Here is a 57,671-nt window from a genome sequence, read left to right as displayed (position 1 = left end):
GCCGGGGCGGGACGTGCTGGCCGGGGTCTCGTTCACGGTGGAGCGCGGCACCACCACGGCGATCGTCGGCCCGTCGGGCGCGGGCAAGTCGACGCTGCTGGCGCTCGTCGCCCGCTTCCACGAGGCCCGGGAGGGCAGCGTGCTGGTCGCCGGGCACGACGTGCGCCGCTACGACCCGGCCGCGCTGATGGGCGGGCTCGGCATCGTCTTCCAGGACGTCTACCTCTTCGACGCGAGCCTCTACGACAACGTCCGGCTCGGCGACCCGGACGCGCCCGACGAGCGGGTCCGCGAGGCGGCGTCGGCGGCCCGGCTCGACGAGGTGATCGAACGGCTGCCCGACGGCTGGGACACCCGCGTGGGCGAACGCGGCGCGGCGCTGTCCGGCGGCGAACGCCAGCGGGTGAGCATCGCCCGCGCCCTGCTCAAGGACGCGCCGCTGCTCCTGCTCGACGAGGCCACGGCCGCCCTGGACGCCGCCAACGAGCGGGCCGTCGTCGCCGCGCTGGAGTCGGCGGCGGGACGGCGGGCCACCGTCGTCGTCGCCCACCGGCTCAGCACGATCGCCCGCGCCGACCAGGTGGTCTTCCTGGAGGACGGGCGGGTGGCCGAGGCGGGCGCCCCGGCCGAGCTGCTGGCCCGGGGCGGGCGTTTCGCCGCCTACTGGCGGCAGCGCGAGCAGGCCGCCGCCTGGACGCTCGCCTGACCGCGGCTGCCGCCTTCCGCCCCGGGTACGGCCGGGCCTATCGTGTGGTCGTTCATGAAAGGTCCGGAAAGGAGTGGGATGCCGGACATCCGGCCGCTCCGCCCGGGCGACCCCGAGCGGATCGGCGGCTACCGCCTCACCGGGGTGCTCGGCTCCGGCGGCCAGGGCGTCGTCTACCACGGCACCGCCGACGACGGCCGCCCGGTCGCGATCAAGCTGCTGCACAGCCACCTGGGCCACGACGACGACGTCACCCGGGGCTTCCTGCGCGAGGTCGAGGCGGCGCGCCGCGTGGCCGCGTTCTGCACGGCGGCCGTGCTGGACGTCGGCACGCTGGACGAGCGGCCCTACATCGTCAGCGAGTACGTCGCCGGAGACACCCTCCAGGCGCTCGTGCGCTCCTCCGGACCGCGCACCGGCGGCGGGCTGGACCGGCTCGCCATCGCCACGCTCACCGCGCTGGCCGCCATCCACCGGGCCGGGATCGTGCACCGCGACTTCAAGCCGGGCAACGTGCTGATGGGGCCGGAGGGGCCCACCGTCATCGACTTCGGCATCGCCAAGGCGCTCGACGCCACCACGCACGCGTCCGGGCCCGTCGGCACGCCCACGTACATGTCGCCGGAGCAGTTCACCGGGGAGCGGGTCGGGCCGGCGTCCGACGTGTTCAGCTGGGCGGGCACCATGGTGTTCGCGGCCACCGGGCGGCCGCCCTTCGCGGGCGGCACGGTGCCGGTCATCCTGAACGCGATCCTCACCGACGAACCCGACCTGACCGGCGTCCCGCCGCATCTCGCCGAGCCGATCCGCGCCTGTCTCGCCAAGTCGCCCGCCGCCCGCCCGGCCCCCGCCGACCTGCTCGCCGCCCTCACCCAGTCCGGCGCCCCCGACGCCGCCCAGCGCCTCATCCCCCGCCCGGACCACCCCGCCGGCCAGCACACCCCGACGCCGCACGGTCCGTACGTCCCGGCCCCGGGCACCGGGCAGGCGCGGCCGTCAGGGCAGGGCTCGTACAGCGCGCCCCAGGACGCCGGGCAGGGGCCGGCGCAAGGCGGGGGCGGCGGGGGCGGCCATGCCGGGCGGGCGGACCGGCAGCCGGAGGGGGCGTACGGCGCGGCGCCCGGGGCGCCGCGTGCGCAGGGGCCGTACGGGCCCGGGGCGCCCGTGCCGCCGTTCGGGCCGCCGGGGACGGGTGGTCCGGAGCGGGCCTTGCCGCCGGGGCCCGGAGCTCATACCGCGTCGTCCTCCGGCGGGCCCGAGACGGTGGCGGGACGGGGTGGGGCGGCGAGCCGGCGGGTCCTCATCGGGGGCGTCGCGGCGACGGCGGCCGCGGCGGTGTCGGCGTTCGCGATCCTCCGGCCGGGAAGCGGCGTCTTCGAGGCGAACGGACCGGCGGACCCCACGGCGACCGGGACCGCCCGTACGGCGAGCCCCGGCACGACCGGGACGACCGGCACCACGGGCACGACCGGCACGGCGACCGCCGGGGCGACGCCCACCGCGACCGAAGGCACCCCGGGCGCGGCCACGGCGGCGCCGCAGCCCGTGCCGTTCGGGTCGTTCGTCGTGGAGCCCGTCACCCTGCCGCGCGGGAGCGGCACGCCGGTGACGCTCGCCGCCTCGGGCGCGCGGGTCGCGTGCGGCACCGGCAACGGGACGGTCCTGACCTGGGACCTGAGCACGACCGCCACCGCCGCCAGGGTGGCCAGGCTGGGCGACGGCGGCGCGGCCGTGACGTGCGTCGCGTGCGAGGACGGCGACCGGGTGGTGTCCGGGCACGCCGACGGCCGGATGCGCGTGTGGGGCCCGGACGCCCGCCACGGCGCCGGCGACCCGATCATCGGCGTCACGCTCGCGGGCGGCAAGGCGGTGGCGATCTCCCAGAAGTACGACCTCGTCAGGGACCTCTACAGCGTCGCCCGCCTGTGGGACGTCGCCGGGGGCGAGCAGCTCGGCAAGCCGATGGGCGAGCACTTCCAGGGCATCGGCGCGCTGGCGTTCGGCAGGCTGGACGGCCGCGACGTGCTCGTCACCGCCGACGGCCGCAACCGGGTCCGCGTCCGCGGGCTGTCCGGCGGCGGGGTGGCGCACGACTTCCGCACCGGGGACATCGGCGGCGTCGAACGGCTGGCCTGCGTCGAGCGGGAGGGCCGCACGCTGCTCGTCTCCACGCACCTGGACGCCACCCTGCGGGTCCACGATCTGGCGAGCGGGAAGCGGTCGGGGAAGTGGTCGTTCGGCGCGCGCGGGACCGCCGCCCTGGTCGCGGGCCTGCTGGACGGGGTGCCGGTCGCGGTGGTCGCGCACAGTCCTGGCGGCGGCACGTACGTGCGCGTCTGGAACCTCGACACGGGCGAGGTCATCGGCGAGCTCCTCACCACCGGCCCGGAGGTCCGCGCGCTGGCCCTGGCGGAGGTCGCAGGCCGTCCCGTGGTCGCGGGCGCGGCGGGCGGGGTCCTGTACGTGTGGAGTCTGGGAGGTACGTGACCCGCGCGGTTGCCGACCCTGGTCCGCCAAAAGACGCACATACCGGGAAACAAAGGGTATTGGACGATTTTCCGGATCGGCGTTTCAGGGAAGGACCGGATCATGGTGAAGAGAGCGCGGGTCGTGGTCGTGGGTGCGGGGTTCGCGGGGCTCGCGGCCACGAAGAGGCTGGCCCGCGCCGGCGCCCTGGTGACGCTGGTCGACCGCAACCCGTACTCGACCTTCCAGCCCCTGCTCTACCAGGTCGCCACCGCCGGGATGGGCCTGTCGGACGTGTCGTACCCGATCCGCACGTTCGCCGCCAAGTGGCCGAACGTGCGCACCCGCCGGGCGACGCTCACCAGGGTGCTGGCGGACGAGCGGCGGGTGGAGTTCGAGGACGGGACGGGGCTGGACTACGACTATCTCGTGCTGGCCACCGGCGTGACCACCAACTGGCTCGGCATCGAGGGCGCCGAGGCGAACGCGCTGCCGATCTACTCGTTGCACGACGCGGCGGCGCTGCGCGACCGGCTGGGACAGTACCTGGAGGACACGGCGCTCGGCCGCCGCAAGAGCACGCACGTCGTGGTGGTGGGCGCGGGCGCGACCGGGGTGGAGATGGCGGGCACGCTGGCCGAGCTGCGCCGGCGCACGCTGCCGCTGACGCATCCGGAGATCGGCCCCGACCGGACGAGCGTGACGCTGGTGGAGCGCTTCGAGTACGTGCTGGCCCCGTACAAGCCGAGGCTGCGGGACGCGACGGCGGCGGCGCTGCGCAGGCGGGGCGTCAAGCTGCGCCTGGGCTCCACGGTCGCGGCGGTCGAGGAGGACGCGGTGCTGCTGAGCGACGGCACGCGGCTGCCGAGCGACCTGACCGTGTGGGCGCTCGGCGTGACGGCCCCCGAGCAGGTCGGGAGCTGGGGCCTGGAGCAGGGCAAGGGCGGCCGGATCACGCTCACCGACGCGCTGAACGTGCCCGGCCACCCGGAGATCTTCGTGGCGGGCGACCTGTCGGGGCAGCCCGAGCCGCAGCCGCAGCTCGCCCAGCCGGCGATCCAGATGGGCGACCACGCGGGCCGGCAGATCGCCGCGGCCATCCAGGGCCGGCCGCCGCAGCGGTTCTCCTACCGGGACCCGGGCATCATGGCCACCGTGGGCAAGGGCGAGGCGGTGCTGCAACTGCCCAACGGGCTGACCGTGCGCGGGTTCCCGGCCTGGCTGGTGTGGATCTTCATCCACGTGTCCTACCTGCTGGGCGGGCGCAACCGGGCCAGCGTGCTGCTCAACTTCTTCTGGCGTTACGCCGGGCCGCGCCGCAGCGCCACCAGCGTCTCCCGCTGACCGCCCGAGCCGTTCTCAGCGCGTCACGGCCTCGTGCTCGCCGTCGCGGGCGTGGGGTGCGCCGTGATCCGCGCGGGGTCCGCTCTCCAGGGGGATCTTCTCGCCGCCGTACGCCCGGCTCAGGCGGGCGCGCAGCCGGCCCAGCGGACCACGCCGCTCCTCGGCCGGCACACCGTCGCGCCCGGCCCCGTAGGCGCCGCGGATCACCGGGATCGCCGCCTTGCCCCTGATGTGGGCCGCGATGTCCTCGGCCGGCGGCACGTGGGCCTCGACGAACTCGCCGTGCGGCAGCCGCCTGACCACCCCCGACTCGACGCCGTGCGCGAGAAGTCCGGCGTCGCCGCGCTGCAGGCCCAGGCACAGCCGGTACGTGATCACGTACGCGAGGACCGGCAGGACGATGACCCCGGCCCGGCCCGCCCACGTCAGCGCGAAGAGCGAGATGTGGAAGTTGGCCGAGATCTCGTCGTTCGCCCCCATCAGCCACAGCACGCCGTAGAAGGCGATGGCCGCCATACCGATCGAGGTGCGGACCGGGTTGTTACGCGGGCGGTCGGCGAGGTGGTGCTCCAGGGTGTCGCCGGTGACCCACCGCTCGACGAACGGGTAGAGGGCCAGGCCCGTCACGATGACGCCCAGGGGCACCAGTCCTGGGATGATCACGCTCAACGGCAGCGTGTGCCCCAGGGCGTTGATCTCCCAGGCCGGCATGACGCGCAACGCCCCCTCCAGGACGCCCATGTACCAGTCGGGCTGCGAGCCCGCGGAGATGTCGGCCGGGTTGAACGGACCGGCCAGCCAGATCGGGTTGATCTGCGCGAAGGTGGCGAGACCCAGTAGGACCGCGAGCGTGAAGAAGAAGTACGCGCCCGCCTTGGCCATGAAGGCCGGGTAGAACGGGGAGCCGACGACGTTGCGTTCGGTGCGGTTCCTGCCGGGCATCTGGGTGTGCTTCTGCACCCACATGAGGACCATGTGGGTGCAGACGAGCGCGACCAGGAGGCCGGGGATGAGCAGGACGTGCAGCGTGAAGAACCGGGAGATGACGTCCTCGCCGGGATACTCGCCGCCGAACACGAAGAACTGGACGTACGTCCCGACCACCGGCAGGGAGATCGCCACCCCCTGCGTGATGCGCAGGCCCGCGCCGGACAGCAGGTCGTCGGGCAGGATGTAGCCGGTGACGCCCTCGGCCATGCCGAGCGCCAGCAGCAGCACGCCGATGATCCAGTTCAGCTCGCGCGGCTTGCGGTAGGCGCCGGTGAAGAACACGCGGAGCATGTGCACCAGCATCCCGGCGACGAACAGCAGCGCCGCCCAGTGGTGGGTCTGGCGGATGAGCAGGCCGCCGCGCACCTCGAAGCTGATCTCCAGCGTCGAGGCGTAGGCCTCGGACATCAGGATGCCCTTGAGCGGCGCGTACGACCCGTCGTAGACGACGTGTCCCATGCTGGGCTTGTACCAGAACGTCAGGAACGCTCCGGTGAGCAGCAGGATGACGAAGCTGTAGAGCGCGATCTCCCCCAGCAGGAACGACCAGTGGCCGGGGAAGACCTTGCGCAGGTTGCGCCTGGCGAAGCCCGCCGTTCTGTCAATCATCGATCCGCCGCTTCTGTCGCGATGCCCCGGATGGGGGTCGGGTTCTCATCGGAAGGGTCCTCTTTCGGGTGCCGGTGGAGGCCATCTACTTCTGTAGAGTAGCAATGATGCTCTACAGAAGTAGATGCGGGGAGGCGGGATGACGCAGGAGTCCGCGCTCGCCTGTCCGGCACGCACGAGAGGGAGGCCATGCCCACCGTCACCACGTCCGACGAAGCCCGCATGCGCGCCGCGCTCCACGAGGCGTTCGAGCGCGACCTCGCCCTCCTGGCCGCGGCCGTGGCACGACAGGGCGACAGCGAGGCGCGGAGCCGGAACCGATGGGCCCGCTTCGCGTACTTCCTGCTCATCCACCAGCGCGCCGACCGGAACCACCAGTGGCCGGTGCTACGGGCGAAGGCGGGCCGGGCCGACCTGGCCCTGCTCGGTGTCATCGCCGAGGAGCGCCGGAGGCTCGCCACGCTGGTCGACGCGGTCGACGCCACCGCAAGACGCCCCGCCTCCCCGGACCGGGCCTGGCGCGCGCTGTCGAATCTGATGATCGCCCTGACGCGCCACCACCGGCACGAGACCCGCCTCGCCGAGGCGACCGCCGAGCTGTTCACCCGGGCCGAGCGGGTCGCGCTCTACTGGGAACGCCGCCGGCTGGCCGGTCTGCGGGGAGCCGCCTCCTTCTACCCCTGGCTTCTCGACGGCGCCCCAGCCGCCGTGCGCGGTTCCGTGCTGCGCCATCTTCCCCCGACCGACCGGCTGCTGTACCACGCCCTCTGGCGGCCGCGCTACGCCAGGACCCGCGCCGTCGATCACGTACCGGAGAGCCGGATCCTCACGTGAGCGCCGCGCGCGAAGGTCAGGGCGAGAGCCCGCTCATCAGGGGATGGAGCACGGCCCGCAACTCGACCGGGTCGAGGTCGAGCCCGTCGGGGCCGGTCAGGTGTTCCAGGATGAGCCCGTCGATGCAGGCGACGATCAGGTGGATGCGCTTCTCCAGCCCGGGGATGCCGGCCGTCGCGAGCAGGTCGACGATCGGCCGATGAGCGACGTCGGACGCCTTCTGCAGGGACGCGCGCAGCTCGGGGCGGCGGGTCGCCTCCAGGGAGAGCTCGTGACGGGCCAGCGTCCGGACGCGGCCGGCGGTCGTCCAGTGCCCGATGGCGAACATCGCCAGCTCGACCGCCCGTTCGGTCGGGCTGTCGCCACGCAGCTCGGGAAGTGAGGCGAGCTCCGCCATCTCGAGCTCGAGGAGCCGGTCGAGAGCCGCCTGGAGCAACGCCAGCCGGGTGCGGAAGTAGAAGGAGCTGGAGCCCTCCGGCAGCCCCGCCGCCCGGTCGACGGCCCGATGGGTGAGCCCGCGCGAACCCGCCTCCGCCAGCGTCTCGATCGCCGCGTCCGCGATCTGCTGCCGTCGCGTCGAGCCCTCCGCCGTCATCTCCGCCCACTCCCCCGCCGGACCTCTACGGGCGTAAAGTATCATGTCGCCTTCGGCCGCCGTGGGCACGGCCTGCCTGACCCCCGGCCGCCCGGCCACCGGCGGGCGATCACCCACCGACCGGCGCCGGCGACGACCAGGCCGGCGCCGCCCTCCGCAACAAGCCGATCCGCGCCGACCAGGGCATCGACGTGACGTTCGAGAGGGCGGCGGCCGTCGTCGATCGGCTTTTGATCTGTCTGTGACCTTGGCGGCCGAACATGCGATCATGATCAAGGGGACCCTGCGGATCGTCTTCACCGGTGAGGACCTGGCTCGCGTGCGCATCGCCAGCCGACTGGACATCATGTGGGAAATGGTGCTCAGCCTGCACACACTGCAGCGGCCAGGCGGCACCGGCGCGATGTCCGGCTGGCGGCGGCAGGTCCGCGCCGACCTGGCCGAGGCCGGGCTGCTCACACCGGTACGGGAGAAGCTGGTGCCCCTGGCGCCGATCAAGGCGTACTTCCCCGACTTCCTGACCCCCTACGAGTCGACGAACGGGTTCCAGCAGGGCCTGGACGTCCTGGCCGACACGCCGTCGGCGCGCGTGCGGCACGAACTCGACCAGTTGCGCCCGCACGCGCCCGTCCCCGCGACGCTGGACGACCTCGCCCGCGGCAGCCGGCACGCGATCCGCGACCTGGCACGGCTGAGCGAGCGGTACTGCCAGGTCGCCTTCGGCTCCCGCCGAACCGCGATGGAGCACACCCTCGGCCGCGAACGCGCCAGGCTGGCCCGCCTGCTCACCGACCAGGGCGTGGACACGATGCTCGCCGGCCTCGGACCGTCGATCCGGTGGCGGCCCCCGGTGCTCGAGACCGACTACGCCACCGGCCGGTACGAGATCCACCTGCGAGGCCGCGGCCTGACCCTCATTCCCTCCTACTTCGGGCGGTTCACCCCGGTCGCGATGGCCGACCCCAGCCTGCCGCCGGTCCTGGTGTTCCCGACCCCGCACGGAACACCAGAACCCGGCCCCGGTCCCGGCCCCGACCCGCTGCCCGACCTGCTCGGCGCGACCCGGGCCCGCATCCTGCGCTGCATCGCCGCCACCACCGGCTGCACCACCAGCGAACTCGCCCGCCGGACCGGCGCCTCCCTGTCGTCGGCCAGCGCGCACGCGCAGGTGCTGCAGCGGGCCGGGCTGATCACCAGCACCCGGCACGCGAACATGGTCATCCACCAGCTCACCCGGCTGGGCGGCGACCTGATCCACCGGCAGCAGTGATCGCGTCCCCGGCCCGGTGAACGCCTAGGACCGTCCTCGGGCTACCCGTTGCACGGCGACGTCCAGCGGTTGACCCAGTCGATCTTGATGACGGTCACGTAGACGCGCCCGTCGGGCCACTCATGTCCCGACCCGAGATCCCCGTCCTCGGCGCGGTGAACGCACGTCGTGTGCCTGGATCCGGTGTCACCCCGGATGTACGTGACCAGGACGTGGTCTTCAGTTTGCGGCGTCGTCGGCCAGTCCGCGTCATGGTGACCTCAGTCGTATACATGCGTGAATGTCAGACCTGCCAGGGAAATGGCAGCCACGGCTGCCGGGATGAATTTCTTCAGCATGAATTTCTCCTCGCTCGTGGCCTGAATAGCCGATTGGGCGCGGAGTCAGTACATCCCACCGGCCCGGAGATCGTCACCCAGTTCCGGCCTGAGCAGGAACACGCAGGTCAAAGGCGCTATTGTCCGCCGCTCCGGTTGTAGACCAGGAGCTTCGGCATGTATGTTCCGGGAGGGAAATCTCATCCGCCGTCGTCGGTGCAGGGCGCCCGACGACCGCCGAAGCAGCGCCTGCCGGCTCGCATCTTTCTCCTCGCGCGAGAGCCCCGGCGGATTGTTCCGCATCCCCCTTTTCGCCGGTGCGAAAAATTCCCGGACACCGGACGTGTTCACCGCTTGGAGGAGAAGAGTTGGGACGTCGTGAGCAGCCGCTGAATCCGGCGGACGGGCCGATCGCCCGTTTCGCCCACGAGTTGCGCGAGCTCCGCCACAAGGCCGGTACGCCCACGTACCGCATGATGGCCGCCCGCGCCCACTACTCCGTCACCACGCTGGCGCAGGCCGCCGCAGGTGAAAGGCTGCCGTCGCTCGACGTGGCGCTGGCCTACGTCCGGGCGTGCGACGGCGACGCCGAGCACTGGAGGCGACGCTGGGAGGAGGCCGGTGAGGAGGCGCGCGAGCTCGCCGCGGCCGGCCGGGACGACGCTCGGGCCCCCTATCTCGGGCTGGCCCGCTTCGAGGAAGCCGACCACGGCCGGTTCTTCGGCCGTGACGCGACGGCCGGCCGGCTGGCCGCGCTGGTCGGCGCGCACCGCCTGGTCCTCCTGGTCGGTCCCTCGGGCAGCGGGAAGTCCTCGCTGCTGCGCGCGGGCCTGCTCCCCCGGTTGCGCGAGCGGGAGGATCGGCCGCCCCCCACGGTTCGCGTGCTGGCGCCGGGAGCGGATCCGCAGCGCGTCCGGCCCGGGCAGGCCGACGAGGTGATCATCGTCGATCAGTTCGAGGAGCTCTTCACCCTGTGCGCCGACGCGGAGCGGCGGGACGCCTTCGTCGATGCGCTCCTGGCCGAGGCGCGGCGTGAGAACGGCGCCCGGGTGGTGATCGCCGTGCGGGCCGACTTCTTCGGCCACTGCGCCGGGCACCGCTCCCTGGCCGAGGCCGTACAGGGATCGACGCTGCTGGTCGGGCCGATGAGCACGGCCGAGTTACGTGAGGCGATCGTCAGGCCCGCGTCCGCCGCCGGCCTGATCGTCGAACGCGAGCTGACCGCCCGCATCATCGCCGAGGTCGACGGCGAGCCCGGCGGGCTGCCGCTGATGTCCCACGCGCTGCTGGAAACGTGGCGCCGCAGCAGTGGCAAGGCCCTGACCACGGCCGCGTACGAGGCGTCCGGCGGCATCCACGCCGCCATCGCCCGCACCTGCGAAGCCTGCTACGCCGATCTCAGCCCGCCGCAGCGGGAGCGGCTGCGGCATCTGCTGCTGCGCCTGGTCGAGCCCGGCCGTGGCACGCCCGACACCCGCCGCCCCATCGGCCGGAGCGAGCTGCCCGCCGACGGCGACACCCGGCTGCTGCTGGACCGGCTGGCCGCGGCCCGCCTGCTCACGCTCGGCGACGCGCAGGTGGACCTCGCCCACGAGGCGCTGCTCACCGCCTGGCCACGGCTGCGCGGCTGGATCGAGGCGGACCGGGAGCGGATCCGGCTGCAGCGCCGCCTGACCGAGGCGGCCACGGCCTGGCGGGATCACGACCGCGATCCGGGCGGCCTGTATCGCGGCGCGCCTCTGGCGGCTGCCCGCGAGCACTTCACCGTCTCCGGGAAGAGCCGGGGCAGCGGCCCGGGCAGGTTCCTCGGCAGGCGGCCGGAGCAGCTTTCGGAGGAGCTCACTCCGCTGGAGCGCGAGTTCCTGGCCGCCGGGCTGGCGGCCGGGGAGCGGGAGCGCCGCTCGGGCACCCGACGGACCGCGGCGATCTCCGGACTGCTCGTGCTGACGCTGGTGGCGGCCCTGCTGGCCTGGCAGCAGAACACGACGGGCCAGACCCGCCAGCGCGAGGCCGAAGCCCGGCGCGCCGCCGGCATCGCGGAAAGCCTGCGCGAGACGGACCCGGTCAGGGCGATGCGCCTCAGCCTGGCCGCCTGGCGGGTCGCCGACCTGCCCGAGACCCGGTCCGCCCTGCACGCGGCGGCCACGCAACGCCACCAGGACGTCTTCACCGATCCCGACGGCGCCCCCGGGACCATGCGTCACCTCAGCATCGACGGCCGCACCCTGGTCAGCGTGGGCGCCGCCCAGGTCTCCGCCTGGGACGTGGACACTCGCCGCCGGACGGCTCTCCTGCCGGGGCTCGGCGCCGAGCACCCGCGGGCAGGGGCGAGGACGGGCGACGCATGGACGCTGCCCATCCTCACGCCGGACGGAGCCGTGGCGTCGTGGGATCTGGCCACCGGACGCCGTGACGACAGGGAGCTGGGCCCGGCGAAGGACGGGTTCGAGATGGGGACGAGCGGGCGCAGCGTCATCGGGTACAACGCCGAGGGATCCCGCTACCGGATCCTGGCGTGGGACCTCGCCCGGAGGCGTGAGCTCCTGCGGGTGAGCGTCCCCAGAGAGCCCTCGGCGTCGTTGGAGTCGACGTGGGATGCCGCGCCCGCCATGGCGCGCAGCCACGCCGAGAGGCGGACGGTCACCGCACCGGACTTCCCGGACGCGACGCTCAGCCCGGACGATCGGTACCTGGCGCTGTGTGTTCCGGGGCGGCGGTTGCAGGTGTGGGACGTGCGCACGGGCAGGAAGACGGACACCGCCTGGGCGCCGGTTCTTGGCCGGCGTCAGTGCCAGTACCAGTTCGTGCGGTTCACGCCCGACAGCCGGCGCCTGGCGGTCGTCACCGATGAGCGGGTCCGCCTGTGGGACCTCGCGTCGGGCGCCGAGGTGGCCTCCATCGCCCATCGGAACGTCCAGGAGATCGGGTTCAGCGCGGACGGGGCCTTCCTGGCCGCTTCCGACGGGACCGACCTCCTGCTGTGGCGAGTCTCCTGGCCGGGCAGACCGGTCTTCCGCCACTCGCTCATGGGCGAGCAGGTCGCCGACCTGCGCATCGACACGCAGGCGAGCCGGATCCGCTACCTGGCGGGCTCCAGCTGGGCGTGGCCGGCTGCCGTACGCACGCTCGATCTGGGCGCCGCCCTCACCCCGCAGTGGCAGGAGGACGAGGCCGATCAGGCGGTGTTCAGCCCGGACGGGACCCGGCTGGCGCTGGCCTACGAGGCGCGGGAGCGGGGAAGCGTGCTGTTCCGGCTCCACCGGACGCTGTCCGGCGGGCCGCCCGCCGACCTCCCGGAGGTTGCGTGCCCTCCGAAGGAGCACGCCATGCCGGGCTGCTCGATCCTGCTCGCCTTCGCCTCCGACGGCAGGACGCTGGCCTTCGGCAGTTCGGAGTCGTATCCCGCCACGGTGCCGACCCGCGTGTCCCTGTGGGACGTGGCCGGCCGGCGCACGACGGACACGCTGGTGCTGAGCACGGAGAACAAGCCGCCGACCGGGGCGATCGCCTTCGGGCCCGGCGACAGGTCGCTCCTGGACGCCCAGCCTCACCAGGGAGGAGCCACGATGGTCTGGGACCTGCGCCGGCGCACCATCACGAGGGCGTTGCCCGACGTCACCGCGGACCGGATCGCCGTGCACCCCGTCCGGCCGCTCGTCGTCACGTCAACGGGTGATGTCGTGGACTTGCGGTCGGGCGCGAAGAATCCGCCCTCGGCCGGGCCCGGCCTCATCGAGGCGCACGCTTTCAGCCCCGGCGGCAGGTACCTCGCCACGGGGGACGCCTCGGGCAAGACCGTCCTGTGGGACGGTGCCGTGCGGCGCCGCATCGGCGTGCTGAACGCGTTCGCGGCGAGCGGCTCCGATCCGAGCCGGGATGTCACCGCGCTGGCGTTCTCCCGTGACGAGTCCGTGCTGGCCGTCGGGACGGCGGACGGCACCCTGCGACTGTGGGATGTCGCTTCCCGGCTGCCGATCGGAGCGCCCCTGCCCACCCCCGGCGACGGCATCCTGGCCCTCTCCTTCGGCGCCGGCGGCGACTCCCTGTACGCCGCCGGACAGCACGTGCCCGTGCGGCGCTACGACGTCGGCCCGGCCGCCTCGGCGGCTGCCGTGTGCCGTCGCGCCGGAGGCGGGCTGCCGGAGGCGGACTGGCGGACCTACTTTCCGCGGCTGCCGTACCAGCGGACGTGCCCGCCGGTCACCGGGGCGACGGCGTCACCCTCTGCCGTCCCTCCGGGACGCGTCAGGGAACGGTGATGTTCGGGCTCTCGAGCGAGCCGATCGATCTGTCGTTGCGGTCGTAGGTCGTGATCTTCGACCTGAACGTCCCCCGGGCGTTGTAGAGGTAGACGTTGCCCGAGCGGGCCCGGCTGCACGCCTCCTCCGGACCGGTCGTCCATACCGTGTCGTACGCGCCGCTGACGATGGAGACCTTGTAGTAGGCGCAGGCCGATGGCATCTCGTCCGCGTACGCGTCCGCGATGACGGTGGTTCCGCTCTTCGAAATGCACGGATAGACGCTGACGAAGCCGTTGCCGGTGTAGGCGGGGCGGCATCCGCCGTCCGCCGCCGCCGCCGAAGCGACGGCCTGGGCCTGCGCCGCCGAGGACTGCGACAGAAGCAGTGCCGCGCCGAAGGCGCCTGCCAGAAGAGCCTTGCTGACTCGCATCATTCTCCTCGTGTGTAAGGGAACGTTCGTGGTTTCCGCATCGCAGTCTTCGGGCTGGGGAATTGTTTGCCAGCCCCGTTTCACCAGGGCAAACAAAAAACGCCGGAGGCATCGGAACGGCAGGATCGGCATGGTGCGACTTCGGCTACCATGAGTCACGTTGCTCCACCTCAGGCTGAGGGGCCCGCGACGTCACCGCCAGTGACGGAGCCAGTGGAGCGGCCCGGCGAGTTCCTCCACGCCGGGCGCTCGGGCCCCGTGGATCTTTCCCCCCTTTTCAGGACACCTCCCCTGGGCCCGTGTGCTCATTCGATCAGAGATGTCAAAGGAAAGAACCTTGGCCCGCTTCGACACCATCGCCGCCCTTCGCATCGCGAAGGCGCTGCTCACCTTCACCGTCGGCGGCTTCGCGCTGCTCGTCGTGTTCGGCAACCTCACCGACTACGGCACGAACTTCGAGTTCGTCCGGCACGTGCTGGCCATGGACGCGCAGAAGCCCGAGCTCGCCGCGGTCAGCCAGATCAACTACCGCGCCATCCCGTGGACGTGGGCGCACCACGCCGCCTACATCGGCGTCATCCTCACCGAGGCGGTCATCATGGTGACCTGCCTGATCTCCGCCTGGCAGCAGATCAGGGCCGTCGGCCGCGACGACGCCGCCTTCCACCGGGCCAAGCGCTGGGGCGTCGTCGGCTGCACGGTCGGCCTGCTGCTGTGGTTCTTCGGCTTCCAGGCCATCGGCGGCGAATGGTTCGGCATGTGGATGAACGGCACCTGGAACGGCATCCCCGACGCGGTGCGGCTGTGCACGTACATCGGGATCGTGCTGATCTTCCTCAGCCTCCGCAACGACGCCCGCGAGAGCGCCTGATCGGAGCGGCAGGGGTGGCGGCTCGTGGCCGTGTCAGCCGAGTGACGCGTAGGCCAGATAGGCCGCCACCCCGTACGCCAGGTGAGGGACCACGTCCGAGATCCAGTCCGCGGCCGACCAGGTGCGCGGGTCGGTGATCCCGAGCGCGGTGAGCGGCCCGGTCGAGCCGATCATCGCCAGCCCGGCGAGCATGGGCACGCCGACGGGCCAGGCCGGCCGCCTGCCCGAGGTGAGCAGGCCGTAGCAGAGCGCCGCCATCGCGCCGGTGCCGTAGCCGAGGAGCGCACCCAGGGCGTCCTTGCGATGGCCGGCCCGTTCGTCGTCGCCGAGGTCGACGTGCGCGCGTGCGGCCAGGTCCGCTATCGCCCGGCGGGGCGTCCCGCTGGCCGGACGGGCGCGGATCGCCATGTCCAGGTAGGAGCAGGTGTTGAGCGCGCTGGTGCCGGCGGCGCCGGCGAGCCAGCTTCTGAGCAGGACGTGCATGTCGGCCACCTCCGCGCCGAGCCGGATCTCCGGTTCCCCTGCCCGGTGGGAGCCTGTCGATGCCCCTCGTCCCGGCGGCTCTAGGCGTGCCAGAGGGCGGCCAGTTGCCGGGTGGCGAGCCAGGACGGGATGGCGCGCAGCAGGACGTCGCGCAGCCAGGCGGGGGCGCCGGTCTGGCTGGTCAGGCGCGACTGCCGGGAGGCGGCGCGCATGACGCGGTCGGCGCGGGGCCGCCGCTCGGCGTCGTAGCGCAGCAGCCGCGCGGCGACGTCGCCGGGTCCGGCGCCGGTCAGGCAGCGGGTGAGCGCGGCGGCGTCCTCGAACGCCTGGCTGGCGCCCTGGCCGAGGTCGGGCGGCATGGCGTGGGCGGCGTCGCCGAGGAGCGCGATCCGGCCGGCGGCGTAGGAGGGGAGCGGTTCGGCGAGGCGGGCGATCGGGTCGACGTAGACGTCGCCGGGCGGGGTGGCCTCGATGAGGGACGTGACGAGCGGGTGCCAGTCGGCCATCAGGGACAGCATCCGCCGCCGTGCCTCGTCCGCTCCGGGCGGCGGGCCGTCGAGGGCGGAGTCGGTGAACCAGTACAGCCGGTCGGGGCCGACGGGGAACAGGCCGAACATCGCCCCGCTGCGCCGGTCGACGAACTGGCCGGCGAGCAGGCTCGGGTCGAGGCCGGGCGGGCGGGGCAGCATCCCGCGCAGGTCCATCCGGCCGGTCCGGCGCACCCCCGGGTGCCCGGGGAAGAGCTGGGCGCGCAGCCTGCTGCCGATGCCGTCGGCCGCGACGACGGCGTCGGCCGTGGCGACGGGGGCGCCGTCGGCGATGACGGTCACGCCGGTGTCCCGCGCCTCCACGCGGTCGACCGGGACGCCGGTGCGCACCAGGTCGGCGGGCAGCGGGGCGCGGATGGCGCGGTGCAGCTCGGCGCGGTCGAGGATGGCGAGGCTGCCCACCTTCCGCTGGCCCTGGACCGCGTCGGTGACCAGCAGCGGCCGGCCGCGCCAGTCCCGCAGGCCGCCGCTCGCGGCGTGCAGGCCGTGCCGGCGCACGTCCGCGGCCAGGTCCAGGCTGTCCAGGGCGCGGAGGCCGTTCGGCATGACGACGATCCCGGTGCCGGCCTCCCTCAGCTCGGCGGCGCGCTCGAAGAGCGTCACCTCGTGGCCCGCGCGGTGCAGGCCGACGGCGGCCGCCACTCCCCCGAGCCCCGCTCCGACGACGGCGATCCTCATGCGCCCTCCTCATTCACTACGATCGTACTAGTACGTTCATTGGTAGCATGGGGGTGTGCCGCCCACCAATCCGGCCCGGCGCCGGGCCATCGCCGACGCCGCCATCGCGCTGCTGGCGTCGGCGGGCGCGCACGGGCTGACCCATCGGGCGGTGGAGAAGGAGGCGGGGCTGCCGCCGGGCACGGCGTCCAACTACTTCCGCAGCCGGGAGGCGCTGCTGGTGGCCGCCGCCGAACGGGTGGCCGAGCTGCACCACGCCGACACCGACCGGGCCACCGACACTGACCAGGCCGCCGACACCGACCGGGCCACCGGCACCGGCCAGGCCGCCGGCATGGTCGAGTTGCTGGCCGAGTCGCTGCTGACGGCGGCGACCACGCTGCGCACCCGCTACCTGGCGATCTTCGAGTTGCAGCTCGAGGCGGCCCGCCGCCCGGCGCTGGCGGCGGCGCTCGCGCGCCTCCAAGCGTCCGCGCTGCGGTTCACCGCCGGGCATCACGACAAGGTGGGCGTGACGATCCCGCGCGAGCGCATCCCCGCGATGCTCGCGCTCTACGGGGGCGCGCTGTTCACGCTGGTCACGGGGCCGCCGGAGGCCGTCACCAGGGAGGCCGTCCGCCGCGTGGCCGAGGTCATCGTGGACGGCGCCGTCGTACGGAAGGCCGGGGACGGCGGGTCAGTCAGGCGCTGAGGCCACGGCGAGCACGACGGCGCGGACCGCCTGCCGGACCCGGTCGTCGCCCACCTCGGCGCGGACGGCGGTGGCCGTTTCGGCGCCGAGCGGGGCCAGCAGGGCATGGGCCAGGGCGTCGGCGTCGCAGCCGGGGCGCGCCTGGCCGAGCAGGATGGCCACGTGCCGGTGCCAGAACCGGTAGGCGCCGATCCGGTAGCGGGCGCCGGGGCCCGCGGTCTCCGACATGCGCACCAGGTCGAGGTGGCCGGCGAGGTAGTCGAGGTAGGCGTCGGCGAAGGCGGCGAGCCGGTCGGCGGCGGGCGCGCCGGGGCCGAGCGGCGGCGGGCCGGAGATGACGCGCTGCTGCAGCTCGCGTTCGCGTTCGTCGAGCAGCGCCACGGCCAGGCCGGACCGGTCGCCGAAGCGGCGGAAGACCGTGCCCTTGCCCACTCCGGCCTCGGCGGCCACGGCGTCCATGGAGACGTTCTCCACACCCTGCTCGCGGAACAGTTTCGCGGCGGCGGCCAGCACTTTCTCGCGGTTGCGCGCGGCGTCGGCCCGTTCCTTGGGCGGCCTGTTCCGGAGGATCTCCAGCGGCTCGCTTGACGAAGCGGACTGCGGTCCGCTAACTTCCGAATCATCCACAGAAACGGACTGTAGTCCAGTTATTTGGAGGTCGCAATGACCGCACTCATCACCCGTGACGAGCTCAAGGCCGCCATCGACGCCGGGACCGTCGTCGTCGTGGACGCGCTCGGCGGCGAGTACTACGCCCAGCAGCACCTGCCGGGCGCGATCCCCCTGGTGGAGAGCGAGGTGGCCGAACGGGCCGCCGAGCTGCTGCCCGACAAGGACGCGGCGATCGTGACCTACTGCTCCAACCCGGCCTGCCCCAACAGCGAGGCGGTCGCCCGGCGGCTGGCCGCGCTCGGCTACACGGCCGTGCGCAAGTACCGTGAGGGGATCCAGGACTGGGTCGAAGCCGGCCTTCCGGTCGAGACCGGCCTGCGCGTCTGACCCCGGCCCGCCCCGGCCCGCACCTCAGCGGACCGGGGCGGGACCCGCCTTCGGGAGGCCGGGGAAAACGTGTGCGCGGGGTATGTCAAGACGGCGCGGACGGCTCCGATCATCAGTCGGAGGGCGCCACCGGGCGCCCCGACCGCCGAAGGAGATGTCATGAAATTTCTGCTGATCATGCATGTGAACCCGCTGATCTGGGACTCGCTGACCGAGGAGGAACGCGACGAGGTGATGAACGGCCACGGCGCCTTCATGGACACCGTGAAGCGGTCCGGCGAGCTGCTGGGCACCGCCGCGCTGGCCGAGCCGGCGCAGAGCGCCGTCGTCCGGGTGCGCGACGGCGTCCCCGCCGTGACGGACGGCCCGTACCTGGAGGCCAAGGAGTACCTCGGCGGCTACTACCTCGTCGAGTGCGAGAGCCGGGAGCGCGCGCTGGAGCTGGCCGCGCTCATCCCCGACGCCGGCGTGCCGGGGCTCGGCATCGAGGTGCGGCCGGTCGTCTTCTCGGGCTGAGCGCGATGAAGTTCTTACTGAGCCTCTACGCGGACGCGGCGGGCCACGAGGCGTTCGTGACCGCGGCCCGGCAGGCGGGCGAGCTGGTCGGCGGGCACGCGCTCGCCGACCCGTCCCTCAGCGCCGTGGTGCGGGTGGTGGACGGCGTGCCGGCGGTGACCGAGGGCCCGTACGCGGGCGCCGGGGAACACGTCACCGGCCAGTACGTTGTCGACTGTGAGAGCCGGGAGCGCGCGCTGGAGCTGGCCGCGCTGCTGCCGGGCGGCGTGGAGGTGCGCCCGCTGATGGACCCGGCCGGACTGGAGATGTGAACGTGGACGCGAGCGCCACAGAACGGCTCGGGGACCTGCTGCGCGAGCTGGCGCCGCAGGTCCTCGGCGTGCTCATGCGCCGCTACGGCGGGTTCGAGGAGTGCGAGGACGCGGTCCAGGAGGCGCTGCTCGCGGCGGCGTCCCAGTGGCCCGCCGAGGGGGTGCCGGACAGCCCGCGCGCCTGGCTGATCACGGTCGCCTCCCGCCGCCTGGTCGATCACGTACGCAGCGAGCAGGCGCGCCGGCGCCGGGAGGTGGCCGCGGCCGTGCGGGAGGCGCCGGACGCCGACCTGGCCCCGGCGCCGGGCGAGGAGGGGCCGGGTGACCGGGACGACACGCTCACGCTGCTGTTCCTGTGCTGCCATCCGGCGCTGACGCCAGCGTCGCAGGTGGCGCTCACGCTGCGGGCCGTCAGCGGCCTCACCACGGCCGAGATCGCGCGGGCGTTCCTGGTGCCGGAGGCGACGATGGCGCCGCGGATCAGCCGCGCCAAGCAGCGGATCAAGGCGGCGGGCGCGTCGTTCGAGCTGCCGCCGCCGGGCGAGCGGGCCGACCGGCTGGACGCGGTGCTGCACACGCTCTACCTGATCTTCAACGAGGGCTACACCGCCAGTTCCGGCCCCGACCTGCACCGGGGCGAGCTGACGGCGGAGGCGATCCGGCTCACGCGGCTGGTGCACCGGTCGCTGCCGGACGACGGCGAGGTGGCCGGGCTGCTGGCGCTGATGCTGCTGACCGAGGCCCGGCGGCCGGCCCGCACCGGCCCGGACGGCGGCCTGGTGCCGCTGGCCGAGCAGGACCGCGGTCTGTGGGACGCGGCCCTGGCCGAGGAGGGCACGGCGCTGGTGACCGCCGCGATGTCGGCCTCGCCCCTGGGCCCGTACCAGCTCCAGGCGGCGATCGCGGCGCTGCACGTGCAGGCGCCGCGCGCCGAGGACACCGACTGGGAGCAGATCCGCATCCTGTACGGGATCCTCGGCCGGATCGCGCCGAACCCGATGGTGACGCTCAACCACGCGATCGCGGTGGCGATGACGCGCGGCCCGCGCGCCGGGCTGGACCTGCTGGAGAGCCTCGACGACGATCCCCGGATGGCCCGCCACCACCGGCTGCACGCCGTCCGGGCGCATCTGCAGGACCTGGCCGGCGAGCACGTCGCCGCGCGGGAGAACTACCGGCTGGCCGCCCGGCTCACCACGAGCCTGCCCGAGCAGCGCTACCTGCGGCAGAAGGCCGAGGCGCACGGCGAGGCGGGCTGACCGGGACGCCAAGGGGGCCGGGCGGACAGCGCCGCCCGGCCCCACCTTCTCGTCCGGCGTTCCGTTCGCCAACCCCCCGATAGGCGAACGGCCGCCCGGTCATCGCCGTCAGCCTCCGCGCGGCTCTGACCTCGCCGTATTGCTACCCCGCCCGGCGTAATCCCCCGGTCAAGCGTGGCCAGTTTCACGGACAGATCCAACCTGGCGCACATTGTTGACCGGCGACGCGAATCTGTCTAACGTCGGCCGCAGGGCCGGCCCCGGCAGCCCCGATTCGCGGAAGGAGTCCCGATGACGGCGCTCGACCTGGACGAACTTACCGCCATCGACGTCCACACCCACGCCGAGATCTCCGCCTCCGGGCACCCGTCGCTCAGCCCGGAGCTGTCGGCCGCCTCCGCCGCCTACTTCAAGGTGCGCGGCGCCCGCGAGCCCGCCATCCCCGAGATCGCGGCCTACTACCGCGAGCGCAAGATGGCCGCCGTGGTGTTCACCGTGGACGCCGAGCACGCGACCGGGCACCCGCCGATCCCGGCCGAGGAGGTCGCCGCCGCCTGCGCCGAGCATCCCGACGTGCTGATCCCGTTCGCCAGCGTCGACCCGTGGCGGGGCCGGGCGGGCGTCCGGCTGGCCCGCCGCCTGGTGGCCGGGCACGGCGTGCGCGGCTTCAAGTTCCACCCCAGCCTGCAGGGCTTCGCCCCGAACGACCGGATGGCCTACCCCCTGTACGAGGCGCTGCAGGAGCTGGGCGTGCCCGCGCTGTTCCACACCGGGCAGACCGGCATCGGCGCGGGCGTACCGGGCGGCGGCGGCATCCGGCTGAAGCACTCCGACCCGATGCTCGTCGACGACGTCGCCGCCGACTTCCCGGACCTGACGATCATCCTGGCGCACCCGTCGTTCCCCTGGCAGGACGAGGCGCTGGCGGTGGCCACGCACAAGCCGTCGGTGCACATCGACCTGTCCGGCTGGTCGCCGAAGTACTTCCCGCCGCAGCTCGTCCGTTACGCCAACACGCTGCTGAAGGACAAGGTGCTGTTCGGCTCCGACTATCCGGTGATCACCCCCGACCGGTGGCTGGCCGACTTCGCCGAGCTGGACATCAAGCCGGAGGTACGGCCGCTGATCCTCAAGGACAACGCGGCCCGGCTGCTCGGCCTGGGCAAGAGCGATGCGTGACGGCGGCGTCGGCTCCTGGCCGGAGCGCCGGGCCCGCCGGACGCCGGACCGGGTGGCCGTCGTCCACGGCGGGCGGCGCGTCACGTACCGGGAGCTGCACGAGCGGGTGCTGCGGCTGGCCCGCGTGCTGCGCGGGCGGGGCGTGGGGCGCGGGGACCGGGTGGCGTACCTGGGGGCGAACCATCCGGCGTTCCTGGAGACGCTGTTCGCCACCGGGACGCTGGGGGCGGTGTTCGTGCCGCTCAACGTCCGGCTCGCCGCCCCCGAGCTGGCCTACGTGCTGTCCGACTGCGGCGTGGCGGCCCTCGTGCACGCGCCGCCTGCGGCGGAGCTGGACGTGCCGTGCCGGATCCCGCTCGGCGACTACGAGGAGCTGCTGGCCGAGGCGGAACCCGAGGCGGCCGTCGAGGCCGTCTCCGGCGAGGACCCGTGCATGATCATGTACACGTCCGGCACGACGGGCCGGCCCAAGGGCGCGGTGCTCTCCCACGCCAACGTCACCTGGAACAGCCTCAACGTGCTCGTGGACGTCGACCTGGCCGCCGACGAGGTGACGCTGGTGGTCGCGCCGCTGTTCCACACCGCGGGGCTGAACATGACGTGCCTGCCGACGCTGCTCAAGGGCGGCCGGGTGGTGCTCATGGACGCGTTCGACCCCGGCCGGGTGCTGGAGACGATCGCGGCCGAGCGGGTCACGTACCTGTTCGGGGTGCCCACGATGTACGACGCGCTGGCCGCGCACCCCGGCTGGGCCGGGGCGGACCTGTCGAGCCTGCGCACGCTCAACTGCGGCGGCGCGCCCGTCCCGCTCCGCACGATCGAGACGTACCTGGCGCGCGGGCTGGCCTTCAGCCAGGGGTACGGGATGACCGAGGCCTCCCCCGGCGTGCTGTATCTGCCGCCGGACCAGGCGGTGGCCAGGGCGGGCTCGGCGGGCGTGCCGCACTTCTTCACCGACGTGCGGATCGCGCTGCCCGACGGCCGCGACGCCGCGCCGGGCGAGCCCGGCGAGGTCCTGGTCCGGGGCCCGAACGTGATGACCGGCTACTGGGGCGGCCCGCCCGCCGCCCCGGACGGGTGGCTGCGCACCGGCGACGTCGCCCGCGCCGACGCGGACGGCTACGCCTACATCGTCGACCGGATCAAGGACATGTACGTCTCCGGCGGCGAGAACGTCTACCCGGCCGAGGTCGAGGCGGTGATCGCGACCCATCCGGGCGTCGCCGACTGCGCCGTGATCGGCGTCCCCGACCCGAGGTGGGGCGAGACGGGCCTGGCGATCGTCGTCCGCGAGCCGGGCGCCGACGCCGGGGACCTGCTGGACTACCTGGATGGGCGGCTCGCCCGGTACAAGATCCCCCGGTCGGTCGTCTGGGCCGACAGCATCCCGCGCACGGCCTCGGGGAAGATCGTGAAACCCGCGCTGCGCGCCCTCCACGGGGCCGGCCCGTCGCGTACGGCTACCTGACGCCCTCGCTGATCGGCCCGCCCGCCAGGTCGGTGCGGCTGGTCTCGCGCAGCGCCAGCGCGCACCCGACCGTGAGCAGGCAGAAGGCGGCGATGACGGCGGAGATGACCATCGTGCCGCCGCCGTCGTTCGCCGCCCGGATCTGCGCGAAGACCACGGGGGCGAGTCCCGCGCCGAGCCCGGCGAGCTGGTAGCCGAGCGAGGCGCCGGTGTAGCGGCTGCGGGTGGAGAACAGCTCGGCGTACAGGGCGGCGAGCGGCCCGTACATCATCGGGTGGATGACCGACTGGCCGAGCACGAGCAGGAGCGTGAGCAGGGCCACGCTGCCCGTGTCGGCCACCGGGAAGAGCAGGAAGCTGTAGACGGCGGCGAGGACGGCGCCGGCCAGGACGACGGGCCGGCGGCCCACCCGGTCCGACAGCGCCGACCAGCCGAGGATGCCGAGGATCGCCAGCCCCGAGGAGAGCGTCAGCCCGTTGAGCACCTCCTGCCGGGCGAAGCCGGCCTCCACCCCGTAGGCCAGCAAGAACGTGGTGAGCGTGCCCTGCAGGACGAACGCGGACAGGCCGACGCCGACGCCGAGCAGGAGCGTCCTCGGGTGGTGGCGCAGCACGTCCAGCAGCGGCGCGGAGGCGTCCTGCCGCCGGGCGGCCGTGAACACCGGGGTCTCCTCGACGCGGGCGCGGACGAACAGGCCGACGCCCAGCAGCGCGATGCTGATCAGGAACGGGACGCGCCAGCCCCAGCTGAGGAACTCCCGCTCGCCCAGGACGGCGGCGCTCCCGCTGAGCACGGCGGTGGACAGCAGCATGCCGGAGGGCGCTCCGGCGTTGGTGAAGCTCGCCCACAGGCCGCGCCGCCCGGTGGCGTGCTCGGCGGACATCAGCACCGCGCCGCCCCACTCGCCGCCGACCGCGACGCCCTGGACGACGCGGAGCAGGACGAGCGTGATGGGGGCGAGGCTGCCGATCTGCTCGTAGGTGGGCAGCAGGCCGATGAGGAAGCTCGCCACGCCCATGAGGACCATCGTGAGGATGAGCATGCGCTTGCGGCCCAGCCGGTCGCCGAAGTGGCCGAAGATCACGCCGCCGAGCGGGCGCGCCAGGTAGCCGGTGGCGAACGTGCCGAGGCTGGCGACGGTGGCCGCGAGCGGGGGCAGCCCGGAGAAGAAGACCTTGCCGAACACCAGGGCGGAGGCGGTGGCGTACAGCAGGAAGTCGTAGTACTCGATGACGCTGCCCAGGTAGCTGGAGGCGACGGCGCGGCGGAGCTGGACGGGTTGCGCGGAGGCCGGCGATTCGGTCATGGCGTTGGTTCCTTCGCAGGGGGGGTGACGGAACACCATTGAACGCGGGGCAAACTCCCGATCTGCGTCATAGCTTTGCCCAACAAATGGGACCCGTCTACCCTCTACTCGTGACTTCCGACGACGGGGACGGCGCCGCGCACTCCTCCTCACCGCGCCCCCAGTCGCTGATGTTCAGCTTCCTCGGCGTCTACGTGCTCGGCCGCCGCGTCGCCGTCTACTCCGGCAGCGTCATCGACGTGTTCGCGCGCCTCGGCGTGACCGAGGAGGCGGTACGCTCCACGCTGACGCGCATGGTCAACCGGGGGCTGCTGGCCCGCCACCGGCAGGGCCGCAAGACCTATTTCGGGCTCACGCCCAAGGCCACCGGCGTGCTGGAGGACGGCCGCCGCCGCGTCTGGGAGACCGGCGCCGTCAACCGCGACTGGGACGGCACCTGGACCCTGGTCGGGTTCTCGCTGCCCGACAGCCTGCGCGGCGCCCGCCACGACCTGCGCTCACGGCTCGTGTGGGCCGGGTTCGGGCTCCTGCAGAGCGGGCTCTGGATCGCTCCCGGCGTCAAGGACGTGACCGGGACGGTGACGGAGCTGGGGCTGCACGAGCACGTGACCGTGCTGGCCGCGCGGGCGCTCAAGCCGACCGAGTCGGCCGACCTGGTCCGGGCCTTCGACACGCCGCGCATCGCCGAGCGCTACCGCGCCTTCCTCGACCGCTGGCACGACGGCGGCACGCGGCTCGGGCTGCCCGACGACCTGGCCCGGCAGCTCCTGCTCCACACCGACTGGCTGGGGCTCGTCCGCCAGGACCCGCACCTGCCGGCCGAGCACCTGCCGGCCGACTGGCCCGCCATCCGGGCCGAACGCGCCTTCCACGAGCTGGCCCGCGCCTGGGAGGAGCCCGCCCGCGCCCTGGCCGCCGCCGTCCTGGACGAGCTGCCCGTCGGCCGGTGAGCGCGGTCAGCGCCCGTCGTCGCCCACGCGCCGACGACCGCGATGTCCGGCTCCCCCATGCCGGACACCTACCCGGCGGCGGCGCCTACTTGCCGAAGCCCGCCGTCAGCCCGCTGAGGAGCTGGCGGCGGCCGACCACGTACAGGACCAGGATGGGCAGCGTGGTCAGCACGACGGAGGCGAGCACCGCGGGGACGTTGATGCTGTATTGGCCCTGGAAGCTCCACAGCGCCAGCGGCAGCACGCGCTTGTCCGGGCTCTGGGTGAGGATCAGCGGCAGCAGGAACCCGTTCCAGATCGTCAGCGCGTTGTAGACGGTCACCGTGACCACGGCCGGCCGCGTCAGCGGGAAGGCCAGCCGCCACAGCGTGCCCCACTCGCTGGCGCCGTCGAGCCGCATCGACTCGAACAGCTCCTTGGGCACGTCGCGGATGAAGTTGGCCAGGATCAGCACCGACAACGGGATCGCGAACGCGATCGACGGCAGGATCAGCGCCAGCAGCGAGTCGTACAGGCTCAGCCGGATGATGATCAGGTAGATCGGGATGACGGTCGCCTGCAGCGGGATGGCCAGCCCCATGAGGAACAGCCAGTTGACCGAGCGCAGGAACCTGCCGTTGCCGCCGCGCACGATCGCGTACGCGGCCATGAACGAGACCGTGACCGCGGGGATGACCGCGCCGGCGGTGACGATGAGGCTGTTGGCGAAGTACAGGACGAAGTCCGACTCGATGACCAGCCGGTAGGCGTCGAGGTTCGGCTCCGTCGGCGGCGTCAGCGGGTTGGTCGCGTAGTAGGTGCTCTGCGTCTTGAAGCTGGTGATGACGATCCAGTAGATGGGGATGACGACGATCGCCAGCCACGCCAGGCTCACGGCGCCGGCGACCCAGTTGGGACGCTCGCGCCCGGGGGTTCTGGTGGCCATGTCAGGCTCCCTCCAGCCTGCTGTCGCTGCCGGTCCCGCCGCCGAGCCGGCGCAGCAGCAGGGCCAGGGCGAGGCCGACCAGGACGAGGATGACGGCGATCACGCTGGCCGGGCCCATGAGGTTGGCCTGGAAACCGCGCTTGTACATGTCGAGGGCGAGCACCCGGGTGGCGTCGCCGGGCCCGCCCGCCGTCAGCACGAAGATCAGGTCGAAGAACGTCAGCGACCCGACGACCATGAGCGTCGAGGAGGTCACGATCGTGTACTTGAGCTGCGGCAGGGTGATGCTGAAGAACTTGCGGATCCGGCCGGCCCCGTCGAGCTCGGCGGCCTCGTACATCGAGCGCGGGATCTGCCGCGCGCCGCCCTGGTAGATCAGCGAGTGGAACGGGATGAACTGCCAGGACACCACGAAGATGACGACGCCGAAGGCGAGTGCGGGCTCGCCGAGCCAGTCCTGGGCGAGGATCTCCAGCCCGAGCCCGGCGCCGAGCCCGAAGTTCGGGTCGAGCAGCGCCTTGTACGTGATCGCGATGGCGGCCGAGCTGAGCAGCAGCGGCACGAAGTACACGACCGACAGGACCGCGCGGTAGCGCTGGTGACCGGCCAGGAACACGCCGAGCAGGATGCTGGCCGGGGTCTGCACCAGCCAGGAGACGGCCATGACCAGGAACGTCACCCACAGGGCGTGCGGCAGCCCCGGGTCGGCGAGCACCGCGGCCCAGCTCTCCAGGCCGGTGAAGTGGATGTCGCCGAGCCCGTCCCACGAGGTGAAGCTGAGCACGAGCACGCCCACGAGCGGGACCACGCCGAAGGCGCCGAAAAGCAGTAACGCGGGCACGGCCAGCCACGCGAGCGAGCCGTGCCGCGGGGGTGCGCTCACTTGCCGATGACCGCGTTCAGGTTGGTGGCGAACTCCTCCGGCGTCACCGAGAGCTGGAAGAGCTTGGCGATGTTGTCCAGCAGCGTCTCGGCCGCCGTCGGGCTGAGGGCCTGGTCCCACGACTGCTGGAAGGTGCCGGCCTTGCTGGCGACGCCGTAGACGAAGTTGAGCCAGTCGGCGTCCTTGGAGCCGGCGAAGTTGCTGTCGGCGCCCTGGACGATCGGCACCGCGCCGGTGCCGACCCAGCCCTTCACCTCCTCGCCGTCGAGCACGCCGGTGGCGAAGAACTTCTTGGCGATCTCCTTCTGCTCGGCGGTCGCCTTGGAGGAGATCGACAGGTACTGGCCGGGGTTGCCGACGGTGTTGGAGGGGTCGCCCTTGCCGCCTTCGACGGGCGGGAAGTTCATGAAGCCGAGGTTGCCGCCGGAGACGAAGTCGCCGCCGTCGGCGGCCATCATGCCGTACGTCCACGAGCCGTGCAGCATCATGGCGGCCTTGCCGGTGTAGAGGAGGGCCTGGTCGGCGTTGGAGTCGGCGGTGATCGAGGAGAAGCCCTTGATGAAGCCGTCGGCCTTGATCAGGTCCTGCATCTTGGTGAGCGCGTCGATGGCGGCCGGGTTGGACCAGGCGTCCTTCTGCCCGTCGAAGACGGCCTGGAAGACCTCGGGGCCGGCGATGCGGTCGAAGAGGAACTCCAGCCACATCATGTTCGTCCAGCGTGACTGCCCGCCGAGCGAGAACGGCGCGATGCCGGCCGCGTTGAACTTCGGCACCAGGGCCATGATGTCGCCCCAGCTCTGGGGCGGCTCTGCGCCGATCTTGTCGAACAGCTTCTTGTTGTAGAACAGGACGATCGGCTGGACGGTCTCGCACGGCATCGCGTAGATCTTGCCGTCGATGGTGGCCGCGCCGAAGGAGGAGGGGAACAGCCGGTCCTTGACGGCGGCGTTCTCGCCGAACCACGGCGTCAGGTCCTCGACCTGCCCGGCCTGGACGTAGCTGCGCAGCGTGCCGCCGCCCCAGCCCCAGATGAGCGTGGGCGCCTGGCCCGCGCCGATCGCCGTCTTGATCTTGGCCTTGTAGGCGTCGTTCTGGAAGGTCGTCCCGGTGATCTGCCCGCCGGGGTTGGCCTTGTTGAAGCGCTCCACCGCGCCGGCCCGGATGCCTTCCTGGGGCTGGCCGGAGAGGTACCAGTAGGTTGCTCCGCCGCCCCCGCCTCCGCCGCCTGTCGGCGTGCCGCCGGCCCGGGTGGGCCCGGAGGTGCCGCAGGCGGCGAGCGCCGCTCCCAGGGGCAGACCCATGGAGAGGCTGAGGAAGGTACGGCGAGACGTTGTCCTGGGCTCCACGCTGATCTCTCCCTGTCGAAACATTTCGAAAATGACCGCGCGGGAGGCAATCTAGAATCGGCCCATATGCCTGTCAACCCCCTGTATCCAGACGTGTCCATGTTGTACTCTCACACGGGCGCCTAGCTGTTCAAACGGGGTCAGGCAAGATCTCCGCGCGGGTCGCCCGGCATTGTCGACAATATTTCGAAACTTTCGGCGGCTTTAAGGAGCAGCAGATGACAGCACTTGATCGGACGCCCACGCCGGGCCAGGTTACCCGCCCCTGGCGGGACCCCGCCCTTCCCGTGGCCGACCGGGTCGACGCCCTTCTCGCGGAGATGACGCTTGAGGAGAAGGTGGCGCAGCTCGGCAGCTGGTGGCCCGGCAACGACATGCAGCCCGACGGGGGCGAGTCGGGCACGGCCAACGTGGCGCCGATGCAGGACGTGTTCGCGGCCACCAAGTCGGCCCCGCCGGGCCCGGTCCACGGGCTCGGCCATCTGACGCGGGTGTTCGGCAGCGCGCCGGTGACGCCCGAGCAGGGCGCCGCCGAGGTGGTGCGGCTCCAGCGGGCCGTCGTGGACGGCTCCCGGCTGGGCGTCCCGGCGATCGTGCACGAGGAGTGCCTGACGGGTTTCACCACCTACGGCGCGACCGTCTACCCGGCGGCCATCGCCTGGGCGGCGACGTTCGACCCCGAGCTGGTGGAGCGGATGGCCGCGGCCATCGGGCGCGACATGCGGGCCGTGGGCGCCCACCAGGGCCTCGCGCCGGTGCTGGACGTGGTCCGCGACTACCGGTGGGGCCGGGTCGAGGAGACCATGGGTGAGGACCCGTACCTGGTCGCGACCCTCGGCACCGCGTACGTGCGCGGACTGCAGGGCGCCGGGATCATCGCCACGCTCAAGCACTTCGCCGGCTACTCCGCCTCGCGGGCCGCGCGCAACCACGGGCCGGTGCCGATGGGCCGGCGCGAGCTGATGGACGTGATCCTGCCGCCGTTCGAGACGGCCGTCACGCACGGCGGCGCCGGGTCGGTGATGAACTCCTACTCCGACGTGGACGGCGTCCCGGCCGCCGTCGACCCGTGGCTGCTCGACGAGGTGCTGCGCCGCGAATGGGGGTTCACCGGGACCGTCGTGTCGGACTACTGGTCGATCCCGTTCCTGGCCACCATGCACGGCGTCGCCGCCGACGCCGCCGAGGCCGGCATGCTGGCGCTGAGCGCGGGCGTCGACGTCGAGCTGCCCGACACGCTCGGGTTCGGGCAGCACCTGGACGACCGGGTGCGCAGCGGCGAGCTTCCCGAGGAGGTGATCGACCGGGCGGCCCGCCGCCTGCTCACCCAGAAGGCCGAGCTGGGGCTGCTCGACGAGGACTGGACGCCGGAGCGGTCGGTCGCCGGGGCCGCCGCCGACCTCGACTCCCCCGCCAACCGGGCGCTGGCCCGCGAGCTGGCCGAACGCTCGATCGTGCTGCTCGACGCGGGCACGGCGCTGCCCCTGGCGCCGGGAGCGCGCCGGGTCGCCGTCGTCGGCCCGTGCGCCGACGACGCGCGCACGTTCATGGGCTGCTACGCCTTCCCCAACCACGTGCTGCCCCGCCACCCCGGCCTCGGGCTCGGCATCGAGGCGCCGACCGTGCTGGAGGCGCTGCGCGCCGAGCTGCCGGACGCCGAGATCGTCCACGAGCGGGGCTGCGACGTGCGCGACGGCGACCGGTCCGGCTTCGCCGCCGCCGTCTCGGCCGCCGCCGGGGCCGACCTGTGCGTGGCCGTCGTGGGCGACCTGGCCGGCATGTTCGGGCTCGGCACCTCGGGCGAGGGCTGCGACGCGGAGGACCTGCGGCTGCCCGGCCCGCAGGAGGACCTGGTGACGGCCCTGGCCGCCACCGGCACGCCGGTGGTCGTGGTCGTCGTCTCCGGCCGCCCGTACGCGCTCGGCGAGGTGCACGCCCACGCGGCGGCGCTGGTGCAGGCGTTCATGCCCGGCGAGGAGGGCGGCGCGGCGATCGCCGGCGTGCTGTCCGGCCGGGTCCAGCCCGTCGGCAGGCTGCCGGTGCAGATCCCGCGCAGGCCCGGCGGGCAGCCCGGCACCTACCTGCAGCCGCCGCTCGGCGTCGACAGCGCGGGCATCAGCAACCTCGACCCGACGCCGCTGTTCCCCTTCGGGTACGGGACCTCCTACACCACGTTCGAGGTGGGCGAGCTGCGCGTCAGCGACGCCGAGGTGCCGACCGACGGCGAGTTCACCGTCTCGGCCACGGTGCGCAACACCGGCGGGCGGGCCGGCGAGGAGGTCGTCCAACTCTACCTGCGTGACGTGCTCGCCCAGGTGACCAGGCCGGTGCGGCAGCTCACCGGCTTCGCCCGGGTCCGGCTGGAGCCCGGCGGCAGCGCCGAGGTGCGCTTCCGCGTGCACGCCGACCGCACCGCCTTCACCGGCCGCGACCTGCGCCGCGTCGTCGAGCCCGGCGACCTCGACGTGCTCGTCGGCACCTCGTCCGCCGACCTGCCGCTGCGCGGCCGGGTCCGGCTGACCGGGCCGCTGCGCGAGACCGGGCCCGGCCGCCGGCTCGACACGCCCGTGGAGGTCGTCCCGCTGGACGGGCCCGATGCCGGCGCGTCCTAGGCGCGCCACGCTGGCCACCGTCGCCGCCTCGGCGGGGGTGTCGGTGGCCACCGTGTCCAAGGTGCTCAACGGCCGCAGCGACGTCGCGCCGGAGACCCGGTCGCTGGTGCAGGAGCTGCTGCGGCGGCACGACTACGTCGCGCCGCCGCCGCGCCGGGCCGAGGCCGGGTACGTGATCGAGGTGCAGTTCGACGCCGACCTGAACGCGTACTCCAGCGAGATCATCCAGGGCGCGGTGCTGGCCGGGGCGGAGAGCTGCGCGTCGGTCGTCGTGAGCATAGCCAAGGTCGCCGACCGCACCGCCGCCTGGGCCCGCGACCTGGTCGCGGGCGGGCGGCGCGCGCTGGTCGCGGTCACCGGCGAGATTTCGGCCGCCGAGCTCGACGCGCTGGCCAGGGCGCGGCTGCCGCTCGTCGTGATCGACCCGCTGAACCTGCCGCGCGCCCGCGTGACCAGCGTCGGGTCGACGAACTTCGCGGGCGGGCTGGCGGCGACCCAGCACCTGCTCACCCTGGGCCACCGGCGCGTCGCCTACCTCGGCGGGCCGCCGGCCGCCGCCTGCAACCAGGCCCGGCTGCACGGTTACCGGGCCGCGATGGAGGCCGCCGGGGCGCCCGTCCCGCCCGGCCACGTCCGGTACGGCGCCTTCCGCTACGACGACGGGCTGACGGGCGGGGCCGCGCTGCTCGGCCTGGCGCAGCCGCCGACGGCCGTCTTCGCGGGCTGCGACGAGACCGCGCTCGGCCTCATGGAGGCGGCCCGTGCACGCGGGCTGCGCATCCCCGAGGACCTCAGCATCGTCGGGTTCGACGACACGCAGATCGCCCAGATGGCCTCGCCGCCGCTGACGACCGTGCGCCAGCCGCTGCGCGAGATGGGCGCCGTCGCCCTGCGTACCGCGCTGCGGCTGGCGGCGGGCGGCACGGTCGAGTCGCACCACGTCGAGCTGGCCACCGAGCTGATCGTCCGGGCCTCCACCGCCCCGGCCCCCGGCGGGTAGACCCGGGGGCGCCGGTGTCAGGCGGGGGCGGCCTCCTGCTCGTCCTCGCGGGGAGCGGGGGCGGCGGCTTCGAGAGCCTTGTCGCGGCGGTAGGCGCGCACCGAGTAGGCGACGGCGGCGGCCCAGACGATGGCGATGGCGATGTAGACGACGGACTGGACGCCGCCCGGCGCGTCGATCCAGTCGCTGCGCAGCAGGCTGCGCACGTTGGTGAGCACGATGACGCCGCCCACCGCCGAGCCGAGGACGCGGGGCGGCACGTGCCGCACCAGCCAGGCGGCGATCGGGGCGGCGATCACGCCGCCGAGCAGCAGGACCCCGACCCAGGCGAAGTCGATGTTCTCCGAGCCGAGGCCGACGATGAAGCCGACGGAGGCGGCGATGGCGACCAGGAACTCGCTGGCGTCGATCGAGCCGATGACCTTGCGCGGCTCCATCCGCCCGCTGGCCAGGATGGCCGGCGTGCCGACCGGGCCCCACCCGCCGCCGCCGGTGGCGTCGACGAACCCGGCCACGACGCCCAGCGGCGCCAGGAACCGCCGGCGCAGCGGCTTGCCCAGGTTGCCGCGCGGCAGCCCGAACGCGGTGAAGCGGATGAGGATGTAGACGCCCAGGGACAGCAGGATGAGCGACATGACCGGGGCCGCGACCTCGGTCGAGAGGCTGGACAGGAACGTCGCGCCGGCGAATGCGCCGAGCGCGCCCGGGATGCCGATCCTGGCGACGACCTTCCAGTCGATGTTGCCGAAGCGCCAGTGGGACAGGCCCGAGGCGAGTGTGGTGCCGATCTCGGCCAGATGCACCGTGGCCGAGGCGGCCGCCGCGTTGGTGCCTACGGCCAGGAGCAACGTGGTCGAGGTGACCCCGTACGCCATGCCGAGGCTGCCGTCTACGAGCTGCGCCGCGAATCCGACGAGCCCGAGCAGGATGAGCGCCCGCACGTTCCCACCTTTCCGATGTACCCTACTTATTAAGTAGGAATAATCATTTATGAGAACGGGCATCCGGTCAAGGGGGTGGCCCCGCCCGGCCGCGGGCGCGGGGGCGCATGGGCGGGGCCCGGAGGGTCAGCCGCTCCAGTGGTTCAGGTGCAGGACCTCGTCCAGAGGCCGGCGGCGGGCGGGCTTGAAGGTGTCGCCGGTGTAGTAGGCGGTGGGGATGAGCGCCCCCTGCCGGACGTCGCCGGGGAGGCCCAGCAGCTCGGCGACCTCGCGCTCGTACGCCAGGTGCAGGGTCGTCCACGCGGTGCCGAGCCCGCGGGCGCGGGCGGCGAGCATGTAGCTCCACGCGGCCGGCAGCAGCGAGCCCCACAGCCCGGCCTGGCTGCCCTCCGGCAGCTTCCCGTCGGGCACCCGGATGCACGGCAGCACCAGCACCGGCACCTCGCCCATGTGCTCACCCAGGTACGCCGAGCTCGACGACACCCGCCGCTGCACCTCGGCCCGCGCCGGGTCGTCCTGGAACAGGTTCCCGGCCGACGAGCCCGACGCGTGGTAGGCCCGGACGGACCGGCCGTAGTAGTCGCCGATCCTGGCCCTGGTGGCGGGGTCGGTCACCACCACCCACTCCCACCCCTGCCGGTTCCCGCCGGTCGGCGCCTGCAGCGCGATCTCCAGGCACTCCCGCACCAGCTCCATCGGCACCGGCCGGTCCAGGTCCAGGCGCTTCCTTACGCTTCTGGTGGTGGTGAGGACCTCGTCGATTCCTAGCCTTTGTGTGGTCATGACGGCATTCATCCCCAGGGACGTCACCGGCGAAAGATCCGCTCAGCGGCGGCCCCGGAAGGTGCGGCGCAGGTCCGCCACCCACTCCCGGGGGAGCTCCCACGGGATGAAGTGCCCGCCGCGCTCGTGGCAGGTGATGCCGGCGTGGTTGTACCAGGCGGCCCGGTCGCCGTCGAGGAAGCTCCGGATCCGCTGCTCTGCCGTCGTCACGCCCGGCGGGTTCTCGTAGCTGACGAACGTGATGCCCGTGGGCGCCTCGACAACGGGCCACCGGTCGTGCGACGGGGTCCACGGGTAGCGGTTGTTGTTGGCGTACGTGCGGATCGAGCTGGCGACCGCGTCGCCCGCCCAGAAGATCGTCGCATGGGTGAGCAGGTCGTCCTTGGAGAACACGTTCTCCACGTCGCCGCCGTTGTCGGACCACTTCGTCCAGCGTTCGAGCATCCAGGCGAGCATGCCGGCCGGGGAGTCGGTCAGCCCGTGCGCGAGCGTGGACGGGGCCAGCACGTGCGCCGCCAGATGCGCCGCGAACCGCCGGTCCAGGGCCACGAACCGGTCGTGCGCCTCGGCGGGCAGGCCCTCCGGGATGGGCAGGCCGCCGCTCAGGTCCCAGGCTCGGTCGCCGTTGAACATCGTGAGCTTCTGGGCCGAGCCGATGTGGATGCCGTACAGCTCGGCGGCGTACTTGTGGCCGAGCTGCCCGGTGACCAGCGCGCCGACGTCGCACCCGGCGGCGGCGTACCTGTCGTGCCCCAGGACGCCGGTCATCAGCTCGTGCCACACGTCGGCAATCTTCCAGAAGTTCATGTCCGGCCGGTGCGTCAGCGGGGTCGAGAAGCCGAACCCGGGCAGCGAGGGCACGATCACGTCGAACGCCTCCGCCGGGTCGCCGCCGTGGGAGGCGGGGTCGGCGAGCTCGTCGACGACCTTCGACCAGTGCCAGAACGTCCAGGGCCAGCCGTGGCTGAGGATGAGCGGCACCGGGTCGGGGCCGACGCCGGGCCTGCGCATGAAGTGCACGGGCACGTCGCCGACGTCCACCCGGTAGTGCTCGTAGGCGTTGATCTCCCGCTCGGCCGCCCGCCAGTCGTAGCCGTCCGCCCAGTAGGCGACCAGCTCGCGCAGGTGGTCGCCGCGCACGCCGTAGAAGCCGTCGTCGTTGCCCGCGTCCAGCGGCAACCTGGTCATGGCGAGCCTGCGGCGCAGGTCGTCGAGCACCTCGTCGGGCACGTGCAGCGGCTCGGGGCGGAGGGGGAAGGGGCGGTTCGTCAAGGGAGGCGTTCTCCTGGTCATCGAGCGTCTAGTCATCGAGCTTCTGGTCATCGAGGCGGGCGGCGATCTCGGTCAGCCGGGTCAGGACGGCCGCGTAACCGGCGAGCGCCGCGCGCTCGTCGTCGTCCAGGTGCTCGACGAGGCGGGCGACGCGCGTCACCCGTTCGGCGTGCCGGGAGCGGACGATCTGCGCGCCCTCCTCGGTGAGGGTCAGCAGGACGGCGCGCCCGTCGCGCGGGTCGGGGCGGCGTGACACCAGCCCGTCGCGTTCGAGCTTGGCCACCAGGCTCGTGAGCGCGGGCTGTTTGAGCTGCTCGGTCGCCGTCAGGTCGGTGAGCCGCATCGGGCCCCGGCGCGCGAGCGTGTGCAGCACGGACAGGGTCGAGAAGCTGAGCCTGCGGACCGACGGCAGGCGGATGAAGTGGGTGTTGAAGTCCTCGATCGCGGTGACGAGCGCGCCGAGATCGAGGGCCTCCGGTGAGGGTGCCACCCGGCATTTATATCAATATTCGATGTAACTGTGCAGGGGGGTCGCCGGCCGGACGGCCCTCTGTCCGGCCGGCAGAGCGGGGCATACCCGGCGTCAGACCGGGGCGTACCCGGCCGGGCGGCTGGTGAAGGCGCCCCGGCCCTGGGTGCGGCTGCGCAGCCGGGTGGCGTACCCGAACAGCTCGGCCAGCGGCACCGTGGCGGTGACGACCGCCGTGCCGCCCCGCGCGGCCGAGCCGGTGACGCGGCCGCGCCGGGCGGCCAGGTCGCCGAGCACACCGCCGACCGCGTCGTCCGGGACGGTGACCGTGACCTCGGCCACCGGCTCCAGCAGCACCATCGCGCAGGCGCGCAGCGCCTGCCTGAGCGCCAGCGCCCCGGCAGTGCGGAAGGCCGCCTCGGAGGAGTCCTTCACGTGCGTCGCCCCGTCGGTGAGCGTGACCCGCAGGCCGGTGACCGGGTGCCCGCCGAGCGGCCCGGCGGCGAGGGCGTCGCGGCATCCGGCCTCGACCGCGCGGACGTACTCGCGCGGCACCCGCCCGCCGGTGACGGCGGAGCGGAACGCGAAGCCGGCCGCCGCGTCGAGCGGCTCCACGTCGAGCTGGACGTGCGCGAACTGCCCGGCGCCGCCGTCCTGCTTGACGTGCCGGTACAGCACGCCGGTCACGCCGCGCGCCACCGTCTCGCGGTGGGCGACGCGCGGCCGCCCGGCGGCGACGTCCAGCCCCCGCTCGCGGCGGATCTTCTCCACGGCCACCTCCAGGTGCAGCTCCCCCATGCCGGACAGCACGGTCTGGCCCGTCTCCGGGTCGGCCCGCACCGACAGCGACGGGTCCTCCTCGGCCAGGCGGGCGAGCGCGGCGGCCAGCCGGCCCGCGTCCACGCTCCGCCCGGCCTCGACCGCCATCGAGACGACGGGCTCGGCGGCGGCGGGCGGTTCGAGGACGAGCGGCGCGTCCGGCGCGCACAGCGTGGCGCCGGGCCGGGCCGCCTTCAGCCCGGTGACGGCCACGATGTCGCCGGCCACGGCCCGGTCGACCTCGGTGTGCCGGTCGGCCCGCACACGCAGGACCCGCCCGGCGCGCTCGGTGCGCCCGGCGCCCGCGTCCAGCACGGCGTCCCCCTTCCGCAGCGTCCCGGCGTACAGGCGCAGGTAAGTCAGCCGTCCGCCGCCGGTCGAGTGGACCTTGAACACCAGCGCGGCCAGCGGCTGCGCCGGGCCGGCGGCCCGGCCGGGCACGGCCGGAACGTCCAGCGGCGACGGCAGGTAGGCCACGACGGCGTCGAGCAGCGGCTCGATCCCCCGGTCCCGGTAGGCGGAGCCGCACAGCACGACGACGGCCCGGCGCTCCAGCGTCAGGTCGCGCAGCGCCGCCCGCAGCGTCGCCTCGCCGACCGGCGTCCCCGCGCAGAACTCCTCCAGCACGGCCGGGTGCAGCTCGGCCACGGCCTCCTCCAGCAGCCCGCGCCGCCGCCGCGCCTCCTCCAGCAGCTCCGCGGGGACGGGACGCTCCTCGTACGCGCCGTCCCAGACCAGCGCCCGCATGCGCAGCAGGTCCACGACGCCGGTGAAGCCGTCCTCTCGCCCGATGGGCAGCTGGACGGCCAGCGGCGTGACGCGCAGGCGGTCGCGGATCGAGGCGACGGCGGCGTCGAGGTCGGCGCCGGCCCGGTCGAGCTTGTTGACGAAGGCGATGCGCGGCACGCCGTGGTGGTCGGCGCGCCGCCAGACGGCCTCGCTCTGCGGTTCGACGCCCGCGACGCCGTCGAACACGGCGATCGCGCCGTCGAGCACCCGCAGCGAGCGCTCGACCTCGTCGGCGAAGTCGACGTGGCCGGGGGTGTCGATGAGGTTGACGCGGTGGCCGTCCCAGGCGCAGGTCACGGCGGCGGCGAAGATGGTGATGCCGCGTTCGCGTTCCTGGGCGTCGTAGTCGGTGACGGTGGTGCCGTCGTGCACCTCGCCGCGCCTGTGGGTGGCGCCGGTGACGTACAGGACGCGTTCGGTGATGGTGGTCTTGCCGGCGTCGACGTGGGCGAGGATGCCCAGGTTGCGGACGAGGCCGAGCTGGTTGGTGTCACGCACGGTCCGTGGCCCTTTCGGGATCTCTCTGGACAGGACAGCGCGATTCGCCCGGTGGCCCCTCGTGTCATGGGGCCGCCGGGGACGTCCGGCGCCGGCCGCGCAGCGGGCGCCGGGCGGACGGGGACACCAGGATCACCTCGTACCGTGACAGATGCCGCGACAGGGGAACGGCGCTGCGGCGCATGGCGGTCCCCCTCACTGGTCTCGGCGGTCGTCGCCGACCCTACAGAGATCGGTACGGGACGGGCATCCGATTTGTTTCCTACCACGTGGTAAGTTCGGATTTCCGGGCACCCGGGTGCCCTGGACAGCAGAAAGGCCGGTCGGTGACCGAACCCACCACACGCCGGGTGACCAAGGGCGAGCGCACCCAGGCGCGCATCCTGGACTCCGCCATGGAGCTGTTCTCCCGCTCCGGCTTCCACGCCGTGTCCCTGCGCGACATCGCCGCGCACGCCGGGCTCACGCACGCCGGGCTGCTGCACCACTTCCCGGGCAAGGACGCGCTGCTCATCGAGGTGCTCAAGCGCCGCGAGGTGCTCACCGCCGAGCTCGTGGCGGCCACCGGCCCCGGCCTGGACCCGGTGGAGATCATCAGGCGGCACGTCGACCAGCTCGCGGCCAGCATGCGGACGCCGGGACTCGTCGGGCTGTTCGTGAAGCTGTCGGCCGAGGCCACCGACCCCGGGCATCCGGCCCACGCCTACTTCGTCGAGCGCTACCGCCGGCTGCGCAAGGGCGCCGCCTGGGTGCTCGCCGAGCTGTTCGCGCAGGCCACGCCGCCGCTGCCCCACGACCCGGACGTCGTCGCCGGGCAACTCCTCGCCGTGGTCGACGGCCTGCAGACGCAGTGGCTGCTCGACCCCGACCGGGTCGACATGCGCGCCTCGGTCGCCGCCTTCCTCACCGAGCTGGGATTGGACATCAGTTGAAGGATCTGACACTCGCCGAGAAGGCCTCGCTCACCTCCGGGAGCGACACCTGGCACACCACCGCCGTCCGCGACGTCGTACGCGCCCTGACCCTGTCGGACGGGCCGCACGGCCTGCGGCGGCAGGACGAGAGCTCCGGCGACGCGCTCGGCCTGACCAGGAGCGTGCCCGCCACCTGCTTCCCGCCCGCGGTGGGGCTCGGCTCGTCCTGGGACCCGGAGCTGGCGCGGCTGGTCGGCGCGACGATCGCCCGCGAGGCCCGCGCGCAGGGCGTGGACGTCGTGCTGGGGCCTGGCGTGAACATCAAGCGCTCGCCGCTGTGCGGGCGCAACTTCGAGTATTTCTCCGAGGACCCGCGCCTGGCCGGGGTGATGGGCGCGGCCCTGGTCGACGGCATCCAGTCGCTGGGCGTCGGCGCGTGCGTCAAGCACTACGCGGTCAACAACCAGGAGACCGACCGGATGCGGATCAGCGCCGACGTGGACGAGCGGACGCTGCGCGAGATCTACCTGCCCGCCTTCGAGCACATCGTCCGCGAGGCCGCCCCTTACATGGTGATGTGCGCCTACAACAAGATCAACGGCGTGTACGCGAGCCAGAACCGGTGGCTGCTGACCGAGGTGCTGCGGGAGGAGTGGGGGTTCGACGGGCTCGTCGTGTCCGACTGGGGCGCGGTGGCCGACCGGGTGGCGGCGCTGGAGGCGGGGCTCGACCTGGAGATGCCGCCAACCGGCACCGACGCGGAGATCGCCGACGCGGTCCGCGACGGCAGGCTGCCCGAGGAGGTGCTGGACCGGGCCGTCGGGCGGCTGCTGCGGCTGGCCTCGCGGGTGCCCGCCGCGCCGGCCACGACCGGCTGGGACGCCGACGCGCACCACGAGGTCGCCCGGCAGGCGGCCCGCGCGTCCGCCGTGCTGCTGAAGAACGACGGCGACGTGCTGCCCATCGCCCCCGGCCGCAAGGTGGCCGTGCTCGGCGAGCTCGCCCGCACCCCGCGCTACCAGGGGCACGGCAGCTCGCACGTGGTGCCGACCCGGCTCGACTCGGCCTGGGAGTCGCTGGCGGCGGCGCTGGACGGCGCGGTGTTCGCGGCCGGCTACCGGCTCGACGGGCAGGCCGACCCCGAGCTGGAGCGGGAGGCGGTGGAGGCGGCGGCCGGGGCCGACGTGGCCGTGCTGTTCCTCGGGCTGCCGGACTCGGCCGAGTCCGAGGGCTTCGACCGCACCGGCATCGACCTGCCCGGCGACCAGACGACGCTGCTGCGCCGGGTGGCCGGGACGGGCGTGGACGTGGTCGTCGTGCTGTCCAACGGCGGCGTCGTGTCGGTGTCCGGCTGGCAGGACGCGGCGTCGGCGATCCTGGAGGGCTGGCTGCTCGGCCAGGCGGGCGGCTCCGCCCTGGCCGACCTGCTGCTCGGCACGCACAGCCCGTCCGGCCGCCTCACCGAGACGATCCCGCACCGGCTCGCCGACGTGCCCTCCCACCTGCACTTCCCCGGCGGCGACGGGCACGTGGTCTACGGCGAGGGCCGCTACGTCGGCTACCGCCACTACGACACGCTGGACGTGGACGTCGCCTACCCGTTCGGCCACGGCCTGTCCTACACGACGTTCGCCTACTCCGGCCTGGAGGCCCGCGAGACCGGCGCGAACGAGTGGCAGGTCGAGGTGACCGTCACCAACACCGGCAGCCGGTTCGCGCACGAGGTCGTCCAGCTTTACGTGGCCTTCGACGAGGAGCGCCCCACCCGGCCCCGGCACGAGCTGCGCGGCTTCGCCAAGATCGGCCTGGAGCCGGGCGCGAGCGAGCGGGTCTCGTTCACGCTGACCGGCCGCGACCTGGCGTGGTGGTCGGCGTCGCGGGGCGGCTGGCGGATCGACCCGGGCGCGTTCACCGTCGAGGTGGGCGCCTCCTCGCGCGACATCCGGCAGCGGCTGGAGCTGAGCACGCCGGGCGACGGCTGGGCGCCGCCGCTGACCGCGATGTCGACGCTCGGCGAGTGGCTGGACCATCCCGTGGGGAGCCGGGTGCTGAAGGAGGCGTTCGGCGGGTCCGCGCTCGACCGGTTCAGCCCGGCGCTCATGGGGCTGGCCAGGGGGATTCCGCTGGCCAAGTTCCGGACGTTCGGCATCGGGCTGTCGCCTGAGGTGGTCGACCGGCTCGTCGCCGCCGTGGATGGGTGACGTTTCTGGGCGTATCTGGATATGTCGGGGGCTGGGGGTCATGGCCGGTGATTTCGATAGCCTTGCCTGATTCCACTCCCCCGACGGAAGGACGGGCACGTGCTCGACGATGCCGGCCTCCAGGCGCTCCGCGAGGCGGCGCGCCTGTCTCCGGACAATCTCCCCCTGCGGCGGCACCTCGCCGACCAGCTCCTGGCCAAGGGCTACCTGGCCGAGGCGGAGGCCGAGTTCCGGGCCGCACTCGTGCTCGCGCCCAAGGACGCGGACGTCTCGGCGGGGCTGGCGGAGGCGTTCGTCCGGCAGAGCTCCTACGGCGAGGCGCTGGCGGCGCTGGAGCCGTTCCTGGGCGAGCCCGGCTGCCCGCCCCGGCTCGGCGTGCTCGCCGCGCGGGCGCTGCTGGGCGAGGGTGACGTCGCGGCGGCGGCGCACCGCTACCACGACGCGGTCACCCGCGACCCGTCGCTCGCCGACCCCGCCCTCGCCGCCCGCCTCGCCGCCCCGCCCCAGGCCCTGGGAGGGCCGGCACCGTACGGCGGTGCGCCGTCGGGGCCGGCGTACGGGGGCGGGGCTTACGATGCGCCGTCGCCCGCCACGCCGGCGGCGGAGGCGAGCGCCGAGGTGGAGCGGTCCCGGTTCACGTTCGCGGACGTGGCGGGCATGGAGGCCGTGAAGGAGGCGCTGAAGGTCAAGCTGCTGCTGCCGATCCAGCAGCCGGAGCTGTTCGCCGCGTTCGGCAAGCGGGCGGGCGGCGGTGTGCTGCTGTACGGGCCGCCGGGCGCGGGCAAGACGCACCTGGCCAGGGCGGCGGCGGGCGAGCTCGGCGCGTCGTTCGTGAACGTCGGCCTGGCCGACATCCTCGACATGTACATCGGCTCCAGCGAGCGCAACCTGCGGGCCACGTTCGACCTGGCGCGGCGCAACCGGCCGTGCGTGCTGTTCTTCGACGAGGTGGACGCCTTGGCGGCGCGCCGCTCCGACATGCGGCAGGCGCACAACCGGCAGATCGTCAACCAGTTCCTGGCCGAGCTCGACGGCGTGGACCAGGACGCCAACGAGGGCGTCCTGGTGCTGGCGGCGACGAACGCGCCCTGGTACATCGACGTGGCGTTCCGCCGCCCTGGCCGGTTCGACCAGCTCGTGTTCGTGCCGCCGCCGGACGCCTCCGCGCGGGCGGCGATCCTGCGCATCCTGTGCCGGGACAAGCCGATCGCGGAGATGGACTACGACGCGGTGGCGCGGGTGACCGAGCACTTCGTCGGCGCCGATCTGAAGGGCGTGGTCGACCGGGCCGTGGAGGCGAAGCTGCAGCAGTCGATCAGCGCGGGCCGGGCGATCCCGCTGGCGACGCCCGACCTGCTGGCGGCGGCGAAGAGCGTGCGGCCCACGTCGGTGCGGGAGTGGATGGCGACGGCGCGCAACTACGTGCTGCACGCCAACGACTCGGGGGCGTGGGACGAGCTGATGCCGTGGATCAAGGCCAAGTGGTGAAGGCCAGCTCGTGAAGGCGCGATGGTGAAGGCCCGATGGTGAAGAAAGCCCGATGGTGAAGGCCGCCGGCCCGGTGCAGCGGGCGCGGGCGCTGCTGGAGATGCGCCGGCCCGCCGACGCCGAGCGGGAGCTGCGCGGCCTGCTGGCCGAGGAGCCGGAGCACGCGGTCGGGCACGCGCTGCTGGCGCTGGCGCTGGCCGAGCAGCGCCGGCCGGGCGAGGCCGTGGCGGAGGCGCACGAGGCGGTGCGGCTGGCGCCCGACTCGTGGTTCCCGCACTACGTCGCGGGCCAGGTGCACAACCGGGCGCGGCAGCCCGACCAGGCGATCGCCGCCGGGCGGGCCGCGCTCGCGCTGTCGCCGGAGTGGCCGCCGATCTGGGAGCTGCTGGCCCGCGCGCACGTGCTGAAGGGCGAGTGGCCGCTGGTGGCGGGCGCGGCGGAACGCGGGCTGGCGCTCGACCCGGAGTCGGCGGACCTGATGAGCCTGCTGTCGCTGGCGCAGACGGCGCTCGGGCAGACGCGGGCGGCCACGGAGACGGCGGGGCGGGCCGTCGGGCTCGCGCCGGAGAGCGCCACGGCGCACCTGGTGTACGGGCGGGCGGCGCTGGCGTCCGGTGACGCGCGCGTGGCCGCCGGCGCGTTCCGCGAGGTGCTGCGGCTCGACCCGGGCTACGGGCAGGCCAGGGACCTGCTGGTGACGGCGCTGAAGGAGCGCAACCCGCTCCACCGGTGGCTGTCGCGGGTGCGGCGCAGGTTCCTGGGCGGCTGGTGGCTGGTGTTCCTGCTGCCGGCGCTGCCTCCGGTCATCGCGGTGTTCGTGGTCATCTCGCTGCTGCACTGGGCGGCGTGGGTGACGGAGGCGGTCACCGTGCTGCGGCTGGCCCGCGCGAAGGCGACCGGGCTGCTGTTCGACGGCGGCGAGTCGCGGGTGGCGCTGGCCTGCTGCGGCCTGCTCGTGGCGGGCGCGGCGACGCTGGTGGCGGGCGTCGTGCTCGGCAGCGACGTCCTCGGCACGGCGGGGGCCGCCGTCATGGCGCTGGTCACCGCCGTGCAGGAGGCCGCACACACCGGCTCGCCGCGCGGCCGTGCCGTCCTGTACGGGTGGGCGGCCCTGCTGGGCCTGGCGGTGGTGGCGTCGCTGGTGTCGGGGGTGTGGCCGATCGCACTGCTGACCGTGTACGCGGCCCTGGCCACGATCTGGATCGCGGCAGGCGTACGACGGGTCTTTGGGCCTCTTGGAGATGCCCGCACTTATTGAGAATCTGGGAGGCGGGACCCCGGAGGAGGCGATCGATGAGCGGATCCGCAGGCCGCCATGAGATCCGGCGGATCCGGCTCGAAGGAGGCAACGACGGGGGCGCGATCCGGATCGGCGCGACCGTCAGGCGGGCGGCGCGGGCGTGGACGCCCGCCGTGCACGAGCTGCTGCGCCACCTGGAGCGCAAGGGCTTCGCCGGGGCGCCGCGGGCACTGGGCTACGACGAGCAGGGCCGGGAGGTGCTCACGTTCCTGGAGGGCGAGACGCTCGGCAACCGGCTGGTGTGGCCGGAGTGGACGCGGACGGAGGAGGCGCTGCGCCAGGTGGCCCGCTGGCTGCGGGACTACCACGCGGCCGTGGCCGACTTCACGCCGCCGCCCGACGCCCGCTGGCGGGTGGGCGGGCAGTGGTCGCCGGGGCAGATCATCGGGCACAACGACGCCAGCCCGTTCAACGCCGCCTGGCACGAGGGGCGGCTGTCGGGCTTCTTCGACTGGGACTTCGCCGGGCCGGTGGGCGCCGAGTCCGACCTGGCGTGGACGGCGCTGAGCTGGGTGCCGCTGCACGCGCGCCGGGTGGCGGAGCTGGAGGGGTTCCGGGCGTTCGACAGGCGGGGCGAGCGGCTGCGGACGTTCCTGGACGCGTACGGCTGGCACGGCGACCCGGCGGTGATCGTCCGGGAGATCCAGGCGCGGATGAGCGCGCGGGCCCGCGACATCCGCGCGGGCGCGGTCGGCGGCGACCCGCTGTATGCCAAGCTGCTGCGGCAGGGGCGGGCCGAGGACATGGACCGCGCGGTGCTGGAGCTGGAGGACTTCGCCTGGTGAACGGGGAGGGGCCCGGCGCGAGGCTGCGCTTCGGGGCCGGCGCCGAGGGGATCGAGCGGATGGCGGCGTCGCTGGTCGGCGAGGCGTTCGCGCCGCACCGGCACGACCGCTACGCGATCGGGATCACGCTGCGGGGCGTGCAGACGTTCCGCTACCGGGGCGAGGCGCGGCACTGCCTGCCGGGCGAGTGGCACATCCTGCACCCGGACGAACTGCACGACGGCGCGCCGGGCACCGAGGAGGGGTTCGGCTACCGGATCTTCTACGTGGATCCGGCGCTGGTGGGCGAGGCGCTGGGCGGCGGGCCGCTGCCGTTCGTGCCGGACCCGGTGGTGCGGCGGATGCCGCCCGCGCTGGCCGCGTGCCTGCGGCGGCTGGACGAGCCGCTCGGCGAGCTCGAACGGGTGGAGGTCGCGCTGGCGATCGCCCGCTCGCTGGCGGCGCACGCGGGAGCGCGCCAGGCCGGGCGGGGCGCCGGGCGCGCGGCCGCGGCGGTGGAGGCGCTGGCCCGGGTGCGTGACCTGATCGCGGCCGACCCGGCGGTGCGGCATCCGGTGGCGGTGTTCGAGCGGGTGTCGGGGCTGGACCGGTGGACGATCGCCCGGCAGTTCCGGGCCGTGTTCGGCACCAGCCCGACCCGGTTCCGCACGATGCGGCAGCTCGACGTGGCGCGGCGGGCGTTGCGCGCCGGGCTCCCGCCGGCCGTCGCCGCGCAGGCGGCCGGGTTCGCCGACCAGAGCCATCTGACGCGCAGGTTCAAGGGCGCGTACGGCCTCACGCCCGCGCGCTGGCAGGCCGCCTGCGGTTCAGCCGGTCCTGGCCTCGATCGCCCGGATGACGGCGGCCATGTCGAGGCCGCCGTGCCCGAGCGCGAGCGTCTCGGCGAACAGCTCGTGGCAGACGTCGAGGAGCGGTGAGGCGAGCCCGGCGGCGCGGGCGGCCTCGGCGATGAGCCGGTTGTTCTTGAGCACGTCGGCGACCGCCGCCTGCGGGGACAGCTCGCCCTCGACGAGCTTGGCGGCCTTGCCGCGCGACACGGCGCTGGCCATCGGGCCGGTGGCCAGCACCTCCTGGAAGCGGCGCAGGTCCAGCCCGTGCCCGGCGGCGAAGTGCGTCGCCTCGGCGAGCCCGGTGACCATCGTGATGAGGAACAGGTTGACCGCCAGCTTCATCAGCAGCGCCGACGGCGCCGGGCCGCAGACGACGCTCTTGTGGTACATCGGCCGCAGCAGCGGGCGCACGTCGGCGACGGCGCCGGGGTCCCCGGCGAGCATGGCGACGAGGCGTCCCTCCTCAGCGGGGCCGCGCGAGCCGGAGACGGGCGCCTCCACGTACCGGCCTCCGGCGGCGCGCACGTCGGCGTCCAGCCCGGCGGAGTAGGCGGGCGAGGTCGTGCCCATGTGCACCACGGTGCGCCCGGCGACGCGGGCGGCGAACTCCGGCGTGCCCCGGCGCAGCACGTCGTCGACGGCGGCCTCGTCGGCGAGCATGAGGAGAATCGTGCCGGCGCGGCCGAACACCTCGGCGGCGCTCGCCGCCACGTCGGCGCCGGCCGTGCGGACCGGCTCGGCGCGGGCGGGGGTGCGGTTCCAGACGACGAGGCCGCCCGCGCGGGCCAGGTTGACCGCCATGGGCCCGCCCATGAGGCCCAGGCCGATGAAGCCGATGTCCATCCCCTCGTTGTAGCCGCAGCGGGCGGGCGGGGTCTTGAACGGTTGTGCTCAGGGCACGGGCGGCGGGAGCGTGAAGCGGGCGTGGACGCGCGCCTGTGCCGCGTGCCCGCGCAGCAGGACGATGCCGAGCGGGCGGCCGTTCGGGTTGCCATCGGCGAGCGCCGCGTACGCCTCGAACCCGTCCGGGACGGTCAGCTCCAGGGACGGCGCGCCGTCGGCGTCCCAGGCGCCGCGCAGCACCCCGGCATGCGCCCGCAGCCGGCGCACGTCGCGCAGCCAGGCGTGGCCGAGGTCGCCGGTGAGGAGGGCGGGCTCGCCGTCCGCCGTGAACGGGCCGTCGCCGTGGAAGGTCCACTCGATCGCGTCCGGCGCGGCGGGCGTCACCGTGAACTCGTCGGTCCAGCCGTCGCCGGTCACCGTCAGGGCGCGGCGCAGCGTGTGGCCGTCGAACGCGGACTCGGCCGCCAGGTGGCCGGGCGACGAGGCGACGAGGCGGCCGGTGTGCGGCGGCTGGGGCCGTCCGCCGACGGTGACGGTGTTGTGGGCGACCGGCGAGCGCAGCCACGCGGTGAAGCCGGAGCCGTAGCCGCTGGTGCCGAGGTCGAGGCTGGACCAGCCGGTCGCGGTGGCCACGTCCACGCCGAGCTTGTCGCGGTGGTCGTGCCAGCCGGCGTCGGGCCCGTACCGGAGGGCGGCGCGCACCCGGCCGGACCTGAGCAGCCCGATCCCGGCCCCCGGCCACACGAACGAGCGCGGCGGGTCCGGGGGCGGCGGCGGGAGGTCGCCGGGGCCGAAGACGAGGGCGGCGACCGACGAACGGCCGGTCAGCGGCGGCGCGACCCCGTCGGGGAGCTGCGCGCCGTACCAGAGGCGGACCGGGGCGGGGCGCGGGTGCGCGTAGTAGGGGGCCGGGCTGGGCGGCCGCTCGGGCAGGAGCGACCAGGCGGCCTCGGCGTGCGGGGCGAAGTCGGCGGTGAAGCACTCGGCCCAGCCGTCCCCGTACGCGGGCAGCCGCCCGTCGTCGTAAGCGAGCATCGGCGGCGCGGTGACCGCCCGGGCCAGGCGTTGCGCGGCCGTCGCCGACAGCCCGGCCGGGCCCGCCGCCTCGCGGTAGGACAGCAGGGCGGCGAGCGCGTAGTAGTGGTAGTGCGGGTTGACCTCGTACCACAGGCCCTCGTCGTGGAACCCGCGCCTGACCTGCGCCTCCACGCCGAACTCGGAGTCGCGGCACCAGGCGAGCAGCGCGGTGTCGCCGAGCCGTACGGCGCATTCGGCGAGCGCGGCGAGCAGCCAGCACGGGATGTTGTGCACGGCGCCCGCCTGCGGGCGCAGCAGGGCGGCGACGTCGCGGGCCAGGCCGTCGAGGGCGGCCGAGGTGGCGGGGGTGAGGGCGTCGCCCGCCCAGCGCACGGCGCGCAGCAGCCCGGTCGCCCACACGGCCTCGTCGAGCCCCTGCGGCTGGACGCGGCCGGTCCCGGCGGCCTGGCCGTGGGGCGCGTAGTCGCGGTAGCGGCGGGCGTAGCCGCCAACGACGCGTTCGAGCTCGTCGCGGGCGGGGCGCGAGCCGGTCAGGCGCAGCAGCAGGGCGGCGCGCTGGGCCTGCGCGGCGGCGGCGTTGTGGGTGATGGCGCGCCAGGCGCCGTCCCACGGCTCGCCCGAGTAGACCTTGCCGCAGCCGGTGCACGCGTGCCGGTCGGGCGTGGCGGGGTCGTGGCGCAGGGGCGCGCCGTCGGCGTCGCAGAAGTAGTGGTGGGTCCAGGCGGACGGCCGTTCCGGGCCGGGCAGCGGCAGACCGGACCAGTGCCCGAAGTCGGCCTCCAGGGCGCCGAGCACGCGGGCGGCCCACGGCGCGTCCGCGACCCGCCTGCGCACCGCCGCCCAGTCCGGCTCGTACGGGCCCGTCACGTGCACTTTCCGGCCAGCCAGCGGCGGTAGTCGGCCGGGTAGTCGGTCAGCACGCCGGCCGGGCCGCGCTTGAGGATCTTCGTCCAGCGGGGGATTTGGGCGCGCCAGCCGGGCGGCGGCTCGTCCCAGGGGACGCCGTCGGTCCAGCGGACGGCCTCGCCCCGCAGCAGGCCGGGGTGCCGCGTGGCGAGCTCGCGCTGGATCCACGGGTCGGCCGAGTAGAGGAGGATGCGCTGGGTGTCCTGCCGTTCGAGGATCGGGCCGGACAGCTCCTGCCAGGCTTCCTCGGAGCGTCGCAGGACGGGTCTGGCCTGGCGTTTGATCTCCAGCAGCGCGATCAGCCCGGCGGCCGCGGCGTGGTCGAGCCAGGAGCCGAGCGTGTGGACGCGCTCGCCCGCGTAGGGGCCGCGCGAGACGCGGCGGGACCGCAGGCCGCCGTCGTCGTCGGCCCACCACAGGTCGGTGATCTCGCGGTTGGGCCCGGTCAGGCCGTTGGTGGTGGTGTTGTGCCACATCACCGCCTGGGTCCCGTCGCGGGTGAGCTGGACGTCGGCCTCCAGGCCGTCGGCGCCCTCGGCGCGCATGTGCTCGATGCCGGTGGGGTGGTTCGGCTGGCGGATCAGGTCCTTGGCGCTGGCTCCGGGGTTCTTCGGGTAGCCGCCGTGCCCGAACACCAGCGGGCAGCCGGGCAGCCGTCCGGCGGCGGCGGGCACGAGCGCGGTCGCGGCGAGCTCGGTCACTGCCACGGCCACCGCCAGCGGGATGGTCACTACGAGGCCCCCTCGTCGTAGGTCCGGCACGACGAGGCTATGGGCGGGGCCGGACCCGATCAAGCATCCGCTCCGGCCTGTCACCAGGGCCGTCTCTACGGGCCGGTGGGCTCGCCGCCCGCGGGGCGCCGGTGGAGCAGGCCGAACTTGGTCCACATCCGCTCGGCCGTCTCGATGGCGGCGGCCGTGCGCGCCGGGTCGACGGCGGCGAGCTGGGCGACCAGTGCCTGGGCGACGGCCAGCCCGGCGGTCAGCGACGGGAAGAACGCGACCCCTTCCGCCGGGACCATCACGACCTCCTCGGCCGCGTCCGCCAGGGCGGGGCTGGCCGCGTCGGTGAGCGCGAACACCCGGGCGCCACGCGCGCGGGCCTCGTGCGCGGCCAGGACCGTGCTCTCGTACAGCCGCCAGAAGCTGATGGCGATCAGCACGTCGCCGGGCCCGATCGCCGCGACCGTGTTGGACAGCTCGGAGTCGCCCGCCGTGACGGCCGCGACGGGGTAGCCCGCGATGCGGGCGTTGTGGGCGAGCGCCATGCCGACCGCCGCGTAGCTGCCGTCGGCGACGATCACCGTGCGGCGGGCGGCGGCGACGGCCTCGGCGACGGTCCGGATCACGCCCTCGTCCAGGCGGCGGTTGAGCAGGGCGAGGCTGTCGAGGTCGCGCCGGAGCGAGCGGGCGCTGGGCGAGCCCTCGCCGCTGTGCTCGGCGGCGACCTGCGGCGCGCTGAGCGACGAGAGGTAGCGGGCGCGCAGCTCCTGCTGGAGGGCGGGCCACCCGGCGAAGCCGAGCGCCTGCGCGATGCGGGTGACGGTGGCCACGTTGACGCCCGCGAGCGCGGCGAGCTCGGCCGCCGAACCGAACGACGCCCGGCGTGGCTGCGTGATGAGGATGTCCAGCACCGCCGCGGCCTTGGGGCGCAGCCCGCGTTCCGGCACGCGGTCGCGCAGCCACTCCTCGAAGCTGTCCGTCACGCGCCCCTCCCTCGCCGGGAGACATCGTACATTTTCCAAATATTGCAAGGACCATTGCATCTTGCCCGATTTGCACTATACGTTGCAATAACTCCCCCTCCCTGGCAGGGCCCCGTGCCCTAGGAAGGCTGTGCCATGACCTTGCTGGCCCGGCTGGACCGGCTCCCCCTGAGCCGTCCGCACTACCTCCTGCTCCTGATAGGCGGCCTCGGCTACACCTTCGACGGCATGGACTCGGCCGTCGTCGCGTTCCTGCTGCCGAGCGCCCAGGAGGCGTGGAACCTCAGCAACGGCCAGCTCGGCATCATCGGCTCCGCCTCGCCGTTCGGCTTCCTGTTCGGCGCGATCGCGGCGGGCCTGCTCGGCGACCGCATCGGCCGCAAGAAGGTCATGATGTACGCGCTCGCCTTCTACGCGGTGTTCTCCGTCGTGGCCGCGTTCGCGCCGAACTACGAGGTGTTCCTCGGCGCGCGGGTGCTGGCCGGGGCCGGGGCCGGCGCGGAGAGCGCGATCATCGCGCCGTTCCTGTCGGAGTTCGTGCCCGCCAAGCGGCGCGGCTGGTTCATCGGCGCGCTGGCCGGGTTCTTCTCCTTCGGGTTCGTCGGGGCCGCGCTCATCGGCCGGTTCGTGGTGCCCACGTTCGACGACGGCTGGCGGATCGCGCAGATCATCACCGCGGTGCCCATCCTGATGCTGCTGTGGTGGCGGCGCTCGCTGCCCGAGTCGCCGCGCTTCCTGCTGCAGCACGGCAGGACCGCCGAGGCCGAGGCCGTGGTCGCCGACATCGAACGGCGCGTCGAGCTCGCCACCGGCCGGCCCCTGCCCCCGGTGCCCGAGACCGCGGCCGCGCTGCCCGTCCGGGAGACGCCGAAGGTCACGCTGGTCAACGCCCTGCGGTTCCTGTGGAGCCGGGCGATGGCCAGGCGCACCGGCGTCATCTGGCTGATCTGGTTCGTGATCACGTTCTCGTACTACGGCTTCTTCTCCTGGATCCCCACCCTGCTGGTGGAGCGGGGCATCACGGTGACGAAGAGCTTCGAGTTCTCGCTGATCATCTACCTGGCGCAGATCCCCGGCTACTTCTCCGCCGCCTGGCTGTCGGAGCGGCTCGACCGCAAGAACACCATCGCGATCTACCTCGCCGGATCGGCCGTCAGCGCCTTCTGGCTGTCGCAGATGGACACGCCCGTGTCGATCACGGTCGCGGGCGCCGTGCTGTCGTTCTTCCTGAACGGCACCTACGCCGGCGTCTACTCCTACACCCCCGAGGTGTTCCCCACCTGGATCCGGGCCACCGGAACCGGCCTGTCGAGCGCGTTCGGCCGCGTCGGCAGCATCCTCGCTCCCACCATCATCGGCGTGTCGTACGCGAGCCTCGGCTTCGGCGGCGTGTTCGGCATGACCACCGCCGTGCTCGCGGCCGGCGTGATCTGCGTGATGGTGTTCGGCCTGGCGACCGCCGGGCGTTCCCTGGAAGACCTGACCGAGCGGGGCGAGCCCGCCGGCGCAGCTAAGGAGATGACGTCGTGACCGGGCTGCCGGAACTGCAGGAGAAGGTACGCGAGCAGGTGGGCGCGCGGTTGTTCACCGTGCTCGCCTGGATCCCCGAACGGCGCGCGCTGCGCCGCGTGCACAGCAGCCACCCCGAGCAGTACCCGGTGGGCGGCGAGAAGACGGTGGAGGTCGCGCAGGAGTGGCTCACCCGCTGCATCGAGCAGCGGCTGCCCTACCTGGGCCGCGACCGGGCCGCCGTACGCGAGATCTTCGCCGACCACGAGCTGATCGAGAGCCTCGGCTGCGGCGCCATCGTCAACGTGCCCGTCGTGGACGGCGGCACCGTGCTAGGCGCGCTCAACATCCTCGACGCCGAGGGCAGCTACGACGAGACGTCCGTGGCCGCCGCCCAGGCGCTCGCGCCGCTGGCCGTGCCCGCGCTGCGAGGCGCCCGATGAGCCTGCTGCTGCGCGACGCCCTGCTGCTCGACCCCGACACCGGCGACTTCACCGAGACCGACCTGCGCTGCGCGGACGGGCGCGTCGCCGAGACCGGCCGCGGCCTGACCGCCCCCGACGGCACGCGCGTGGTCGACCTGGCCGGCGCGGTCGTCGTCCCCGGCCTGATCGACGCGCACGTGCACGTCACCGCCGCCACCGCCGACCTGGGCGGGCTGACCTCCTGGTCGCCCTCGTACGTGGCCGCGCACAGCGCCCGCATCATGGGCGGCATGCTGGCGCGCGGTTTCACCACCGTCCGCGACGCCTCCGGCGCCGACTACGGGCTCGCCGACGCGCAGGCCGAAGGGCTGATCCGGGGGCCGAGGCTGCTGTTCTGCGGCCGGGCGCTCAGCCAGACCGGCGGCCACGGCGACTCGCGCGGCCGGGGCACCCGGGTGCACGACGACCACCCGTGCTGCGCCGGGCTCGGCCGGGTCGCCGACGGGGTCGACGCCGTGCGCGCCGCCGCCCGCGACGAGCTGCGCAAGGGCGCCCACCACATCAAGGTGATGGCCTCCGGCGGCGTCGCCTCCCCCACCGACCGCATCGACTCCACCCAGTACTCGATGGAGGAGCTGCGCGCCATCGTGGAGGAGGCCGAGGCGGCCAACCGCTACGTGGCCGCGCACGCGTACACCGCACGCGCGGTCAACCGGGCGCTGGAGGCGGGGGTCCGCTCGATCGAGCACGGCAACCTGCTGGACGACCGGAGCGTGGAGCTGTTCCTGGAGCGTGACGCGTTCCTGGTGCCGACGCTGGTCACGTACTGGGCGCTGAAGGAGGAGGGCGTGGCCCACGGGCTGCCGGAGCCGAGCTGGCGCAAGGTCGACGCGGTGCTCGGCGCGGGCCTGGCGGCGCTGGAGCGCGCCGCCAGGGGCGGTGTGCGGCTGGTGTACGGCAGCGACCTGCTCGGCGGCATGCACCGGCACCAGAACCAGGAGTTCCGCCTGCGCGGCGAGGTGCAGAAGCCGCTGGACGTGCTCCGCGCCGCCACGGTGAACGCGGCCGAGCTGCTCGGCATGGCCGGCGAGATCGGCACCCTGGCCGTGGGCGCGCACGCCGACCTGCTGGTCCTCGACGGCGACCCGCTCGCCGACCTCGGCGTCCTGGCCGACCCCGGCCGCATCCGGCACGTCGTCCAGGCCGGGGAGCTCGTTTCCTGACCCACCACCGCCGTGGCGGCCCGTCCCGGGCCCGGCGTGGGGACGTCCTCCTCCGGGCCCTGGCAGGGTAAGACGGCCGGGCGCCGGTCTTCCACGACCGGAAGCGCCTGATCCATAATCAGGCGGTCGGCTGTCGATGAATTGCTGAGGCAATGACGGAAATTTCCCCATTACAGCGATCCGATCCCGCGGACCTCGGCGGGTTCGTCCTGCTGGGACGATTACGGCACGACGACCGCGGGCCCGTGTTCCTGGCCCGCGACGCCGGCGGCCGGCACGTCGAAGTCGCCTGGCTGCCCGGCGGGCCCGGCGCGGCGGACCGCGTGACCGCCCTGACGGAGCTCGACGCGCCGTCGCTGGCCCGCGTCCTGGCCGCCGGGGTCGCCGGCGGCCGGGCGTACGCGGTGACCGAGCACGTCCCCGGGCGGTCGCTCGCCGACGCCGTCGCCGCCGACGGCCCGATGACGGGCACCACGCTGCACCGGCTCGCCATCGCGACGGCCTCCGCCCTCGTGGGGCTGCACCAGGGCGGCGTCACCCACGGCGATTTGCGCCCCGGCACCGTCGTCCTCGGGCCCGACGGCGTCCGCGTCACCGGCTACGGCCTGGCCTTCCCCCCGGCCCCCACCGGCGCTCCCGAGCAGGTCATGGGCCCGGCGGACGACGTGTTCGCCTGGGCCGCCACCATCCTGTACGCCGCCACCGGTTCGGCCGATCGCGGCCTCCGCCACGAGCCCGGCCTGGCCGCCCTCGAAGAGCACCTGCGCCCCGCCGTCGCCGCCGCCCTGGCCGAGGACCCGGCGGCGCGGCCCGACTCGGGCGACCTCCTGCTCCGCCTCATCGGCCACTCCACCCGCACGCTCATCCCCGACACCGCGCCCCACTCCCCCACGGACGAGTTCCGGGCGAGCCCGGAGGCGGACGGCCCGGCGAGCCTGGAGGCGGACGGCCCGGCGAGTCCGGCGGGGGCCCGCCCGGCTGCCCCGCGCCCGGCGTCGGAAGGCCACACCCCTGGGATGGCCGCACCGTCCCAGGCCGGAGCGGCAGGGCGTACCCCGGGAGGCGGCGCCGCAGCCTCGGGCGGGGTGGCGTGGCGGGGGTGGCCGGGGCTGGCGGCGGGGGCGCTGGCCGTGGCGGTGGTCTCCGCCGGGGCGGGCCATCTGATCGCCGACCGGGTGGGCGCGGCCTCCCGGCCCGTCCCGTCGCCGACGCTGTCGCTGCCCGACCTGTCGGTGACCGCCGCGGGCCCGCGCGCGCTCCCGTCCCCGCAGGCCACGATGCGGGCGGCCGGGATCGCACTCTCCCTGTACGAGCATCCCGGCGATCCCCAGCGCGTCGTCGCGTACCGGAACGAGCGCGGCACCTGGCTGCGCGCGGCCCAGTGGGACGGGTTCATCGAGGCCGGGGTGGCGGCGGACGACGTGGCCGCCTCGCCCGACGGCACCCGGGTGGCGTTCCAGGCGGGCCGTGACGTGACGGTCGCCGACCGCCGCTCCGGCGAGCGCTTCACCGTACGGGTGCCCGAGCGGGCCGCCTCCCCCGTGTGGGACCGGGCCTCGTCCCGGCTGCTCCTCACGGTGAGCGGCCCGAAGCGGAGGACGGCCGGATTCGCCGTCCTGGACACCGCCACCCGGCAGGCCCGAACCGTCCCCACGGAAGGCGACACGGGACCGTACGCCTGGACCCCCGGCGGCGACGGCGTCGTCGCCTCGCACGACAGCGGCGGCCACACCGGCCTGCGCTTCCGCGACCTGAACGGCCGGGAGGCGCGCACGATGCCGTGGACCGGGCCGAGCGTCGGCCGCGCCCTGTTCTCGCCGTCGGGCCGGCTCATGCTGACCGACTGCCCCAGCGGCGGATCCCATTGCGCGTGGGACGCCGCCACCGGCGTCCGCGTCGCCACCTACGTGAACACGATCAAGGGTGCGGAGATGTGGGGCTGGTACGACGACGACCACCTGATGATCCTGGACCCGGGCCGGACGCCGCACGAGTTCGTGGCGCTGGACTTCCGTGAGGGCACCCGGCGGCTGCTGGCCACCCTGGAGGCGGCCGACGACACCCCCGGCCTGCGCCTGGCCCGGGCGGCCCGGTGAACGCCCGCGCCGTGGGCGGCTACCGCCTCGCCGGCACCCTCCACACGGGCTGCTGCGGCGTCTCGCACCACCTGGCGACCTCCCCCTCGGGGCGCACGGTGGTCGTCCGCCACTACGGCAGGCCGGCCGAGCGCCGCCCCGACCTCGCCCGGCTCGCCCGTCTGCGCGAGGCCGCCCCCGTCGGCGCCGTGGCCGTCCTGGACGCGGGCCCTGACCACGTGGTCACCGAGTACGTCGAGGGCGGCTCCCTCCTGGCCCGCCTCACCCCGGCCGCCGCCGCCGGCGGTCCCGGTGAGAGCGGAGGCGGAGCGGCCCGTACCCGGCCGGACCCTGCCGCCGACGGGCCAGGTGATGCGGACAGTGATGCAGGCAGTGGGGCGGTTGAGGGGGCGGCGTTGCGGCGGCTGGCGATCGGGACGGTGACGGCCGTGGCGGCGGCACACCGGGCCGGGCTGGCTCCCGTGGGGATCCGGCCGAGCCGGGTGCTGCTCGGGCCGGACGGGCCGCGGCTGTTGTGCGCGGTGCCGGAGGTTCACGACGTGCTGAGCGGGGGGCACGACACGTCGCCGATCGATCTGGAGCCGGGTGACCTGTTCGCCCCTGAGCGGACGCGCGGCGGGGAGCTCGGGCCCGCGACGGACGTGTGGGCGTGGGCCGCGACGGTGGCGTACGCCGCCGCCGGGCGGGATCCGTTCGGCGGGGACGGTTTCGGCGGGCGGCTCGCCCGGATGGCGGAGGGGGCGGCGAGCCTGGCCGCGCTCCCGCAAGGGCCGTTGCGTGAGCTGCTGGCCGACTGCCTGGCCGTCGACCCGGAGGTGAGGCCGACGGCGGAGCAGGCGCTGTTGCGTCTGATCGAGGAGACGGTCCTGGTCGTCCCGAGGCCCGTCCCTGGTCCCGTCCCTGGGCCCGTCCCGCAGTCGGCCGGCGCGAGCGCGGTGGAGGCTGCCGGGGCGGGGAGGAAGCGGCGGCGGGGGGTCGTGGCCGCGGCGGGGGTGGTGATCGCGCTGGTGGCCGGGGGTGTGTCGGCCGGAGTGACGCTGGCCGTGGGCGAGCCGGGAGCGGGGGCGGCGCGGGTGGCGCAGCAGGCGCGGCCCGGAGGGACGTGGACGCCGAGAGCGGTGGCCCCGGCGGACGGGCCTCCTGCGGAGGGGGCCGAGGTGCCGCTGCCGGGCGGGCTCGGGGTGGCGTACGAGCATCCCGGCGACCGGGTGCGGCTGACGTCGGTGCGGGTGGGCGAGAGCCGCCGCTACACGCGGGACCCGCGGACGGGCCGGTTCGGCGACGCCGGGCCGCACACCGTGGTGGCGGAGGCGTCGCCCGACGGGCGTTACACGGCGAGCTTCAACACGCTGTACGCGGCCGCCGGGGATCATCTGGCGGTGTGGTTCGCCGACCATCTGACCGGTGAGCGGTTCAGCGTGCCGGTGCTGCGCCCGCCGTACCAGTCCGTCGGCCTGAGCTGGTCGCGGCGGGGTGACCGGCTGCTGCTGTCGGTACAGCGGTTCGAGAAGGTCGGGGAGGAGAACCAGCCGTTCAGCGCCGGGTACGTGATCATCGACGTGGCGGCGCGGTCGGCCAGGTTCGTGCCGACGGGTGACGGGGCGGAGGTGCGGCAGGCGGCGCTGGCGACGGGCGGGAAGGTGAACCCGCTGAGCTTCTACGCCGAGTACCGGTGGATGCCCGACGGGAGGTCGGTGATCAGCCGCTACCTGACGGCGGAGTGGGGGCAGGGCGTGCGCGTGCGGGACGCGGAGTCGGGCCGGGTGACGCGGATGATGCACTGGGTGGGGCATGTCGTGGGGGCGGCGGACATGTTCTCGCCGAGCGGCGGCCGGTTCGTCACGAGCGGGTGCGCGAAGCGGTTCGCCGCCTGCGTGTGGACGGCGGCGGGCGGCGCCCGGGTGGCCACGGTGCCGACGCGGAAGGGGGCGGGCATGGTGGGCTGGTACGACGAGGAGCACCTGATCCAGGTCGTGCCCGGCGACGGCGACCGCAGCGAGGTGGTGGTGACGGACTTCGCCGGTGAGGTGGTGCGGGTGCTGGCCGAGCTGCGCACGCCGGGTGAGCCGCTGGTGGACGTGCGCTACACGCGGGGCTGACCGGTGGCGGCCGCGGTGCAGCCCGGCGATCCGGCGCGGATCGGCGCGTACGTGGTGCGCGGGCGGCTGGGCGCGGGCGGGCAGGGCGTGGTCTACCTGGCGCAGGCGCCGGGCGGGCGGCCGGTGGCGGTCAAGGTGCTGCGGGCCGCCGACGAGGAGGCCGCCGCGCTGCTGCGCCGGGAGGCTGAGGTGCTGCCCAGGATGGCGGCGTTCTGCACGGCGCAGGTCCTGGAGGTCGGCGCGGCGGGGGCCGAGCCGTACGTGGTGAGCGAGTTCATCGAGGGGCCGACGTTGCAGCAGGCGGTGGCGGCGCGCGGCCCGTTGCGGGGGCGCGAGCTGCACCGGCTGGCGGTGGGGACCGCGACGGCGCTGGCGGCGATCCACCGGGCGGGAGTGGTGCACCGGGATTTCAAGCCGGGCAACGTGCTGCTGAGCCCGGAGGGGCCGAGGGTGATCGATTTCGGCATCGCCCGGCCGGTGGGGGACGCGGGGGCGGGTGACGAGGTGGCGGGGACGCCGCCGTACATGGCTCCGGAGCAGTTCAGGCCGGGGGCGGGCGCGGCGGCGGACGTGTTCGCGTGGGGGGCGACCATGGTGTTCGCGGCGTCGGGGGCGCCGCCGTTCGGGGCGGGGCCGCTGCCCGCGCTCGTCCACCGGATCTTGCGGGCCGAGCCGGATCTCGGCGGGCTGGACGGTGATCTGCGTGAGCTGGTGGCGGCGTGCCTGGCCAAGGATCCGGCGCGGCGTCCGGCGGCCCGGGAGGTGCTGCTGCGCCTGCTGGGGCGCACGCCGTCGGCCGTGTCGGACCCGCTGGCGGCGGGCAGCGCCGCCGCCCGGGCCGGGGGTCCGGCTCCGGAGGGCACCGCGCGGCTCGCCGCACCGATCAAGGCGGGCGGGAAGGCGCGGGGGTG

Annotated in this window: 48 protein-coding genes (1 of these 48 running past the window's edge); 29 read left to right on the top strand and 19 right to left on the bottom strand. The window is 74.1% G+C overall.

Translation table 11 applies throughout. The features are described 5' to 3' along the window. The 3 genes from KME80_RS24445 to KME80_RS24435 all read left to right on the top strand — a co-directional run. Positions 1 to 706: the final stretch of an ABC transporter ATP-binding protein gene (locus KME80_RS24445; RefSeq protein WP_219508458.1), read on the top strand. Its footprint begins 1,025 nt before the window's first position; 706 of the gene's 1,731 nt are visible here — the last part of the coding sequence; its start codon lies beyond the left edge, outside the window; its stop codon occupies positions 704 to 706. A 78-nt stretch (positions 707 to 784) separates the two neighbouring features. Further along, positions 785 to 3,193: a WD40 repeat domain-containing serine/threonine protein kinase gene (locus KME80_RS24440; protein ID WP_219508457.1), complete on the top strand. Its 2,409-nt coding sequence runs from the start codon at positions 785 to 787 to the stop codon at positions 3,191 to 3,193. A gap of 102 nt (positions 3,194 to 3,295) precedes the next feature. Beyond that, on the top strand, positions 3,296 to 4,516 hold the full coding sequence (locus KME80_RS24435) for an NAD(P)/FAD-dependent oxidoreductase (RefSeq protein ID WP_219508456.1): 1,221 nt from the start codon (positions 3,296 to 3,298) through the stop codon (positions 4,514 to 4,516). A gap of 15 nt (positions 4,517 to 4,531) precedes the next feature. Here KME80_RS24435 and qcrB read toward each other — a convergent pair whose 3' ends face one another. Then, positions 4,532 to 6,115, bottom strand: coding sequence for a cytochrome bc1 complex cytochrome b subunit (gene qcrB, locus KME80_RS24430; RefSeq protein WP_219508455.1), 1,584 nt, complete (start codon positions 6,113 to 6,115; stop codon positions 4,532 to 4,534). Positions 6,116 to 6,304: 189 nt separating this feature from the next. Here qcrB and KME80_RS24425 point away from each other — a divergent pair, with 189 nt between their 5' ends. Continuing rightward, on the top strand, positions 6,305 to 6,949 hold the full coding sequence (locus KME80_RS24425) for a hypothetical protein (protein WP_219508454.1): 645 nt from the start codon (positions 6,305 to 6,307) through the stop codon (positions 6,947 to 6,949). Between the two features lie 16 nt (positions 6,950 to 6,965). Here the strand turns inward: KME80_RS24425 and KME80_RS24420 are convergent, their stop codons facing one another. Then, positions 6,966 to 7,544, bottom strand: a complete 579-nt coding sequence (locus KME80_RS24420; RefSeq protein ID WP_219508453.1) for a TetR/AcrR family transcriptional regulator — start codon at positions 7,542 to 7,544, stop codon at positions 6,966 to 6,968. Positions 7,545 to 7,812: 268 nt separating this feature from the next. On the opposite strand from KME80_RS24420, the gene KME80_RS24415 reads away from it, so the two are divergent. Further along, entirely contained in the window at positions 7,813 to 8,814 is a 1,002-nt protein-coding gene (locus tag KME80_RS24415) for a helix-turn-helix domain-containing protein (RefSeq protein WP_219508452.1), read from the top strand. Between the two features lie 685 nt (positions 8,815 to 9,499). Further along, a complete protein-coding gene (locus KME80_RS24410; RefSeq protein ID WP_219508451.1) occupies positions 9,500 to 13,390 on the top strand; it encodes an nSTAND1 domain-containing NTPase in 3,891 nt (1,296 codons plus the stop codon). Here KME80_RS24410 and KME80_RS24405 read toward each other — a convergent pair. Then, positions 13,377 to 13,934, bottom strand: coding sequence for a hypothetical protein (locus tag KME80_RS24405; protein WP_219508450.1), 558 nt, complete (start codon positions 13,932 to 13,934; stop codon positions 13,377 to 13,379). The two genes, KME80_RS24410 and KME80_RS24405, sit on opposite strands and share 14 nt — an antisense overlap. 205 nt (positions 13,935 to 14,139) lie before the next feature. Between KME80_RS24405 and KME80_RS24400 the strand changes: the two genes are divergently transcribed. After that, a complete protein-coding gene (locus tag KME80_RS24400; protein ID WP_246645691.1) occupies positions 14,140 to 14,673 on the top strand; it encodes a DUF2165 family protein in 534 nt (177 codons plus the stop codon). Positions 14,674 to 14,706: 33 nt separating this feature from the next. Here KME80_RS24400 and KME80_RS24395 read toward each other — a convergent pair whose 3' ends face one another. Then, positions 14,707 to 15,156, bottom strand: coding sequence for a hypothetical protein (locus KME80_RS24395; RefSeq protein ID WP_219508448.1), 450 nt, complete (start codon positions 15,154 to 15,156; stop codon positions 14,707 to 14,709). A gap of 80 nt (positions 15,157 to 15,236) precedes the next feature. Further along, the gene (locus tag KME80_RS24390) at positions 15,237 to 16,382 is read right to left on the bottom strand and encodes an FAD-dependent monooxygenase (RefSeq protein WP_219508447.1); all 1,146 of its coding nucleotides are present in this window, start codon (positions 16,380 to 16,382) and stop codon (positions 15,237 to 15,239) included. A 55-nt stretch (positions 16,383 to 16,437) separates the two neighbouring features. Between KME80_RS24390 and KME80_RS24385 the strand changes: the two genes are divergently transcribed. Further along, entirely contained in the window at positions 16,438 to 17,073 is a 636-nt protein-coding gene (locus tag KME80_RS24385) for a TetR/AcrR family transcriptional regulator (RefSeq protein ID WP_219508446.1), read from the top strand. Here KME80_RS24385 and KME80_RS24380 read toward each other — a convergent pair. Beyond that, positions 17,059 to 17,700, bottom strand: a complete 642-nt coding sequence (locus KME80_RS24380) for a TetR/AcrR family transcriptional regulator (RefSeq protein ID WP_308125912.1) — start codon at positions 17,698 to 17,700, stop codon at positions 17,059 to 17,061. The two genes, KME80_RS24385 and KME80_RS24380, sit on opposite strands and share 15 nt — an antisense overlap. Positions 17,701 to 17,736: 36 nt before the next feature. On the opposite strand from KME80_RS24380, the gene KME80_RS24375 reads away from it, so the two are divergent. From KME80_RS24375 to KME80_RS24350, 6 genes are all read left to right on the top strand, one after another. Beyond that, the gene (locus KME80_RS24375) at positions 17,737 to 18,072 is read left to right on the top strand and encodes a rhodanese-like domain-containing protein (protein WP_219508445.1); all 336 of its coding nucleotides are present in this window, start codon (positions 17,737 to 17,739) and stop codon (positions 18,070 to 18,072) included. 159 nt (positions 18,073 to 18,231) lie between these two features. After that, on the top strand, positions 18,232 to 18,588 hold the full coding sequence (locus KME80_RS24370) for a YciI family protein (RefSeq protein WP_219508444.1): 357 nt from the start codon (positions 18,232 to 18,234) through the stop codon (positions 18,586 to 18,588). Between the two features lie 5 nt (positions 18,589 to 18,593). Next, positions 18,594 to 18,899 (top strand): YciI family protein, encoded by a 306-nt coding sequence (locus KME80_RS24365; protein ID WP_219508443.1) that lies wholly within the window; start codon positions 18,594 to 18,596, stop codon positions 18,897 to 18,899. Positions 18,900 to 18,901: 2 nt separating this feature from the next. Beyond that, positions 18,902 to 20,158 carry an RNA polymerase sigma factor gene (locus KME80_RS24360; protein WP_219508442.1) on the top strand — a complete coding sequence of 419 codons (1,257 nt, stop codon included), beginning with the start codon at positions 18,902 to 18,904 and terminating at the stop codon, positions 20,156 to 20,158. Positions 20,159 to 20,449: 291 nt separating this feature from the next. Beyond that, the gene (locus KME80_RS24355) at positions 20,450 to 21,337 is read left to right on the top strand and encodes an amidohydrolase family protein (protein ID WP_219508441.1); all 888 of its coding nucleotides are present in this window, start codon (positions 20,450 to 20,452) and stop codon (positions 21,335 to 21,337) included. After that, on the top strand, positions 21,330 to 22,805 hold the full coding sequence (locus KME80_RS24350) for an acyl-CoA synthetase (RefSeq protein ID WP_219508440.1): 1,476 nt from the start codon (positions 21,330 to 21,332) through the stop codon (positions 22,803 to 22,805). The genes KME80_RS24355 and KME80_RS24350 overlap by 8 nt, the downstream gene beginning before the upstream one ends. On the opposite strand, the gene KME80_RS24345 is transcribed toward KME80_RS24350, so the two are convergent. After that, the gene (locus KME80_RS24345) at positions 22,798 to 24,111 is read right to left on the bottom strand and encodes an MFS transporter (protein WP_246645690.1); all 1,314 of its coding nucleotides are present in this window, start codon (positions 24,109 to 24,111) and stop codon (positions 22,798 to 22,800) included. The two genes, KME80_RS24350 and KME80_RS24345, sit on opposite strands and share 8 nt — an antisense overlap. 110 nt (positions 24,112 to 24,221) lie before the next feature. On the opposite strand from KME80_RS24345, the gene KME80_RS24340 reads away from it, so the two are divergent. Beyond that, positions 24,222 to 25,061: a PaaX family transcriptional regulator gene (locus tag KME80_RS24340; RefSeq protein WP_308125911.1), complete on the top strand. Its 840-nt coding sequence runs from the start codon at positions 24,222 to 24,224 to the stop codon at positions 25,059 to 25,061. Positions 25,062 to 25,146: 85 nt separating this feature from the next. Here the strand turns inward: KME80_RS24340 and KME80_RS24335 are convergent, their stop codons facing one another. From KME80_RS24335 to KME80_RS24325, 3 genes are read right to left on the bottom strand one after another with little or no spacing between them, the layout of a single operon-like run. Then, positions 25,147 to 25,986: a carbohydrate ABC transporter permease gene (locus KME80_RS24335; RefSeq protein WP_219508438.1), complete on the bottom strand. Its 840-nt coding sequence runs from the start codon at positions 25,984 to 25,986 to the stop codon at positions 25,147 to 25,149. A gap of 1 nt (position 25,987) precedes the next feature. Then, positions 25,988 to 26,869: a carbohydrate ABC transporter permease gene (locus KME80_RS24330; protein WP_308125910.1), complete on the bottom strand. Its 882-nt coding sequence runs from the start codon at positions 26,867 to 26,869 to the stop codon at positions 25,988 to 25,990. Next, a complete protein-coding gene (locus KME80_RS24325; RefSeq protein ID WP_219508437.1) occupies positions 26,866 to 28,170 on the bottom strand; it encodes an extracellular solute-binding protein in 1,305 nt (434 codons plus the stop codon). The genes KME80_RS24330 and KME80_RS24325 overlap by 4 nt, the downstream gene beginning before the upstream one ends. A gap of 263 nt (positions 28,171 to 28,433) precedes the next feature. On the opposite strand from KME80_RS24325, the gene KME80_RS24320 reads away from it, so the two are divergent. Together KME80_RS24320 and KME80_RS24315 are read left to right on the top strand one after the other, a co-directional pair. Further along, on the top strand, positions 28,434 to 30,827 hold the full coding sequence (locus tag KME80_RS24320; RefSeq protein ID WP_219508436.1) for a beta-xylosidase/alpha-l-arabinosidase: 2,394 nt from the start codon (positions 28,434 to 28,436) through the stop codon (positions 30,825 to 30,827). After that, positions 30,811 to 31,827, top strand: a complete 1,017-nt coding sequence (locus KME80_RS24315) for a LacI family DNA-binding transcriptional regulator (protein WP_219508435.1) — start codon at positions 30,811 to 30,813, stop codon at positions 31,825 to 31,827. The genes KME80_RS24320 and KME80_RS24315 overlap by 17 nt, the downstream gene beginning before the upstream one ends. Positions 31,828 to 31,844: 17 nt before the next feature. Here KME80_RS24315 and KME80_RS24310 read toward each other — a convergent pair whose 3' ends face one another. From KME80_RS24310 to fusA, 5 genes are all read right to left on the bottom strand, one after another. After that, positions 31,845 to 32,768, bottom strand: coding sequence for a sulfite exporter TauE/SafE family protein (locus KME80_RS24310; protein ID WP_219508434.1), 924 nt, complete (start codon positions 32,766 to 32,768; stop codon positions 31,845 to 31,847). A gap of 126 nt (positions 32,769 to 32,894) precedes the next feature. After that, a complete protein-coding gene (locus KME80_RS24305; RefSeq protein ID WP_219508433.1) occupies positions 32,895 to 33,551 on the bottom strand; it encodes a nitroreductase family protein in 657 nt (218 codons plus the stop codon). A 42-nt stretch (positions 33,552 to 33,593) separates the two neighbouring features. Further along, positions 33,594 to 34,823: an epoxide hydrolase family protein gene (locus KME80_RS24300; protein ID WP_246645683.1), complete on the bottom strand. Its 1,230-nt coding sequence runs from the start codon at positions 34,821 to 34,823 to the stop codon at positions 33,594 to 33,596. Positions 34,824 to 34,851: 28 nt separating this feature from the next. After that, positions 34,852 to 35,313: a MarR family winged helix-turn-helix transcriptional regulator gene (locus KME80_RS24295; protein ID WP_219508432.1), complete on the bottom strand. Its 462-nt coding sequence runs from the start codon at positions 35,311 to 35,313 to the stop codon at positions 34,852 to 34,854. A 93-nt stretch (positions 35,314 to 35,406) separates the two neighbouring features. Next, the gene (fusA, locus tag KME80_RS24290; RefSeq protein WP_219508431.1) at positions 35,407 to 37,398 is read right to left on the bottom strand and encodes an elongation factor G; all 1,992 of its coding nucleotides are present in this window, start codon (positions 37,396 to 37,398) and stop codon (positions 35,407 to 35,409) included. 326 nt (positions 37,399 to 37,724) lie between these two features. On the opposite strand from fusA, the gene KME80_RS24285 reads away from it, so the two are divergent. The 6 genes from KME80_RS24285 (at position 37,725) to KME80_RS24260 (ending at position 45,003) form a co-directional block, all read left to right on the top strand. Beyond that, entirely contained in the window at positions 37,725 to 38,330 is a 606-nt protein-coding gene (locus tag KME80_RS24285) for a TetR/AcrR family transcriptional regulator (protein WP_308125909.1), read from the top strand. Beyond that, positions 38,327 to 40,513 carry a glycoside hydrolase family 3 C-terminal domain-containing protein gene (locus KME80_RS24280; RefSeq protein ID WP_219508430.1) on the top strand — a complete coding sequence of 729 codons (2,187 nt, stop codon included), beginning with the start codon at positions 38,327 to 38,329 and terminating at the stop codon, positions 40,511 to 40,513. Before KME80_RS24285 ends, KME80_RS24280 begins: the two co-directional genes overlap by 4 nt. 99 nt (positions 40,514 to 40,612) lie before the next feature. Next, complete coding sequence (locus KME80_RS24275) at positions 40,613 to 42,001, top strand: ATP-binding protein (RefSeq protein ID WP_219508429.1); 1,389 nt, start codon at positions 40,613 to 40,615, stop codon at positions 41,999 to 42,001. 52 nt (positions 42,002 to 42,053) lie between these two features. Then, complete coding sequence (locus tag KME80_RS24270) at positions 42,054 to 43,259, top strand: tetratricopeptide repeat protein (protein ID WP_219508428.1); 1,206 nt, start codon at positions 42,054 to 42,056, stop codon at positions 43,257 to 43,259. A 35-nt stretch (positions 43,260 to 43,294) separates the two neighbouring features. Beyond that, complete coding sequence (locus KME80_RS24265; protein WP_219508427.1) at positions 43,295 to 44,086, top strand: phosphotransferase; 792 nt, start codon at positions 43,295 to 43,297, stop codon at positions 44,084 to 44,086. After that, the gene (locus tag KME80_RS24260) at positions 44,083 to 45,003 is read left to right on the top strand and encodes an AraC family transcriptional regulator (protein WP_308125908.1); all 921 of its coding nucleotides are present in this window, start codon (positions 44,083 to 44,085) and stop codon (positions 45,001 to 45,003) included. Before KME80_RS24265 ends, KME80_RS24260 begins: the two co-directional genes overlap by 4 nt. On the opposite strand, the gene KME80_RS24255 is transcribed toward KME80_RS24260, so the two are convergent. From KME80_RS24255 to KME80_RS24240, 4 genes are all read right to left on the bottom strand, one after another. Further along, positions 44,893 to 45,759, bottom strand: coding sequence for an NAD(P)-dependent oxidoreductase (locus KME80_RS24255; protein ID WP_219508426.1), 867 nt, complete (start codon positions 45,757 to 45,759; stop codon positions 44,893 to 44,895). The two genes, KME80_RS24260 and KME80_RS24255, sit on opposite strands and share 111 nt — an antisense overlap. A 48-nt stretch (positions 45,760 to 45,807) precedes the next feature. Then, the gene (locus KME80_RS52815; protein ID WP_219508425.1) at positions 45,808 to 47,664 is read right to left on the bottom strand and encodes a heparinase II/III domain-containing protein; all 1,857 of its coding nucleotides are present in this window, start codon (positions 47,662 to 47,664) and stop codon (positions 45,808 to 45,810) included. Continuing rightward, positions 47,661 to 48,434, bottom strand: coding sequence for a glycerophosphodiester phosphodiesterase (locus KME80_RS24245; protein ID WP_308125907.1), 774 nt, complete (start codon positions 48,432 to 48,434; stop codon positions 47,661 to 47,663). The genes KME80_RS52815 and KME80_RS24245 overlap by 4 nt, the downstream gene beginning before the upstream one ends. 95 nt (positions 48,435 to 48,529) lie before the next feature. Then, positions 48,530 to 49,408, bottom strand: coding sequence for a MurR/RpiR family transcriptional regulator (locus KME80_RS24240; RefSeq protein ID WP_308125906.1), 879 nt, complete (start codon positions 49,406 to 49,408; stop codon positions 48,530 to 48,532). Positions 49,409 to 49,543: 135 nt separating this feature from the next. Between KME80_RS24240 and KME80_RS24235 the strand changes: the two genes are divergently transcribed. The 6 genes from KME80_RS24235 to KME80_RS24210 all read left to right on the top strand — a co-directional run. Further along, positions 49,544 to 50,938 (top strand): MFS transporter, encoded by a 1,395-nt coding sequence (locus KME80_RS24235; protein ID WP_219508423.1) that lies wholly within the window; start codon positions 49,544 to 49,546, stop codon positions 50,936 to 50,938. Beyond that, entirely contained in the window at positions 50,935 to 51,360 is a 426-nt protein-coding gene (locus KME80_RS24230) for a GAF domain-containing protein (RefSeq protein ID WP_308125905.1), read from the top strand. Before KME80_RS24235 ends, KME80_RS24230 begins: the two co-directional genes overlap by 4 nt. Beyond that, complete coding sequence (locus tag KME80_RS24225) at positions 51,357 to 52,565, top strand: metal-dependent hydrolase family protein (protein WP_219508422.1); 1,209 nt, start codon at positions 51,357 to 51,359, stop codon at positions 52,563 to 52,565. Before KME80_RS24230 ends, KME80_RS24225 begins: the two co-directional genes overlap by 4 nt. A gap of 152 nt (positions 52,566 to 52,717) precedes the next feature. Continuing rightward, positions 52,718 to 54,661 carry a protein kinase family protein gene (locus KME80_RS24220; RefSeq protein ID WP_219508421.1) on the top strand — a complete coding sequence of 648 codons (1,944 nt, stop codon included), beginning with the start codon at positions 52,718 to 52,720 and terminating at the stop codon, positions 54,659 to 54,661. Beyond that, on the top strand, positions 54,658 to 56,760 hold the full coding sequence (locus tag KME80_RS24215) for a serine/threonine-protein kinase (RefSeq protein WP_219508420.1): 2,103 nt from the start codon (positions 54,658 to 54,660) through the stop codon (positions 56,758 to 56,760). Before KME80_RS24220 ends, KME80_RS24215 begins: the two co-directional genes overlap by 4 nt. A 3-nt stretch (positions 56,761 to 56,763) precedes the next feature. After that, positions 56,764 to 57,671: serine/threonine-protein kinase (locus tag KME80_RS24210; protein WP_219508419.1), on the top strand; the 908-nt coding region annotated here is incomplete at its 3' end.

The sequence above is a fragment of the Nonomuraea ceibae genome (assembly GCF_019396325.1).
Lineage (GTDB): Bacteria > Actinomycetota > Actinomycetes > Streptosporangiales > Streptosporangiaceae > Nonomuraea > Nonomuraea ceibae.
Note: the sequence above shows the minus strand (reverse complement) of the source record. Positions and strands in the feature narration are given on the sequence as shown.

Coding starts and splice junctions, on each gene's coding strand:
- KME80_RS24440 (WP_219508457.1), top strand. CDS start 785: ATGCCGGACATCCGGCCGCTCCGCCCGGGCGACCCCGAGCGGATCGGC.
- KME80_RS24435 (WP_219508456.1), top strand. CDS start 3,296: ATGGTGAAGAGAGCGCGGGTCGTGGTCGTGGGTGCGGGGTTCGCGGGG.
- qcrB (WP_219508455.1), bottom strand. CDS start 6,115: ATGATTGACAGAACGGCGGGCTTCGCCAGGCGCAACCTGCGCAAGGTC.
- KME80_RS24425 (WP_219508454.1), top strand. CDS start 6,305: ATGCCCACCGTCACCACGTCCGACGAAGCCCGCATGCGCGCCGCGCTC.
- KME80_RS24420 (WP_219508453.1), bottom strand. CDS start 7,544: ATGACGGCGGAGGGCTCGACGCGACGGCAGCAGATCGCGGACGCGGCG.
- KME80_RS24415 (WP_219508452.1), top strand. CDS start 7,813: ATGATCAAGGGGACCCTGCGGATCGTCTTCACCGGTGAGGACCTGGCT.
- KME80_RS24405 (WP_219508450.1), bottom strand. CDS start 13,934: ATGCCGATCCTGCCGTTCCGATGCCTCCGGCGTTTTTTGTTTGCCCTG.
- KME80_RS24395 (WP_219508448.1), bottom strand. CDS start 15,156: ATGCACGTCCTGCTCAGAAGCTGGCTCGCCGGCGCCGCCGGCACCAGC.
- KME80_RS24390 (WP_219508447.1), bottom strand. CDS start 16,382: ATGAGGATCGCCGTCGTCGGAGCGGGGCTCGGGGGAGTGGCGGCCGCC.
- KME80_RS24375 (WP_219508445.1), top strand. CDS start 17,737: ATGACCGCACTCATCACCCGTGACGAGCTCAAGGCCGCCATCGACGCC.
- KME80_RS24370 (WP_219508444.1), top strand. CDS start 18,232: ATGAAATTTCTGCTGATCATGCATGTGAACCCGCTGATCTGGGACTCG.
- KME80_RS24365 (WP_219508443.1), top strand. CDS start 18,594: ATGAAGTTCTTACTGAGCCTCTACGCGGACGCGGCGGGCCACGAGGCG.
- KME80_RS24355 (WP_219508441.1), top strand. CDS start 20,450: ATGACGGCGCTCGACCTGGACGAACTTACCGCCATCGACGTCCACACC.
- KME80_RS24350 (WP_219508440.1), top strand. CDS start 21,330: ATGCGTGACGGCGGCGTCGGCTCCTGGCCGGAGCGCCGGGCCCGCCGG.
- KME80_RS24345 (WP_246645690.1), bottom strand. CDS start 24,111: ATGACCGAATCGCCGGCCTCCGCGCAACCCGTCCAGCTCCGCCGCGCC.
- KME80_RS24335 (WP_219508438.1), bottom strand. CDS start 25,986: ATGGCCACCAGAACCCCCGGGCGCGAGCGTCCCAACTGGGTCGCCGGC.
- KME80_RS24325 (WP_219508437.1), bottom strand. CDS start 28,170: ATGGGTCTGCCCCTGGGAGCGGCGCTCGCCGCCTGCGGCACCTCCGGG.
- KME80_RS24320 (WP_219508436.1), top strand. CDS start 28,434: ATGACAGCACTTGATCGGACGCCCACGCCGGGCCAGGTTACCCGCCCC.
- KME80_RS24315 (WP_219508435.1), top strand. CDS start 30,811: ATGCCGGCGCGTCCTAGGCGCGCCACGCTGGCCACCGTCGCCGCCTCG.
- KME80_RS24305 (WP_219508433.1), bottom strand. CDS start 33,551: ATGACCACACAAAGGCTAGGAATCGACGAGGTCCTCACCACCACCAGA.
- KME80_RS24270 (WP_219508428.1), top strand. CDS start 42,054: ATGGTGAAGGCCGCCGGCCCGGTGCAGCGGGCGCGGGCGCTGCTGGAG.
- KME80_RS24265 (WP_219508427.1), top strand. CDS start 43,295: ATGAGCGGATCCGCAGGCCGCCATGAGATCCGGCGGATCCGGCTCGAA.
- KME80_RS24255 (WP_219508426.1), bottom strand. CDS start 45,759: ATGGACATCGGCTTCATCGGCCTGGGCCTCATGGGCGGGCCCATGGCG.
- KME80_RS24235 (WP_219508423.1), top strand. CDS start 49,544: ATGACCTTGCTGGCCCGGCTGGACCGGCTCCCCCTGAGCCGTCCGCAC.
- KME80_RS24225 (WP_219508422.1), top strand. CDS start 51,357: ATGAGCCTGCTGCTGCGCGACGCCCTGCTGCTCGACCCCGACACCGGC.
- KME80_RS24220 (WP_219508421.1), top strand. CDS start 52,718: ATGACGGAAATTTCCCCATTACAGCGATCCGATCCCGCGGACCTCGGC.